Genomic DNA, 53615 nt, shown 5'->3' on the forward strand with positions numbered 1-53615 from the left:
TCGCGAGTTTCGTCCCTTTGTTCGGCTGGAAGCTCTCGATCGCTTTGATCAGGCCGATCGTTCCGATGGAGATCAAATCCTCCAAATCCTCTCCGGTATTGTCGAATTTCTTGACGATGTGCGCGACTAGCCGCAAGTTATGTTCGATTAGCAGATTGCGGGATACGGGATCCCCCTCGGCCAGCCGTTTCAGGTGCAAAGCCTCTTCGTCGTCGGTAAGCGGCTGAGGGAACGCATTGTTTTTCACGTAGGAGACAAGCAGGGAAAGCTGTTTTAGAAACAAAGCAATCGATGTAATAAAACCGGGCACGGGATGGCCACCTCCGTAAGTGGGATCGCTCGCGTAAAAAGAAGCATTATCATTGTATGTGGGTAGCCGCCCAACCGTGCCTGTTCCACCGGATTAAAGTCATTTTGTCGAATGACATTGCACCGCAGTGGGAAATAATGAACGCGACGAAACTAATCGTGATTTCCCGTGGAGGTGTTCACCAATGGCAGTCAAAAGCGCCGGACGCGGCTCGGGGGCATACAAGCCCGTGTCCATGTCGTCCAAGGAATACCAAGCCTTCGCCAAGGCGCGCGAGCCATCCCGGTCCGTATGGACCAATTGTCTGAAAGCTTTCCTGGTAGGAGGAATTATCTGCACGATCGGCCAAGGGGTGACTCAGTTTTTCATTACCGTATTCAAGATGTCGTCCAGGGAGGCCAGCAACCCGACTGTCGCGGTCATGATATTGCTTGCCGTTATTCTGACAAGCATGGGCGTGTACGATAAAATCGCGCAGTGGGCAGGCGCGGGCAGCGCCGTTCCCGTCACGGGCTTCGCCAACTCGATGTGCTCGGCCGCCATCGAACACCGGGCGGAAGGGCTCGTGCTCGGCGTAGGCGCCAACATGTTCAAGCTGGCCGGTTCGGTCATCGTATTCGGCGTCGTGGCCGCATTCGTCGTCGGCATCGTGTACTGGGTGTTCGGAATTGGGGCGTGGCATGATACTACAGGGTAAACGATCGTGGGTATTCGACCAGCCGCCCGTCATTATCGCCACAGGAACGGTCGTCGGACCGGATGAAGGCCAGGGACCGCTGGCCGCCGATTTCGACCTCGTTCATCCCGATCTGGAGATTGGCCAGCCGACATGGGAGAAGTCCGAGAAGGTGCTCATGGAGCAGGCGACGGAAATCGCCCTGCAGCATGCGAAGCTTTCCAAGGATAAGCTGAATTTCTTCGTCGGCGGAGACTTGATGAACCAGATTATCAGCACGACGTTCGCCGTCAGGCAGCTGGAAGCGCCGTACATCGGCGTATTCGGAGCCTGCTCCACTTCGATGGAATCCCTCGCCGTCGCTTCGCTGCTCGTCAGCACGGGCGCGGCGGAATACGTCATGGCGGGCACCTGCAGCCATAACTGCACCGTCGAGAAGCAGTTCCGCTATCCGACGGAATACGGCTCTCAGAAACCGCCGACCGCGCAGTATACGGTAACCGGTGCGGGAGCCTCGATCTTGGCTCGCAGCGGGGACGGCCCGGTCGTGACGGCCGCCACGATCGGCAAAATCATGGATTTGGGCATTAAAGATCCGTTTAACATGGGGGCGGCGATGGCTCCGGCGGCCGTCGATACGATCCAAGGCCATTTTCAGGAGACGGGCAGGGACCCCGGCTATTACGATCTGATCGTAACCGGCGATTTGGCCGGGGTCGGCCATCCGCTCGCCAGCGAAATGCTGCAGCGCAACGGAGTGCCGATGGACCGGACGACGTTCAACGATTGCGGGCTGATGATCTACGACGTGGAGAAGCAGAAGGTGCAGGCGGGCGGCAGCGGCTGCGCATGCTCGGCCGTCGTCGCTTACGGGCATCTGCTCAAGCGAATCCGCAGCGGGGACCTGAAGCGGATTCTGGTCGTCGCCACGGGCGCGCTGCTCAGTCCGCTGTCTTATCAGCAAGGGGAGAGCATCCCATGCGTGGCTCACGCCGTCGCGATCGAAGCGAGCAATCCGGGACAAGGAGGTGCTAACGGATGATTTACGTATGGGCGTTCGTGGTAGGAGGCGCCATCTGCGTCGTCGGCCAGCTGCTGTTCGACGTCGCCAAGCTAACCCCCGCGCACACAATGTCGCTTCTCGTCGTAGCCGGCGCGGTGATGGACGCCGTCGGCTGGTACGATCCGCTCGTCGAATTCGCTGGAGCGGGAGCAACCGTGCCGATCACGAGCTTCGGCAACGCTCTCGTCCACGGGGCGCTGACCGAGCTGCAGCAAGTCGGCGGGATCGGAGTAATCACCGGGATCTTCCATGTCACGAGCGCGGGCATATCCGCCGCCATCGTGTTTTCTTTTCTTGCCGCGCTGGTCGTCAAGCCGAAAGGCTGAAGCCAGGCAACACCGCCGCGGGCGTTCGAACAACAGCCAGACCCGATCCGGGTTTGGCTGTTTTTATATGGAATTTTGGAAGAAACTAAAATTTACGATGCCATCCAAATTCCGGTATAATGAAAAGTGACTCTAAAAATAAGGACATCTAAGTAGAATCCATAGGAGGAACGAGAAATGGATCAACATGCCGCGATGCAACTACTAGATAAAATCAGACATAATATGGAATCGTGTATTTACGGCAAGAAAGAGGAAATCGCTTCCATGCTGACTGCGATGCTCGCGGGAGGGCATGTACTGATCGAAGACGTTCCGGGAACCGGAAAAACGCAGATGGTCAAGGCGCTGGCCTTGTCGATCGGCGGCATTTTTCATCGTATTCAATGCAATCCGGACTTATTGCCTACCGATATTACCGGCGTATCTATCTATCATCCGAAGCTGGAGCAATTCGTGTTCAGGCCCGGCCCGGTCATGGCGAACCTGCTGCTCGCCGACGAGATCAACCGCGCTACGACGAAGACCCAATCCGCCCTTCTGGAGGCCATGGAAGAGAGAAGGGTGTCCGTAGACGGAGAGACCCATAACCTTCCTCACCCGTTCATGCTGTTCGCGACGCAAAATCCGATCGAGTTCGAAGGCACATACAGCTTGCCCGAAGCGCAATTGGACCGTTTTCTGATGAAAATCAAGCTGGGTTATCCGGACGAAGCCTCGGAGAAAAGGCTCGTGCTGGAGCCGGGGGCGAGCCGGGCGGCCGAATCGTTGCAAGCGGTGGCCACCGTCGAGGACGTCGCCCGCATGCAGAAGCTGGCGGAGGAGATCCACCTGGAGTCGACGGTCGCCGATTACTTGATCGCTCTGATCCGGGGCACTCGCCAGCATTCTTCCGTTCTGCTCGGCGCAAGTCCGCGCGCGGCCGTCGCGCTGACGAGCGCGGCCAAGGCATACGCCTTCCTCAACCACCGGTCCTTCGTCCTTCCGGACGACGTGAAGGCGATGGCGCCTCTTGTGCTCGGGCATCGGATTCACCTGCGCTCCGAGGCGCGCATGCAGGGCGTTACGAACGCCCAGGTGCTGCAGGACGTGCTTCGCCTGCTGCCCGTGCCTGTCGGGATGGAGCGCTGATCATGATCCGCCTGCATCTGCCTCGCGCTTGGTGGCTGAGCGCGGCCTTATACGTTACCGCCCTCTGTTACTTGTTGTTCCAAGGCGGCAAAACCTCGCTTATGCTGTTCACGATCTTGAACGCGCTCGGCGTGTACTTGATGCTCGGACGTTGGAGCGGCATAGGCGGAGTGCAGGGCGTTCGGCTGACGGAAGCCGGGGACGGGCAATCCGCCCTGCTGACCGCCGGCATGCGCCTGCAGGTCAAGCTGCGCCTGCAAATTCCGGGATTTTGGCCGCTTCCGTACGTCATCGTCCGGGAGAAGCTGGTTCGCACGACCGGCGGCGACGCGCAATTGTACGAGATGTCTTTCGTGCCGGACTACAAGCGGCGCGGCGAAGTGCAATTCGAGACCGCTCCGCTGCGCAGAGGCCGGTACCAATTTCAGCAGACCGACTGCTCGACGCGGGATATTTTCGGCTTGTTCGAGCATCGCGGCTCGTTTCATCAGCCGCTGTACGTGCAAGTGCTGCCCCGCACCGTTCCCCTGAAGGACTGGCGGCTGTTCCGCCGTTCGCAGCGGGGCGTGTTCCATCATACGTTCACTTCTTTGTGGGCGAGGGAAACGACTCAGATCGATGGGGTCCGGGAGTATATTCACGGAGACCGGCTGTCGCGCATTCATTGGAACGCGACGGCGAAGACGGGGCAGTGGAAATCGAAGGAGTTCGAGAGAGAGGCGCTGCCCCGGGTCGTCTTCGTGCTGGACCGGAACACCCAGTCCTATCCGTACGCGGACCAGTTCGAGCTGGCCGTGTCGGCTGCCGCTTCCCTGTTGGAGCTGACGATTTCCCGGGGCATGCCGATCGGCTTCGTGTCGGCCGGGCATACCGAACGCTGGTACGGGGAAGGGCGCACACCGGTGTCCAAGGACGAGGTGTTCCAGCATTTGGTGGACGTCGAGGCGGACGGCAGCCTGCCGATCGGCCAATTGCTGTGCCAGGTGGCGGAGCGTTACGAGTCGGGCGTTCATATCGTCGTCATCGGATCGGCGGCGGACGAACAGCTGTCGGCGGCGATGAACGCTCTGGAAAGCAAGAGAATGGTGCCGAGCATTATCCATATCGGCCATAAGCATTTGCCCGCGGAGGCTGCCGCCAAAGATCGCAACTTGCAGCTGCTGTGCCAGGCCAAGCAGTGGGAGTTTATCTCGGTGAACGAGTTGGACAGGCTGCCCCAGGCTCTAGGGGGTGCATCGGCTTGAAGAAGCTTCTGTTGTCCGGACGGTTCTGGAGACGGCTCGTGCTCGAGCGGTTTCATCGGCTCTTGGCGCTCGTCGTCGTTCTTCAGCTGATCCGATGCTTCTCCGATTATTGGTGGGAAGAAACGTACGCCGTCATCTACGGAGCGCTGGCCGTAACGGCGGTTACGGAATTGCTGTTTACCCGGCTGCTATGGCTCAGGCTGATTTTGCAGCTCGGATCGATTGCCGGAATGATTGTGTGGAAAATACCGATCGAATGGGGAGGTTGGCCGGAAAGCTGGAGGGCATGGGAGCAAATCGACGGATTTCTGTCGTTCCATCTCGCCCAGTTCCATCCGTTCTTCGGGTTGGCGGCGGGAGTTCTGCTCGCGGTTCACGTTCTGGGCTGGATCGGCTCCAGAAGAATCGGGGCGATCGCGATCATCGTGCTGTCCATTATGGTCATGGCCGTCGTCGACTCGTTCTTCCCGCTGGAGCTGTGGCGCAACATCGCCTGGATCGTGACCGCGGGCCTGGCCTGGCTCGTCGTTCTGCATCTCAGACAGCTTCAAATCCGTCATCCCGACAGCTGGGAGGCGATGGCGGAACGACCGCTGGATATCGCATTCCCGGCCGTTCTGATCATTACGATCGTCCTGGTAAGCGGAATCGTGATGCCGCGAGCTCCGATCATTCTGGAAGATCCCTACACGATCTGGACGGAAGCCCAGGGACGGGAGGTTCCGGTATTCTCCGGGGAAGGCGGCGTTCAGAGATCGAACGCGCCGGGAAGCAGCGGTTCCTCCTTGTCCGGCTATAGCCGGGACGACCGCAAGATCGGCGGAGGGTTCCAATTCGACTATTCACCCGTGATGACCGTTACGACTTCCCAGCGCAGCTACTGGCGCGGGGAGAGCAAATCGATCTATACGGGCAAAGGCTGGGAAGATCTCAAAAATCCCGCCCTCGTCCAGGCTCAGATCGGCAGCGAAGTTCCAAGCTATAGGCTGGATCCGCCGCGAGCCGAAGGCGTAGAGACGATCGAGGTCGTTCAGACCGTGAAAGTCGAGCGCAGAGACAAGCTGCCCGTCCTGTTCACGGCCGGACCCGCCGCGGCGGTGACCGATCTCAAGAGCGACAACAACGCCGGACTCAGGTGGGATCCTGCCGAATGGGAGCTGCGCTGGAGCAAGACGTCGCGCGTGCAGACGTATTCGGTCGTGTCCGAGGTGGCGTTGCTGGACGAGGAGGCGCTGCGCAATCTCGATCCTTCCGCTCCTAGCAGCGTCGACCTGACGCCGTATTTGCAGCTGCCGGACGATCTGCCGCGGAGAGTTCGCGACCTGGCCGCAGAGCAGACGAGCGGAGCCTCGAACGACTACGACCGCGCCAAGACGCTGGAGCAATATTTAAAGCAAACGTATCCGTACACGAACACGCCGGACCTGTCCCGCCAATCCGACCGGAACGGGGATATCGTCGACGCGTTCCTGTTCGAGATTCAGGAAGGCTATTGCGATTATTTCTCGACGTCGTTCGTCGTCATGGCCCGTTCGATCGGGCTGCCCGCACGATGGGTGAAAGGCTACGCGACCGGATACGATCAAGCCGCGATGGAGCGGACCCGCTTCGGAGGACCCGATATGGAGCCGGATCCGCTCGGCGCGGGAACGTACACGGTTCGGAACGCCGACGCCCACTCCTGGGCGGAAGTGTACTTCGAAGGCTACGGCTGGATTCCGTTCGAGCCGACTTCCGGCTTCTCGGTGCCGCAGCCTCGTCCGGCGAATGCGCCGGAACCGATCGAGTCGAGCGCGCCGGTTGACGCGTCTCCCGTCGAACCCGAAGTCGTCGTCGCGGAGAACAACTGGCTTCTGATTACCGGCGTCTCTGTCGGCGCCTTGCTGGTCGCCGCGGCGGCGACGCTGATCGCCGTCAAGAGCCGTCGCGCGAGGAACGTATGGAGCCGTCTTCGCCATCGCGGAACGACGCCGAATCAACGGGTCGTGCGCGAGATGGAACGGCTGCTCTCCTTCCTGCATCGCCAAGGACTGCGCAGGGAGTCGCACGAGACGATCCGCGAAACGTTCGGACGGTGGAGCCGCAAGTTCTCGTCCTTAAGCGCGGAATTCGAAGGCGCGGTGAGGCTGTTCGAACAGGCCAGATACGGAGACGGCCAGGGCGACGGCCAGCTTCTGACCTCATTTAACGAAGTATCGGAGAAAATTCGCAAAGCGTTGTAATCGGACTAACGACGGATGGAACGGCCTGCCTCGGTCATCTCGGTCATATCGGCCGCGACTCGCGAGGCAGGTTGTTTTTTTGCAAGGCCGCATGGGGTATGGTATATTTTGAGGAAGATTAGCCGCTTAGGCATGTATGCAAACCCGCTCAGGGGCATCTATCACCGCCTTTTCGCCCCCTGCTTCGACCCTTTTGCTTGACGTACCCCCGGTACGCCTTCACAAAAGTTCCTTGCATGGAACGAAAATTCGGCAACATCTGCTTTCCTCGGAGGTTGCATACACGCCCTAGCAGACAGGAGCCATTATTCAAGATGTTCAAGCGTTTGCTTCCCGATCGGATCGTGAACACCGTTTACGAGATCGATCTGAATGAACTGCACGCCCAAGGAATCCGCGGCATCATTACCGACCTTGACAATACGCTGGTCAGCGCCAAAACCCCGCTGGCGACTCCGCAGCTGATCGGCTGGCTGGATCTCGTCAAGGAGCGGGGATTTCGGGTTGTCATCCTTTCCAACAATAACGACGCGCGCGTCGGCAAGTTCGCTTCGCCGCTCGGCATCCCTTACATTCCCGCAGCCCGCAAGCCCGGAGGGGCGGCTTTCAGGCGCGCCCTGAAGTTGATGGAGCTTCCCGCGGAACAGGCGGTCGTCGTCGGCGATCAGATGCTGACGGACGTTCTCGGCGGAAGACGCGCAGGGCTGCACACGATATTAGTAACGCCGATCGCGCCGGCCGAAGAAGGCTGGGCGACGCAGATCAACCGCCGCATCGAGAAGATCGCGCTGGCTCGCCTTCGCAAGAAAGGGCTATGGCCGGACAAGGGAGGACCTCAGCATGGCAAGTGAACCGCATCGGCCTCCGCGCTGCGCGGGCTGCGGCATCGCGCTGCAAAGCGAAGACCAGAAGAAGCCGGGCTACGTCCCCGCCTCTTCGCTGAACAAGGAAGGCGCCGTATGCCAGCGCTGCTTCCGCATCAAAAATTATAATGAAGCTTCCTCGGTTACCGTCGATCAGGACGAGTTTCTGAAGCTGCTCGGCGGCATCGCCGGCACCGACAGTCTCGTCGTCCACATCGTCGACCTGTTCGATTTCCAGGGCAGCCTGATCTCCGGTCTGCAGCGTTTCGTCGGCAACAATCCGGTGCTGCTCGTCGTGAACAAGATCGACCTGCTGCCTCCGGTGACGAACTGGAACCGGCTGCGCAACTGGGTGCAGAAGCAGGCGCGGGAAGAGGGGCTGAAGGTGGCGGACGTCGTGCTGTGCAGCGCGCGCCGCAACATCGGGTTCGACCGGGTCGTCGACGCCGTGAATACTTATCGCCAAGGCCGCGACGTCTACGTCGTCGGCGCGACCAACGTCGGCAAGAGCACGCTGATCAACCGGCTCATCTCCGACTACAGCGATCTGAAGCGCGAGCTGACCGTATCCCGGTATCCCGGCACGACACTCGACGCGGTGCACATTCCGCTGGACGACGGCAAGAGCATCATCGACACGCCGGGCATCGTCTACGATTGGCGAATGTCGGAGATCGTGCCGCGCAAGGATTTGGCGGCGCTGCTTCCGGACAAACCGCTTAAGCCGATGACGTATCAGCTTAACCCCGGCCAGACGCTGTTCTTCGGCGCGTTGGCCCGATTCGACTTCATCGAGGGGGAGCGTCAATCGTTCACGGCGCAGGTGTCCGGGGGGCTCGCGATTCACCGGACGAAGCTGGAGCGCGCCGACGAGCTGTACGCCCAGCATCGGGGAGAGATGCTGAGCCCGCCCGGACGAGAGGATTTGGACTCGTTCCCGGCCTGGACCCGGCACCGCCTGCGCGTCCCGCGGAATGCGGAGCAGGACGTGTTTATTTCGGGGCTCGGATGGATTCAGGTGAACGGCACGTCCGGAGCCGTCATCGACGTGCATGCTCCCAAAGGGATTAAAGTCATGCTGCGCGACAGCATATTGTAGAGAGGTTCATTCCCGAGGACGGCCTAGGGTAGCCGCCGCACCGGGAGAGGGGGAATGATCGAGCGATGGACAGCCATACGCTAATGTTCGGAGTGATCGGGGATCCGATTCGCCATTCGAAGTCGCCGGTCATGCTGAACCGCGCGTTCCGGGAAACCGGCGTCAACGGCGCTTACGCCGCTTTTCACGTCGTGCCCGAACGTCTTGAGCAGGCGATCGCGGGCGTGCGGGGCCTCGGCTTCCGCGGCCTGAACGTGACGATTCCGCATAAAGTCGAAGTGATGAAGTATCTCGACGAGATCAGCGAAGGCGCCCGGGCCGCCGGCGCGGTCAATACGATCGTCAACGAGAACGGACGGCTGATCGGCTACAATACCGACGGTATCGGTTACGTTCGGTCTCTGAAGGAGGAGGCCGAACCCGATTTGTCCGGCAAGACGATCGTCGTGCTCGGAGCGGGGGGAGCGGCCAGGGGCATCCTATGGGCGCTCGCGCAGGAAGGACCGGCGGCCGTCTTCGTCGCGAACCGCACGGAAGCGAGAGCCGCCGAGCTGGCTGCCTCGTTCCCGGCCGAGCTGGGAATATCGGCCGTTCCGTGGAACGGTCTGCGGAGCGTCGCCGCGGAAGCGGACGTCGTCATTAACACGACCTCGGTGGGCATGTCGCCGAACGTCGACGCGCTGCCGATGGACCCGTACTGGATGAGGCCGGGCGCGGTTGCCAGCGACTTGATTTACAATCCTCTCAAGACTGCTTTTCTCAGCGGGGCCGAGGAGAGGGGCTGCCGCATCCATGGCGGTCTAGGCATGTTTATTTACCAAGGCGCTTACGCCTTCGAATACTGGACCGGCCAACCGGCGCCGGTTGCGCCCATGCGCGAAGTCGTGCTGGCTTCGTTCACAATTCGGCAAGCGGAGCAATCTTAACGAAAGCGGGAAATCCAATGCTAACAGGCAAACAAAAACGTTATCTCCGTTCGCTCGCCCATCACCTTACCCCGATCTTCCAGGTCGGCAAGGGCGGGACGAACGACCATCTCGTTCGGCACATTCAGGAAGCGATCGAAGTGCGCGAGCTGATCAAAGTATCCGTGCTTAACAACAACGACGAGGACCCGCGCGAGATCGGCGCAGAGCTCGCCGAGAAGTCGGGCTGCGAGCTGGTGCAGGTGATCGGCAAGACGATCGTCCTGTACAAGGAGTCCGTCGACCATAAGGAAATCGAGCTTCCCAGGTAACGATAAGGAAGGCGGCTGAGCGACATGCGTAAAGTCGGTTTGCTGGGAGGAACGTTCGATCCGGTTCACCACGGGCATCTGCTGGCCGCCGAGACCGCACGGGATGCGCTGGGCCTGGACGAGGTCTGGTTCGTTCCGACCTTGACTCCGCCGCACAAGCCTCAGCCGGGAACGGACGCGGCGAGCAGGCGGGAGATGCTGGAAGCGGCGATTGCCAATCACTCGGCGTTCCGAGTTGAGGATATCGAGCTGCGTAAGGAAGGAACGTCGTATACGATCGATACCGTTACCGAGCTGCGCGGGAGATATCCGGACGCGCGGTTTCACTGGATTGTCGGCTCGGACATGATCCGCGATCTGCCGAATTGGCGCAGAGCCGAGGAATTAGCCGAGGCGGTCGTCTTCGTCGGGCTGGAGAGGCCGGATCAGCCGAGCGATGACGCGCTGCTGCCGGATTACGTCCGGAGCAAGCTGACCCGCGCGGAGATGCCGCCGATGGGCATTTCCTCCTCCGATATCCGGCGCAGAATACGGGAAGGGCGTTCCGTTCGCTACATGCTGCCCGATGCAGTGATCGACTATATCCGAAGGAATGGATTATATGAATCTTGACAAGCTGAAGGAAGCGACCCGAGAGCAGATGCCTGACAAAAGGTGGAGGCATACGCTGGGCGTCGTGGATACGGCGATCGAGCTGGCGAAGCGCTACGGAGGAGATCCCGCGCAGGCCGAGCTGGCCGCCTTGCTGCACGACTACTCCAAGGCGTGGGCGATCGACCGGATGGAAGCCGTCATTCGGCTGCACGGATTGCCGGCCGAGTTGCTGGAGCACGACAAGGAGCTGTGGCATGCGCACGTCGGCGCCTGGGCGGTTCGCACCGAGCACGGCATCGACGATGAAGAAGTGCTGGACGCAATCCGGTACCATACGTCGGGACGCGAAGGCATGACGAAGCTGGACAAAATCGTCTGTTTGGCGGATTACATTGAGCCCGGAAGAAACTTTCCCGGAGTTGATATCATCCGCGAACAGGCTGAACATAGTATGGAGGAAGCCCTTGTCGCGGCTTTCGATTCCACCATCGGCGTGCTGATCGAACGGGGCAAGCGGATATTTCCGCTCACCGTTCTGGCGCGCAACGATCTGATTATGCAAATGAAAGAAAAAGATAACGGAGGCTGAGACATGGCAGGAAGTTCGGAACAATTGCTTAAGACGGTTATTCACGCCGCGGAAGAGAAGAAGGCGCACGACCTCGTTGCCCTGAATTTGCAAGGAATATCGCTGGTGGCGGACTATTTCGTCATTTGCCACGGCAACTCGGATACGCAGGTGCTGTCGATCGCGACGGAAATTCGCAAAAACGCCGAGCTGGCAGGATACCGCGTGCGCACCGAAGGCTTGGACACGGCGCGCTGGGTGCTCGTGGATATGGGAGACGTCGTCGCCCACATTTTCCATCGGGACGAGCGCGAGTATTATCATCTGGAGCGTCTGTGGTCCGACGCGAAGGCTGTGGAGATCGTATGAACCTGACCGCCGGAACGGTGCAAAGCCTGCGCGTTCGCAGAGAAGTGTCTCCCTACGGCTGGTTTCTCGGCTTCGGCCCCGAGGACGGGCCGGAAGTGCTGCTTCCGTACGGCGAGGCGGCAGTCGAGAATCGCCCGGAAGTCGGGACGGACATTGACGCCTTCCTTTTCCACGACGACAAAGAGCGGATTACCGCCACGCTGCGCCAGCCGCTCATCCGGCTTGGAGAGCTGGCCCGGCTGAAGGTGGCCGACTTTCATCCCAGCTTCGGCTTTTTCCTGGAGATGGGCATAGGCCGGCAGCTTCTGCTGCCCGTCAAGTCTTTCCCCGTGGAGCGCAAAAACGCATGGCCGCAGACGGGGGACGAGCTATTCGTCGTCATGAAGCACGATAAGGAAGGGCGTATGCTGGCGCGGCTCGCCAAAATCGACGATTTCGCGCCCCTCGTGTTCCGCGCGCCTTCTTCCTGGAAGAACGAGTGGCAGGAAGGCTGGGTCACGGACGTATTTCGCGACGGCGTATTCGCGCTCGTCGACGGTGGCGTGCTCGGCTTCGGCGCGCTCGGCTACATTAACGAGGGCGCAATGGTTCATCCGCTGCGCATCGGTCAGAAATTCCGCGCCCGCGTCACGCAAGTCCGCGAGGACGGACGGGTGTCGCTCAGCATCAAGGCGACGAAGGAGGTCGGCCGGCTGGAGGACGCGGACCGGATTTTGGCGTTTCTGAAAGAACGTCCGGGCGGGGCGATGCCTTACTCCGATCAGACGAGCGCGGAGGACATCCAGAGGCGGTTCCAGCTCAGCAAATCCGCGTTTAAGCGGGCGCTTGGCAAGCTGCTGAAGGATGGGCTGATCGAGCAGAGAGGCAACTGGACGCACCTGAAGTCCGCGGACGAGCTGGGCGACGCGGCCGAGAACGACGACAGCGTCTGATTGTTGCCCGCAGACTGCCCTAACGATTAACCTAACAGGCACAGAGATGTTAGGCCCAATGCGTTGGGCCGCTTCTATTTCAACCTACGGACTGGAGTTGCGGCAACCATGCGCACATATCGTCAATTCGCGGCGGTCTACGACCGTCTGATGGAGGACATGCCGTACTCCGAATGGCTGAGCTTCGCCCGACAATGCTGGGACCGTTACGGCATACCGCAGACGGTCGTCGACCTCGGCTGCGGCACGGGCAACCTGTCGATTCCGCTCGCCCGCTCCGGCTTTCGCGTGTTCGGCATCGATATCTCCTCGGAGATGCTCTCGGTTGCCCGCAGCAAGTGGGAGGAGCCGCCGGCGCGCAGCGGCTATCGCGACGAGCCGGGAACGGTCCGCTGGCTGCAGCAGGATATGCGGGATTGGGAGCTTCCCCATCCGGCGGACGCGGTCATCAGCTTCTGCGACTGCCTGAACTACTTGACGGAGCCGGAGGACGTCTCGGCGACGATCCGGCATACGTACCGGGGGCTCGCTCCCGGCGGGCTGTTCCTGTTCGACGTCCACGCCCCGCGGCAGCTTGAGCGGTACGCGGAGGAGCAGCCGTTCGTCTACGACGAGCCGGACGTGGCGTACTTGTGGACGAGCGATTACGACGAGGAGCGGATGGAGATCGAGCATTCGCTGACGTTCTTCATTCGGGAGGACGCGACGGCTCCCGGGGCTGGAGCGCTGTACAGCCGCTTCGAGGAATCTCACGTGCAGAGGGCGTACGATCCCGACTGGATCGCCGGGGAGCTGGAGCAAGCCGGCTTCGAGCTGCTGCATCGGGTCGCCGACTTCAAATGGGACAGGCCGAACGCGGAATCGGAAAGGCTGTTTTACGTCGCTCGAAAACCGGAATAAAGAGAAGGGCTGTTTCTAAGTCGAACGGACGGAATCTCGATTCCGTCGGACTTGGAAGCAGCCCTTTCGCATGAATATCTCTATCGGAATGCAACGGACTTTTTCGCTCGCAGGATCACTTCGTCCCGGCAGGCAGCAGCGCGATAAACCGCTTCGAGGCGGCTGACAGCGGGGTGCCCTTCAGCGTAACGATGCCGATCCGCCTGGGCGGCGGAGGCGGGAGAAGCGGGATTTCGGCGACAAGTCCCGACGCCAGCTCCTCCTCGACGAATTCCCGCGCCGCGAACGCGAGTCCGAACCCGCTGCTGACGAATTGGACGATCAGATCGATGCTGCCCAGCTCGAGTTCGGGCGTCAGCGCGACGCCGTGCGACGAAGCGTACCGCTCGAGGAATCGCCGGATGCTTCCCCCCGGCTCCAGCAGGATGAGCGGATAGTTGTGCAGCTCCGACAGAGAAAGGGAACTCCCGTTATTCGGGAAGCTGGAGGGGGCTCCGATTAAGCATTCGTGAAAGACCAAACTTTCCCGGATATCGACTTTGCCGTCGTCGACGGGAAGATTGACGATGCCGAAATCAATCTGGCCGATCCTGAGCAGGCCGAGAGTCTCGTCGGTCGTCCGGTTGGTGACGTGTATCCTCACTTTCGGATACGCTTCGCGGTACTTCCGCAAATAAGGCAGCAGATAGTGCTTGCACAGCGTGTCGCTCGCTCCGATATGGATTTCCCCGCTTTCGAGATCCCGCATTTCCGCCAGCTTCTTCTCTCCCGCTTCCATCATCTGAAACGCTTGCTCGACGTAGGCGAACAGTGCTTCCCCTTCATGGGTCAGCAAGACCCCCTTTGGCGTGCGGAAGAAGAGCGGCGTCCCGAGCTGGCGCTCCAACTGCTTGATCGTATGGCTGATCGCCGGCTGCGTAATGTGCAGCGCTTCGGCCGCCTTGGACAAGCTGCCGCAGACCGCCGTCCGGTAGAAGACGCGATACCACTCTGTATTCGTATCCATTGGCATAATCTCCATTTATATCGGGTATTAGAGATATCAATTTTATTTATAAAAACTCTGCCTCTATAATAAGCCTTGCACGGACAAAACGAAAGGGGAGGCCGGGGAAATATGACGGTTACGGCGATCGTAGGAGCGAATTGGGGAGACGAAGGCAAGGGGAAAATGACCGATCTGTACGCGGAGAAGGCTTCGTACGTAGTCAGGTATCAAGGAGGAAGCAACGCCGGGCATACGATCATTAACGATTACGGGAAGTTCGCCCTGCGCATGCTGCCTTCCGGCGTGTTTCATCCGCAGACTGTGAACATCATCGGGCCCGGAGTCGCGCTGGACGCGGAGCGGATGCTGGCCGAGCTTGAGCGGCTGGAGGAGCGCGGAGTTCCGAAACCGAATGTGAGGCTGTCCGAGCGAGCCCAAGTCGTGCTTCCCGTGCACCGGCTTCTGGATGAGCTGGAGGAGACAAGACTTGGCGCGCAAAGCTTCGGTTCCACGAAGAACGGCATCGCGCCGTTTTACGCGGACAAATACGCCAAGCTGGGCATCCAGGTTGCGGATCTGTTTCACGAGGATATTTTGCGAAGCAAGCTGGAGCGGACGTACGCGGCCAAAAACGTGCTGCTCAAGCACCTGTACGGAGGCAGCCCGGCTTTGGAGCCGGAAGGCTTGATCGGGCAGCTCGTCGAGCTCGGAAGGAAGCTCGTTCCCTTCGCATGCGACACGACCCAGCTTCTCCGACAGGCATGGGCAAGCGGGGAGCCGATCCTGCTCGAAGGCCAGCTTGGCGCGCTGCGGGATCCGGATCATGGCATCTATCCCTATTCGACGTCCTCGTCCACGCTGGCCGGTCACGGCGCGGTCGGGGCGGGTTTGCCGCCGTACGCCATCGCCCGCGTGCTGGCCGTCGTCAAAGCGTACTCCTCCTGCGTCGGAGCGGGGCCGTTCGTCTCCGAACTGGCCGCGGAAGAAGCCGTAGAGCTGCGGCGCAGGGGAGGGGATGCCGGAGAATACGGGGCCGTCACCGGCCGACCAAGGCGCGTAGGGTGGTTCGATACGGTCGCAACCCGGTACGGCTGCATGATTCAAGGAGCGACGGAGGTCGCGCTGACGAATCTCGACGTACTCGGTTATCTGGATGAAATTCCGTTGTGTGTCGGGTATGAGGCGGACGGAACGGTCATCGGCGATTTCCCGACCTTGCCGCTGCTGCGAAGAGCGAAGCCGGTGCTGTGGAAGCTTCCGGGGTGGAGGAGCGACATCTCAGGTTGCCGCACGTTCGCCGAGCTGCCCGAAGAAGCGAGAAACTACGTTGCCTATATCGAGTCGGCCATCGGCGTAAACGTAACCGCCGTATCAGTCGGTCCTCATCGGAATCAGACGATACGGCGGCTGTAGGTTAATCTTTGGACGCGTCCTTCTCTCCAACAGGCTCGAGCTTGCCCGGCCAGAACGCCCGGCGCCCGAGCAGCAGCGTAATCGCCGGCACGAGGAACGGCCGCACGACGAACGTGTCGAGCAGCACGCCGATCGCGGTAATCGTCCCGAATTGCACGAGCACTTGAATCGGCAGCGTCGCCAGCACGGCGAAGGTTCCGGCGAGAATGAGCCCCGCGGAAGTAATGACGGCACCCGTCTCGCCGACGCCTTCCTTGATCGCCTGCTTAAGCGGCATTCTCTTTCTCTTTTGCCAGATGCTCGAGATCATGAAGATGTTGTAGTCCTCTCCCAGGGCGACCAGGAACACGAACGAGTACAGCGGAATCGCGCCCTGGATCGCCTCCGCCCCCATCCCGTAATGAACGATCAGCCAGCCAAGCCCCAGCGCGGAGAAAAAGGATACGATGACGGTAAGCACGAGATAGACGGTCGCAACGACGGAACGCAGATACAGAAGCAGAAGCAGGGAGATGAGCCCGATGACGATCGGAATGACGAGCCTCGTGTCCCGCTCCCCGGTCGCCCTGTTGTCGTACTGCTCCGCCGTCTGGCCGCCGATCCATACGCGGGTCTCCGGGCTCATGATTCCGGCCTGCGAACTGAGAACCCCGGCCTCCGCCAGCGCCTGTTCCGCGACCGTCCTCAGCTCCGGAATATGGTTCATCGCTTCAATAGAATACGGATTCAGGTCGAATTGAACCTCGTACGCGACGATGTTCGGATTCGATTGGCCGACCTGCGGCTCGGACACGACGTCGACGTAAGGCAGGGCGGCCAGCTTAGCGGACAAATCGACGGACAGACCTTCCGTGTCGACGATGATCTTCGCCGGGGCCAGCTCTCCCGGAGAGAACTGCTCTCCGATGGTGGCGAACCCTTCTCTGGACTCCATGTCCTTCGGAAAAGACGACAGAAGATCGTACGTGAATTTAATTTGGGGCGTAACGGCCGCCAGTCCTCCGAGAAGCAGCACGCAGACGACAAGCACGGTCCATGGCTTGCCGGTCACGATCCTGCCGGCCCAGTTGCGCGGCTCCTTGGGAGCGGCGGGCGCCGGTTTCCCTTTGCGGGCGGCGCGTTCCCGCTGCATCTCCGGCGTTCTTGGCACGAACGGATAGAAGGAGGCCCGGCCGATGATAGCCAGCATCGCGGGGACCAGCGTCAAGCTCGCGATGCCCATGATTAGAATGGCCAAGCTGAACGGAACAGCGAAGCGCTGATACGCCCCGAATTCCGCCGCCAGCAGCGCTAGCAGCGCTATGACGACCGTCAAGCCGCTCATGGCGATCGCGCCCGAGGAACCGGTGATGGCGGCGAGCAGCGCTTTCGCTTTGCTTTGTTCGGTTTTCAGCAGCTGACGGAATCTGGAAATGAGGAACAGGCAGTAGTCCGTTCCCGCCCCGAACAGGAGAACGGTCATAATCGAGATCGCCTGGCCGTCCACGACGATCCATCCTTCGCTCGCCATCCAGCCGAGAAGCGGGCTGATGACTCCGTAAGCGAAGCCCACCGCAACGAGAGGCAGGAGCGCGAGAATCGGGGAACGATATATGAGCAGCAGCAGGACGAGCACGAGCAGAACGGTTCCGATGAGGAGGCTGACGTCGGCGTTCTGGAACAGGCCCGTCGCGTCGATCAGAATGCCGACGGGGCCGGTGACGCGCGCGCTCAGCTTGTCTTGGGAATCGCGGGACTCGGCGAAAGGATCGTACCCGACGATGTCGGTCAGCACCCGCTTCAGCTCGCCGGTTCCCTCCTTCAGCCGTTCCGCGTCCGCCTGCTTGTCAAACAGGACGGGCACGACCAGAGTGCTGCCGTCATCGGACAGCTGGCCCAGCAGCGCCTGGGGCGGCAGCGCGTGCAGAGGCGGGACGGACGTCTGGTACGGGACGGGGGAAGCGCTCAGCTTCTCCGTCAGCTTGCGGACGTCCTCCAGGTCGGATTCGGCGAGTCCCGCTCCCTTGCGCAGGACGACAAGCGCCGGAATGTCCGACCCGCCGGGGAATTCCCTGGCGGCGACGGCATCCGCCTGCACGGAAGGCTTGCCGGTATCCAGATTGGGAGCGTTGTTGATTTCCTGGCTGTTCACCGACGGGAGCAGCGCGCTCAGCAGGCCGGCCGCGGCAATCCAGACCAGGAGCGTAATCCACTTGCTTCGCTTGCCGGAAACCCAGTTTCCGAAGCGGTATCCTTTGTCGCTCATTGCGGGTAATCCTCCTTCGTTCGATACGAGATCCTCAGGAAAGCTGATCGAATTGCCATTTTCGGATATAATGGGTTTGGATCTCAAATTAATTATATATACCGGAAGGTTAATTATGCAACGACGAAATTTCGAACGAAGGAGGGGAAAGCGATGAACGCATCCCGTTCCAAGCGCGCCCCCGGAAGACCGAAGAGCGGACCGAACCGTCCGTCGATGAGGGACAAGGTGCTGCTGACCGCGTCGGTCCTCTTTATGGAGCTGGGCTACGAACCGGTCTCGATCAATATGATCGCGGAGCGCGCCGGGGTCACCAAGGCGTCCGTGTACTATTATTTCGCCAACAAGTCGATTCTGTTCACGGCTTCCGTAACGGAAATGATGCTGCGGATCAGCGCTGTCACCGAGCGGATCATCGGGGAGAACGGAAGCTTGCGCGAACGTCTTGCGCAGATCGCCCTGTCCAAAATGACGAAGTCGCAGGCCCACGTCGAGTTCGAGAGCTTGATGCGGGAGGCGCTGCCTTCGCTGAGCGAGGAGCAGCGCGCCGAAATCCGCCGGGCGGAGCATCGCATTCACGAGGTGCTGGCGGCCGAATTCGCCAGGGCGATGGAGAGCGGGGAGATTCCGCCGGGGCATCCGATGCTGTTGTCCCATGCCTTCTCCGCGCTCCTGATGATCGGCAGCCGGGAGCGGATCGGCGAAGAGGAGTTTGCTCCCGAGCGGCTGGCAGCGTCCGTCGTGGATTTGTTTTTGAACGGAGCGGGAGGCAAATGAATGGAGCTTTCTCCGTCTCCTGGCGGCGGCTTGACACGAATCGCGCGAATTGGCTATAATCATGGCATACTTTGGCTGTGATAAGGAACAGTACTCGCAAGACGTTATTTCAGAGAGCCGGCGGTTGGTGCGAGCCGGTTGACGAATGCGACGAACTCGCCTTGGAGCCTCCGAGCCGAACGTTTTCGATGCGCCGAGCGGACGAAGACGGGTAGGCAAGGCGTTACCTCTCGTTACGAGGCTGAGTGGGCGGACATCCAAGCAGGATGCCGTCAACTAGGGTGGTACCACGGGAGATGACGCTCTCGTCCCTAGCGACAACGCTGGGGGCGGGAGCTTTTTTATTTACTGACAAGGGAGTTAAACGACATGGCACAGGAACAGGGTCAAGGCTATCAGCCGCTGAAGATCGAACCGAAATGGCAGAAACATTGGGATGAGAACAAGACGTTCAAGACGACGGAGGACGCGGGCAAGCCGAAGTTCTACGCGCTCGACATGTTCCCGTATCCTTCGGGAGCGGGGCTTCACGTCGGCCATCCCGAAGGATATACGGCGACCGACATCGTCAGCCGCTACAAGAGAATGAAAGGCTTCAACGTGCTGCATCCGATGGGCTGGGACGCGTTCGGCCTGCCGGCTGAGCAGTACGCGCTGCAGACGGGACGCCATCCGCGCGAAATCACGTTCGAGAACATTGACAACTTCCGCCGCCAGATCAAGTCACTGGGCTTCTCGTACGACTGGGACCGGGAGTTCAGCACGACGGACCCGGACTACTACAAGTGGACGCAGTGGATTTTTATCCAGTTGTACAAAAAAGGGCTCGCCTACGTAGCGGAAGTTCCGGTGAACTGGTGTCCGGCGCTCGGCACGGTTCTGGCCAACGAAGAGGTTATCGACGGATTGAGCGAGCGCGGAGGACACCCGGTTATCCGCAAGCCGATGCGCCAATGGATGCTGAAGATTACCGAGTACGCGGAAAGATTGCTGGAGGACCTGGAGGAGCTCGACTGGTCGGAGAGCATCAAGGATATGCAGCGCAACTGGATCGGCAAGTCGACCGGCGCGGAAGTGACGTTCGCCATCGACGGCCGCGACGCTGCGTTGACCGTGTTCACGACGCGCCCGGACACGCTGTTCGGCGCGACGTACTGCGTGCTCGCTCCCGAGCATGAGCTGGTCGGCTCGATTACAACCGCCGGCCAGAAAGCTGCCGTCGAAGCTTACGTCGAGCAAGCGGCGCGCAAGAGCGATTTGGAGCGGACGGATCTGGCCAAAGACAAGAGCGGGGTATTCACGGGCGCTTACGCGATTAATCCGGTGAACGGCGCCAAGGTGCCGATCTGGATCGCCGACTACGTGCTCGGCGGCTACGGCACGGGCGCAATCATGGCCGTGCCGGGCCACGACGAGCGGGACTGGGAGTTCGCGAAGAAGTTCGGCCTGCCGATCGTGGAAGTCGTCGCCGGCGGCAACGTCGAGGAAGCGGCGTATTCCGGCGACGGCAAGCTGGTCCATTCGGAGTTCCTGAACGGATTGGGAACGGCCGACGCGATCCAGGCGATGATCGCGCATCTGGAGAAGGAAGGCAAGGGCAAAGGCAAGGTGACGTACCGCCTGCGCGACTGGCTGTTCAGCCGTCAGCGTTACTGGGGCGAGCCGATTCCGGTGCTGCACTACGAGGACGGCACGATGGACACGATTCCGGAAGAGGAGCTGCCTTTGCTGCTGCCGGACGTGGACGCGATCCAGCCTTCCGGAACGGGCGAGTCTCCGCTTGCCAACGTGACCGAATGGGTGAACGTCGTCGATCCGCGCAACGGACGCAAAGCCCGCCGCGAGACGAACACGATGCCGCAGTGGGCGGGAAGCTGCTGGTACTATCTGCGCTTCATCGATCCGAAGAACGACAAGGAAATCTGCTCGCCGGAGAAGCAGCGCGAATGGCTGCCGGTCGACCTGTACATCGGCGGCGCGGAGCATGCGGTTCTGCACTTGCTCTACGCGCGCTTCTGGCACAAGGTGCTGTACGATATCGGCGTCGTGAACACGAAGGAACCGTTCCACAAGCTCGTTAACCAAGGCATGATTCTCGGCACGAACAACGAGAAAATGTCCAAATCCCGCGGCAATGTCATTAACCCGGACGACATCGTCGGCGAATTCGGCGCGGATACGCTGCGGATGTACGAAATGTTCATGGGACCTCTGGAAGCGACGAAACCTTGGAACACGAACGGCGTGGAAGGCGTGTTCCGCTTCCTGGCCCGCGTATGGCGCTTGTTCGTCGACGACAACGGCAGCCTCAGCGGCAAAATCCAGGACGTTCCGGGAGACGACGCATTCCGCAGGGTATGGCACAAGAGCCTTAAGAAAGTCGGCGAGGACTACGAAGGCTTGCGCTTTAACACGGCGATCAGCCAGATGATGATTTTCGTCAACGAGGCTTACAAGACGGAAGCGCTGCCGAAAAAAGCGATGGAGGACTTCGTGCAGATGCTGTCCCCGATCGCCCCGCACATCTCGGAAGAGCTGTGGGAGAAGCTCGGCCATTCCGGGTCCGTCTCTTACGCGCCGTGGCCTGAGTACGACGTATCGCTTACGGTGGACGCCGAAGTCGAGATCGTCGTTCAGGTGAACGGCAAGATCGCCGAGCGTCTCAAAATCGCCGCCGATCTGGACGAAGCGGGCATGCAGGCCCAGGCGCTCGACTCGGCGAAGGTGCAGGAGCTGATCTCCGGCAAGACGATTCGCAAAGTGATCGCCGTCAAAGGCAAGCTCGTCAACATCGTCGCCAATTAATCCGAGCCTCGGGTTCGCTGCCTTGTGTAGGAGCGGCCGCCCGATGGCGAAGCTGCAAGGAACTCGGGAACGATACAATAATCGCAGCGCGAAGCACGCGCCGCTTGACTCCGTCTTCAGAGACGGGTCGGGCGGCGTTTTTGTTTCTCGTATATCGGACGAAAGGGGGAGAGCGGAGCGGGACCCGATCGGCTTGATCGGGCAGACGGGAGGCAGGCCCAAGGAGGCAAAAATGGAAAAACCGGCAAAACCGGCAAAACCGGCTCTACCCCGCGGCTAAGTGCGCTCGCGGGGGAAGAGGGAGGAGTCGACGCGGTCGAGGTCTTCGGCGAACTTCTCGTGCGTCGTGTACAGCACTTGCAGGAAAGCGCCGCGGGTCGACTTGCGCAGCGACTCCAGAGCAGCGGCCGTAATGCCGCCCGGTACCGACACCCGGGCTTGAAGCTCGGCGGGAGAACAGGGGAGTTCCAGCATCAGCCGCGCGGTGCCCAGCATCATCTCGCAGGCTAGGGCGGTTGCCGTCTCCCGTTCCATGCCGGCAGAGAGGACCGCGGCATCGATGAACTGCTCGAGCAGAAACGCCATGAAAGCCGGACCGCAGCTGGACAAGTCCGAGGCGACGCGGACTTCTTCCTCCGGGACGCAGATCGGACGGCTAATCGCGGCGAACAGCTCCCAGAGATCCCGCTTATCTTCTTCCGCAAGCCGGGTTCCCCACATGACGAGCGAGGCTCCGCTTCCGACGGCGTTCACGACGCTGGGGATGATTTTCGCGACTTTGCTGGGCACGAGCTCCTCCAGCGAGGAGATTTTGACGGGACTCGTAATCGAGACGACGATCTGCTCCGGGGTTAATACGGGCGCGATCTCGTCCAGCACCCTGCGGAAGTCCAGCGGTTTGACGCACAGAAACAAATAATCGGCCCCGATCGCGGCTTCCCTGTTCGAAGCGGCGATATGAAGGCCGGGATACTGCTCGGCCAGAGCGGACAGCCTGGTTTGCGTTCGGGAGCTGACGACGATGTCGTCCGGCTGCATCGCGCCGGCGCGTACGAAGGCCCCCACCAATAAGCTTCCCATACTACCCGCACCGATGAAGCCGATCTTCATCCTGGTCCCTCCTACAGATCACTCGTCTTTGACGTTCATTCATTCCAATATATGAATACGTGCTTGGACGTCATGAACGATTTTTCATATATTTATGCGAAAAAAGAAACGGAGGATACAGAAAAATGAATAAAAATAACACTTTCCGTATGCGTAAGCCGATTGCCGCGGCTTTGTTCGCCATCGGCGCGGCGGTGTTCTGCATCGCTTTATTCAGCGGGGCGCAGCAGCATCCGATCGCCGGTTGGACGCCCGTCAACGAATCGCTGAAGCAGGCGATCGACGCGTTAACTTCAGAAGACGAAGGAAACGCCTCATTCCTGTCGACGCCCCTGACGCCAAGCGCATTGCCGACCCAGCCGCCGACCCAATCGTCAAGGCCCGCATCTCCCGATTATGGCGCCGAGACTTCGGCGGCCGCAGCGGGTGTCGGCTCCTCGTCCGATGCGCCGGGCAGCCCTCCGGGCCTTTCGGCAGAGTCGCCAGACGCTTCTCCGGCTCCCCCGGCAGAGCCTGTCAAGGACGCCGAAGAGGATTCGCCCGCCGTCGCCGCCGGAACGCTGGACTTGAACAAGGCGACCGAAGCCGATCTGGACGCGCTGCCCGGCATCGGTCCCTCGAAGGCGAAAGCTATCGTGGCGCACCGGGACAAAATCGGAGGCTTTCGACGGGTGGATCAGCTGCTGGACGTCAAAGGAATCGGGCCGAAAGTGTTCGAACGGTTGTCCGGTCTCGTCCACGTCGCGGCCAGGAAATAAAAACCTGAGGATGGCTTTTACAATGGCCATATTTTATGAGAGAATGGGAGGGAAATCTATCTAACTATTAATTTTATTGGGAGGTTCAACCCGAATGAGCAACGAATCGTATTCTCTGGAAACGCTTGCGGTGCATGCAGGGCAACAGATCGATCCGTCCACGATGTCCCGCGCGGTTCCGATTTACCAGACGACATCCTACGGTTTTCGAGATACCGATCATGCCGCGAACTTGTTCGCGTTGAAAGAGTTCGGCAATATTTACACCCGGATCATGAACCCGACCTCGGACGTGTTCGAGCAGCGGGTCGCCGCCCTCGAAGGCGGCGCTGCCGCGCTGGCGGTCAGCTCCGGACAAGCGGCGATCACGTATTCCATCTTGAACATCGCGGGAGCGGGCGACGAGATCGTCTCGTCGGCCAGCCTCTACGGGGGTACATACAACCTGTTCGCGATCACGCTGCCGAAGCTGGGCATTAACGTCAAATTCGTCGATCCATCCAACCCGGAAAATTTCCGCGCGGCGATTACGCCGAAGACGAAAGCGGTATTCGCGGAGACGATCGGCAACCCTAGAGGAGACATACTTGATATTGCGGCGGTCTCTTCGATCGCGCACGATAACGGCATCCCGCTCATTATCGACAGCACGTTCACGACGCCGTTCCTGCTCCGTCCGCTGGATCACGGCGCGGATATCGTCATTCACTCCGCTACGAAGTTTATCGGCGGCCACGGAACTTCGATCGGCGGCATCGTCGTCGACGGAGGCAAGTTCGACTGGAAGGCCAGCGGCAAATTCCCCGGCCTGACCGAGCCGGACCCCAGCTATCATGGCGTCGTATATGCGGATGCGGTAGGTCCGATTGCGTACATTATTAAAATGCGCGTGCAATTGCTGCGCGACATGGGTGCCGCGCTGTCTCCGTTCAACTCCTTCATGTTCCTGCAAGGTTTGGAGACTTTGCATCTGCGCATGGAGCGCCACAGCAGCAACGCGCTTGCCGTCGCGAAGTTCCTCGAGGCGCATTCCGCGGTGGAATGGGTAAGCTATGCAGGTCTGGAAAGCCACCCGTCCCACGAACTGGCCAAGCGTTATCTGCCTAACGGCCAAGGCGCGATTCTGACGTTCGGAATCAAGGGCGGCGTAGAGGCCGGCAAAAAAGTGATCAACGCGGTAAAATTGTTCTCGCATTTGGCGAACGTCGGCGATTCCAAGTCGCTGATCATCCACCCGGCGAGCACGACCCACCAGCAGTTGAGCGAGGAAGAGCAGATCGCGGCCGGCGTGCAGCCGGGAATGATTCGCTTGTCGGTCGGCACGGAAGGAATCAAAGACATTATCAACGATTTGGAACAAGCGCTGGCGGCAAGTCAACAGTAATTCGGCAAGCCCCGGTGCGGAGGTAGGGAGATGGCAGCCTTGCGCAAAGACTGGGACACGTATTTCATGGATATCGCTTTTATGGTCTCTACCCGTTCGCGCTGCCCGCGGCGCCATGTCGGGACGGTGCTCGTCCAGGGGAAGAAGCTGCTCGGCACGGCCTACAACGGCGCTCCGATGGGCGTGCAGGATTGCTCCGAGGCAGGCTGCATGATCGTGGAAGAGTACGAGCCGGCTCCGGCCGGCTCCTCGGAGATGATCAAGAAGCAGCGCTGCATTCGGACGATCCACGCGGAGCAGAACCTGCTGCTGTTCACCGATCGGGTGGACCGCGAAGGCTCCGTCGTCTACGTGACGGACCAGCCCTGCTGGACGTGCGCGAACATGCTCGCCAACAGCGGCATCGCGGAGATCGTCTACTTCAGGCCGTACCCGAAGGATTACGCCAAAGTCGCCGCCCTGATGGAGCAGCGGGGACTCATTTTCCGCAAGCTGGACAACTACGTTCCTCCTGCGGACACTGAGGTTCAGGATGGTTCGTAGCATGGAATAGCGAAACAGCGGAAGAGGAAGCACCTCTTTTTTGAAAGCGGGGAAGCCTCTATTTATAGGGGTTTCAGTCATTCGATGACGTTTTTGCCCACGTTTTGCCCACATTAGATATTTTATAGGTTTTTCATTAAGGCGCTGAACTTCTGTACAGCGTCTTTCTTTTTGGACTTCGTGACGTGCAAATAAATCTCTGTTGTTACCCGATCGGACTTATGGCCAAGCCGCTGCATGATTAGATTTAACTCAGCTCCCGCTTCAGCGAGCAAGGAAGTATGGGTATGCCGTAATGAGTGCGGGGATAATTCTGTATTAAGTCCCGCTTCCTTCAAGAGAACCTTCATTCTTTTCTCGATCGTACTTACTGGAACTGGATGCCCCATTAAATGATCACGCCTTGTAAAGATAAAGCCGCTGTCCTTGTATTTATCTTTGTTCCCAAGGATGAAAGCATTTTGCCGCGCCTTTAGTCTTTTGAGCAGTTTGATGACCATCGAATCAACATCAAGTATTCGTTTCGATTCTTTCGTCTTGGGCGGATTCAGGCTCAGGTTGGCAACGCCTTTATTTTTGTACACGGTTTTAGTGATGCTGATCGTGTTGTTAGCGGAATCGATGTCCGTCCACATTAAAACAACAAGCTCCCCGATTCTTACTCCGGTATAGGCCAAAACGAAAAATATTTCGTATTCATCAGGCTCGCCTTTCTTGGCCTGATTTAGAAATTTAATCAGTTCTTCTTTCTCAAGGAACTTAGGTAACTCGTCTTCCTGTTCCAGTTCTTCAACTGTTTTCTGGAACAGGGGAACCTGAGCCTTAAGAGTGGGATCGAAAGAAATGATTTCAAGCTCAGCCGCTTTTGCAAACAGAAGCTTCTCAGTTTCATGAATGCTCTCAATCGTTTTCTTGGCATAGTCCTCCTTTTCAGATCGTTCAGCATATCCTGATACATTTTACGGGTGATCTGCTTCATTTTGATTTCCATTTATAATTTAAATCAAAATAGCCCGAGAGCATAAACCCTCGGGCTGATTGTTAATAGAATGGTTTGCCGCTAAGCCCCGCTTATGCGGTGGCATAAATGCCTTTCGTATTCACGAGAATGTAGTCTTCGACGACAGCACGATATTCCGGATTTGCGATGTTATCCAGAACGTAAACTTCGCCGGTCTTCGGATTGATCCCGCCGCTCAATATCCGCTCGGCGGCGATGCGTACAACAACAGGATTAACCATTATAGTATCCCCCCCATCGGCATGACTGGCCATAGGTAAGATTTGATCTTCAAGGCTTTTGATATAGAGCGCTTTAGCATTGTCACTGAATACGAGATAATTTCCGTCGATGTGGTTTTGCTCTTCGACGAGCCTTTTGTCGGCATTATCCGCGATCAATTGCGCTCTTTGCTCCTGTGTTTCGTACATCACGGTTATTGTTGTGTCCACGATCCAACCTCCTCTACATGTCCACAGACCCACCAACAGGAGACGTAAGCGCGTTTGTAACGAGCACATTGTAAATAAATACGCTATTACCGCTTGGGCTCGTACGCAGTCTGATGTCAAACACGTCTCCCGCAACGCAAGCATAATCCTCCGAGTACTTCATTTCATCGTTATAAAATACTCGCAGAGGTCCGACTGCCGCGCCGTTTTTATACACTTGGGCATTTGACAGCCCGAAGTTGAGCGCCCTAACGGTATACGTGATCCTAATAACAGCCTGTACGGATAGTGTAAACTTCTTGAGAATAACAAGATCCGTACTCCCTCCCGTAGAGCCCTGGTTAGGTGACGACAGATATACTAGCGAATTCGCCGTTCCCGCCCGCCCAAATATACTTTTACCAGCTAAGATGTTGTCCGCGATATAGTTCGGATCATCAGCATAAACATGAGCATTTCCGTCCCACCAGCCTTCAGGCACCCTCAGATATATACGCCCCGGGTCTAACGATCCGTTATACCCTAGTGACGGATAATGTTGACCGGAGTGTATGGGAATAGTCCCCGTCCGCTTAACTCCGTTTACATAAGCGGTCTTACCCGATAAAATATCCGCATTGGTTGCGTTGGCATCACTCGTATATGTGCCAACTAGAGGAGTACTGGCTGCATCCGAAATCCATCCAAGCGGATTTCCTGCGGCAACATAACGCGGATTAACCCCCCATAATCTCACTCTCGCTTTTGATGACACTCCGTCGTAATAGCCCTTATCTGGGATAAATGTCAACGCAACAGAATTGTCCGGGTGCTGATCTGTGAGGGATACTATCTTTGCATCTTTGCCTTGTGTACTGTCATTTAATGTAGTATAACCCGATGTAGCGCCCGTTTTATTCGGCATCGTCCCCACAAGCTTCGTTCCGGCAGCCCCATAAGCAGTCTTGGGTGCAAGGATGTCAGCAGCAGTCGCCGTCGCATCGCTCATATCGGTGCCCGTCTGGATCGCTTCGATATTGTCGGCCATCTCCGCAAAGCTATCGTTCGCGTCCGTCTGAACTCCCTTGTCAGTGATCGCGGACGCGATTAATGCTTTACCGTCACTGACATTTGTAAAAAGCTCCGTAATTGCTCCCGCAGCCGTCTTGGCCGCCGTGGGGACCGACGCTAGATCACCTAACGCGGAATCGATCACATCCATGTTGTCGTTAATAACTGATATGTCGGCTGTTTCTCTCACTAACGGTTTCTTCAGACCGATATGTGGCGTTATTTCAGGCATTCTCTTCAACTCCTTGTCTGCATTAATTGTCCTTTCATCTATTAGTGGCAATCGTACGACAAACCTGAATTATGAGGAAAAATCGAGTCATTTTTGAGCCCTTATTATGTGTTATTAGACCATACCCATGGTGTTTTTATATCATCAGGAAATTGTACAGAGGACACAGCGAGGCGTGAACGTTTCGTCGATCGAGTCGGCCAATAGGTCGGCTTTTTGCGTTGCGGTGAAAAGTTCTGACGGCGGTTTTCTGACAACTAAGACCAAGGTGGGATGAAGATTGAAGCCAGCTGGGAAAAAGTCGCGGAACTGATCAAGAAAGAATGGGAGATTCTCGGTGGTCGAACGATCTTCGTATAGGATGGCCAGCGCTAAAAATGTCGTTACTATGGATAGAGCGGGCCTCCTCGCCTGCTCGTAGATCGAAGCCTTCAACTGGGTTAACCGGGAGACAGTCGCGCAAAGGAAACATCCTGATAAGAGGTTCTGGCTATGTGCCGGTTGAAGGTTTCGATGTATCATTAATATGAATACAGAAAAGCCCTGGGCGTGCTTTGCCTCAGGGCCTTCTGACCGATGCATTCGGATTTGTTGCCATTCTATCATACGTTGGCGGATTATGGAAGGTAGTGTATGATGGAGAAAATTGGGGGTGAGCTGATTGACGGTATTGGAATGGTTGATCAATTTAGCTGGGCTTGTTTTCACATTAGTAGGTTCATTATATCTGTTCATCGGTTCAGCAAAGGAATCAACGAATTATTCCCAAATTCACTCGGGGTCGCTCGAAAGTCTTATACAGAAACAACATGGTCACATAAGAGCAGTAATAAAGAGAAAACTTCAAGGTAATTCCGGTTTCTTGCTGCTAGCTATAGGGATCGTACTACAAATTGTTTCGTTTATGATGCAGTATCCTACAACTGCCCCCTGAGGGGTGCTTTTTTTATTGGTAAGGAATGATCATGTTGATTCAGCCAATGCTCGAAATTCCACAATATGGTCCGTGGCTTCTAACGCATAAAGGAGACCGAGCCTTCCGGCAACACGCAGATCGTCAATTCTCTCGACGGGGGCATTGAAGACGGTCAATGAATATGGCGCTTCTCGAAACCCGCGAAGTGGTCAAGCCCCAGAGAAGGAAGCCGCCGAAATTCGTGTCAAGCAAGCCGAGTGGCCTATCACCCGTCCGTTCTTCCCGAACAGGCTGAAAGGCTAGAGTGTGTCCATTGAGATCAAAGCTGTAGGACGTGCTCGACAACAGCGTGTCGAGCACATGGAGATGTTAAGTCAGTGCCCCCTTGTTCTTCGAGATTGAAAACAGCGTTCCTGTAAATCCCTCAGGTAACTTTCACCATATATTTCCTTGAGTCTCATGATGCAATTGTAAGGGGACACTGGTACTGAAGCTGTCCTAAAAATATCCCATTTGCTTTTGGTAACCCTTTTGGTGAACGTGCCGTATGAGATAGCATTTTTTGCAGCTAGCTCTAAAACTTCAAGTGAGTATTTTCGATTACGTTTACCAACCAAACGGGCGTTCTCCCTCTTCCATTCGATATCACGAACAGGTTTTGTAGCTGCGATAATTTCATTCCATCCGAGATTAAGCCGGGCAAGTAATAAATCACACCTAATTCCATTTGCTTTTGCTAAGGTCCTTATTTCAGGGCTTGTTCTTGTTGTATTGCGGATTGGCGTTGTGATGGCTCTCTTTTTGTTCCATGCATGCTTTCGTATACGATCGTTTAGTTGACTACGACTAATTCTGTTCCGCTCTGCCATTTCGTATTCTTCAGGAGTTATGTAATAGTCATATGGATTAAACATTAGTAACACACCCTTTCGATAATGAGTTATCCGATACGCTTAAATTCAAGAATACAACGAAAATCGATTTTGAATCATACATATTTGCCAAATAATCTATCTTTCGGGTAATATAAAGAGACTTCGGGAACCGTCCCCGAAGTCTCAGAATTTGCCCACATTTTGCCCACGACAGGTCAAAATAGGACTGAATAATGAAGGCCAGTAAAGTCAGCAAACCCTTGCTACATCGACATTCTTGGTCTTCATCGAACAACTGAAAATACCTAATAATGAGGAAGCACCTCTTCGCCGAGCGTAACGCTCTGCGGGGAGGTGTTTTTTTGCGCTTGAAGGGGAGGGAAGGGAATGGATCGAAGGCCGTTGGTCGCCGTAAGCTGTTGTTGGATCGTGGGGACCTCGCTGCTGTCGTTGTGTTCGGGGGAAGGGGCCATATGGGCGATTGCGGCGCTGCTTGTGGTGTTGCTGGCGCTGGCGTTCGGGGGCGCGGCATCCCCGAAGCTGGCGCTTGCGTGCGCGGCCGCGCTGGTAATCGCGCATGGTGAGAGGGCGTGGGTCGACCAGCGCTTAACATCGGATATGGAGGCGGCCGAGGTGGAAGCGGGAGGCGGAATAGCCGAGCTTGACGGCCGACTCGACTCCGTAGCGGAAGTGGACGGAGATCTGGTGACGTTCAGGCTGAAGGCGGAGACGATTCGATTAGGCGAATCCGATGAGAGGCTTACGAAGGACGACATCGTCGTCCGCGTAAAGCTGGCCAAACCGTCCGAACAGATGACGGCCGGCGAGTGGAGGAGGGGAGACCGCGTGCGTCTCTCCGGCACGTTGGAGCTTCCCGGGGAAGCCGGCAATTTCGGAGCGTTCGATTATCGCCGTTATTTAATGAAGCAAGGCGTTTTCTGGCAGCTATCCGTCCAAGGTCTGGATACGATCGAGTACAAGAGGGAGCCGGCCCCAGCATGGATGAAGCCTCTGAGGCTGATAGACGACTTGAGAGGGCGGATCGGCGAGTTAGCAGATCGGTTGTACCCGAACGGAGACTCGGGATATATGAAGGGGCTGGTCGTCGGCATTCGCTCCGATCTCGATCCGGTGCAGTTCGATCGGTTCGCGAGTCTGGGACTGACGCACATTCTCGCGATTTCAGGACTGCACGTAGCCGTGATCGTCTATTTGCTGCTGCAGATCGGCGGATGGCTCAGGCTGACCCGCGAGCGAACGCTCGAAGTGACGATTGCGATGATGCCGGTCTACATGATGGTCACGGGAGCGTCGCCATCCGCTGTCCGCGCCTGCTTGATGGCGATGATCGCGCTGAGCCTGGCACGTCGCAACGCGTTGAAGGACGGGCTGCATCTGTTGTTCGCCGCGGCGATGGCCATGCTGATCTGGAATCCGCTGCTGATCGAAGACGTCAGCTTTCAGCTTTCCTTTATCGTTACCGCCGGACTGATTCTGTTCGTGCCGGCGTTGTCGGAGCTGATTCCGATCCGATGGAACTGGCTGAAGGGGACGATAGCGGTTACCGTGACCGCCCAGGTCGTATCTTTTCCGATATCGGTCTACTATTTTCACTCTATGCATTTGTTGTCCCTCCCGGCCAACTTTGCGCTTGTTCCTTTCATAAGCGTCATCGTGATGCCTCTGGGTTTGGCTTCCATCGTTCTCGGAGGGATATGGTTCCCCCTCGGAGTTCTTCCGGCGAAGCTGGCGTCGATGGGCAACGAGCTGGTCTTCCTGACCGTCGACTGGCTAAGCGGTTTCTTGGACTGGAGGACGATATGGCCGCAGTCGTCTTTGGCATGGGTAGTCTGCGCGTACGGACTGATGGGAATCGGTCTTGCGGGACTGAGGCGCCGCTCGATCCGGCTTCGGGAGCGGGAATGGTGGAGCGGACAAGCGGCGTTGCTGCCGGATGCCGAAGTTACGGCGCCGCTCGATTTGGCCATGCCCGGACCGACTCGCGCCGAGAATCTTCGATCGCTCTCCAGGCGCGCGGCGTTCGGAGCGGCGCTCGGCGGATGGCTCTTATGGGGAGCTCAGCCGGCTTGGCTGGACCGCGAAGCCGAGGTTTCTTTTCTGAACGTGGGGCAGGGAGATAGCATCCTCATTCGAACCGGCTACGGGAAACATATTCTGATCGACGCCGGAGGGACGGTCAGCTTCCGCAAGCCGGGAGACGAATGGAGGGAGAGAAGCGATCCGTACGAGGTCGGACGCAAGCTGCTCGTTCCTCTGCTGCTGAGCCGGGGAGTCGGGAAGCTTGACGCCCTCGTGCTCACCCACATGGACGCGGACCATATCGGAGGCGCACGGGCCGTGCTCGACAATATTCCGGTGCGGGCTCTGCTGTTTAACGGCGCGTTAAAGGATTCTCCCAGCGCGCTGTCTCTCATGCAAGCGGTGGCGGACAAAGGCATTCCCGTCTATGCTGCGCATGCCCCGCTGGAATGGCAAGCCGATGCGTCCGCCGTCTTGCGGGTGCTCTACCCGTTGTCGTCCGGCAACGAGTCCGACGAATCGGTGATAGCGAGCGAGGAGCAGAACGACCGAAGCGTCGTTTTGCTGGCGACGTTGTACGGACGTCGGTTTCTTCTGCCCGGGGATTTGGAGACTCGGGGAGAACATGCGGTCGTGGAAGCGGAATACGCCGCCAAGGGAAACGCCGGGGGTAAAGACGATAACAACAATGGCCTCAACATCGACGTGCTCAAAGCTGGTCACCACGGGAGCAAGACATCGACGACCGGCTTGTGGGTCGATTTCTGGAGGCCGACGGAAACGGTCATTTCCGTCGGACGCAACAATTTCTACGGTCATCCGAATCCGGGCGTACTCCAGCGTCTCGAAAGTGCGGGCAGTCTGATTTGGAGGACGGACGTCGACGGAGAAATCCAGTATCGGATTGCGCCGGACGGCGCGATGAAGCGCAGGACGATGATCTCGGCCGGCCCAGACCGGTATTAAGCTTCCGGGACGTAGCGAATATTCGCCGCGATGGCCAGCAGCAGCGGCCGAACGCCGCTGGCGTTGTCGTCGGCATATCGCAACACGACGTAGATCGGACGTTTCGCATCCCGATCGTAAACGAAATAATCGCGGCGGTTGTAAGGCTCATCGTCCTTGAACTCCGTTCCCATGTAGTCTCCGTACATGGCCAAATCTGCTTCCTTGCTCAGTTCCGGAAGATCGCCTTCGTCCGCAGCCCTGAACGTCAGAAATGCCGAACCGCTGCCCGTCGTGTAATATAACCCGTCCGTGAGTAAAATCTTGCGCAATACTTTATCGCCGTCATTTGGCAAATAGGCCCCGACAGGGAATGTTTCATTGGCAAACCAAGTGGATTCGTACGTTTCCCCGTCGACTTCGAGCTGCAGGCTTTCGCTTCCGTCATAGGCTTTGTCAGCAATTAACCGATCCAAATCGGTCTCCACCGTGTGCTCGTCCGTAAGCTTCATTACGTCATCGCGTATTCCGTATTCGTACGTTAAGGTGCGATCCGGCAGAAGCGCAAGAAAAATTCGCCGCGAACCTTCATAGACGACCGAGCCCGGATGTTCGGCCTGCAAAGCCTCGTTGACGTCCACGAACATGATCCGGTCCGCGATCCTTTTGTAAATTTGGACTTTGCCGACGGTCGACGTTTCCGTCGCGACGACTTCGAGAATTCCGTCCTCGTCGAGATCGACTTCCTGGGCATGCGTATAAAGGCGGAAGTCGCTGAAGGGAACGTCCGGCGCGGACTCTTCGAAACGGATCCACGTATTCGCAACGCAGTTGGCGCCGCACGCGCCGAAGATTCGAAGACCCGACTGCCCGAAGGCGCTGCTTGGCGTGACGGAGACATCGTCTGCGTAAACGAGTTCGCCGATCGGCCCGATTTCGTACAGCTCATCGGTCTCTTTGTGTCCGGTGGTCCCTTTGGCGCGCACCTCCATGCCGGCATAGAGCTGGGAATCGCCTTCCTCTCGTACGTAGATCGCGAAGCTGCCCGCTCCCTCGACCTCGATGGTTCGTTGGATGCGGACGGACGCCTTGTCGATTCGTTTCGCTTCAACGCGGTCTGTCTCCACGGGATAATCCCCCGAATGGTTCTCCGGGCTCTCGTACGCGAGCCGGACTTCCGAATCGGCGATGGGAGGCGGCGGGGTTTCCGAAGGTTCGGGCTCGGGGCTCTCGGGCGTCGGGAGCGGCTGATCCGGAGATGGAACCGGGGAAGGTTCGTCCGTCACTGCCGGAGAAGGAGCAGGAGAGTCGGGCCGGGCGAGCGGAAGAATCAACAGAACGGCCGCGACGCACAGGGCGACAAGCGCGGTGCCGGCGATCCAACGTCCGCTTCGCCTTCGAGCGCGGGGCTGCTCGACGATTCGCCCGACTTCCCGTTTCATCTCTTCGGTGAATAAGGAGTCGCCGAGTCCTCCTTTGGCGATCGAGTACCAATCCGGTCTGGTTTCCTTCATTGTTTCCACCCCTTCAGCCGCTTTTCGACTTCTTTGCGGGCGCGATGAAGCCTCGACTTCACCGTACCTGCCGGCAGGTTCAGCACTTGTGCGATTTCCTGCACCGTTAATTCGTGCTCCAGGTCCAGCACGAGCACCTCCCGGAGCTTTTTCGATAATCCGAAGATCGCGTCCCAGATTTCCGCGGCCGATTGCTGCCCCAAGTACGCCGATTCGGCGGACGGAGCCGATTGCCTGGGGCGCACCGTCTCCCGCAGCCCGATTTTCCGAAAATAACTCGAAGACAAGTAGTTCAGACTCTGGTTCCTGGCGATCGCGAGAAGCCAGGTTTTCAGGGAGGACTGCCCCCTAAAGGAGCGGATATTGTAATGCGCTCTAATAAATACTTCCTGGGAGATATCCTTGGCCTGCTCCCTGTCTTTCGTGAGAACGTAAGCGTATTTCCACACATCGTCGCCGTATCGGTCCATGAGCTGCCTCAGCTCGGCGCCGTCAACCGATTCGACGTGCTTTAGATAATCGGGCTCCACGAGATCACCTCCACCCTATTAGACCGGTCAATCCACGCTCAGGTTCCGTTTATCCAACATAAAACATTGTGACTTTCCGCGCATTTTTGCTAGACTTAGAGAGTATGGATTACTAGTTACCGAAAATTCCCGCGAGGGAATTGCAACCTTTGTTCGGACGCATGCGTCTGTGAAGGTGCAGGGGAGGAGGATCTTCTGTGGTGGAGCCGGCTCTGATCAAAGCCGCACAAGCGGGCGACCGGGAAGCTCTCGTTACGCTACTCCGCGAAATCGAGAATCAAGTGTACCGCACCGCGTACTATTTGCTGAACAACGAGCAGGATGCGCTCGACGCGTCGCAGGATGCGCTCATTCGGATATATACGAAAATCGGATCCTACGAGGAAAAAGCGCAGTTCCGCACCTGGGTGCAGCGAATCGTCACGAACATCTGCATCGACAAGTTTCGGCGCAAAAAGCCGTCCGTCTCCATCGATGAGCACGAGATGGTTTTCCAGGCGGGGGATAATGTGGAGACCGAAGTATTGTCCGCGTACGCCGCGGAAGAAATACGAGAAGCCATCGGTAAGCTTCCCGAGCATCATCGTACCGTTGTCGTTCTCCGGTATCTCCAGGATTTCTCTTATAACGAAATTGCCGATTCTTTGAATTTACCGCTTAACACCGTCAAATCCTACTTATTTAGAGCCCGGCAACAATTGCAAACTTTACTTCACGATTATCAGAAAGGTGGTGTCCGGGGATGAAGTGCCAAGAGGTGATGGAACTCATGCAGCGTTACATTGACGGTGACTTGGATCAACAAGAAACATCGCTCATGATGGAACATGCCGATCGATGCTCGGATTGCGCCGCCATGTTGGCCAGACTTCGGAAGCTGTCGAGCGAGCTCGAGCAGTTGCCGCGCGTCGTGCCGAAGTTCAGCATCGTGGATTCGATTCTTCCGGAGCTTGAACGTCTGCATGCGGCCGGCACGGTCGTCGGGGCGGGCGAAGCTGCAGGCGATTCCGCCGTCGCGTCGCCATCGCCGTCTCAGGTTCGCTCTAACCGGCCCGCCCGGCAGCTCTTCCGCAAAATTTCCGGCGTCGTCGCCGCAGGGGTCGTCGTCGGCCTGCTTCTGTTTACGAATCCGGGAGAATGGCTGCAGCGCGGGGGAAGCAGCAACGACGCGGCGATGCCGAGTCCGGCGTCGGCTCCGATGGCGAAGCAGGAAGCCAGCCTGTTCTCCGCCTCGGGCGCAGAGGAAGGCTTGCAGCTTCAGGATCAGCGCGGAGACGTGCTGAGGAACAAATCGGATACCGCCGATTCGGGCGAGGCCGATATTCCGGAAGGTTCCGCCGGCGCGAAAAGCATTTTGCCCGATGAAGGCGAAGCCACGCTGCACCCGACGCTTACGGGTGGTGGCGAGGATCCGGCGGTTTCGGGACTGTCCATTCCGGCCGAGACGGCGGATTCTCCGAATGACAAGTGGAGAGCCGTCGCGGTGGAAGGCAACGGAACGCTCCAGATTTACGGGATCGAGAACAACGAATTGGTGTACGGCACGGAGCCGAAGGATGGCCGCATCGGCCTGCTGGTTTGGAGCGCCGACAGCGCCGTGTTGAACTTTACGGTTACCGATGCCGGCGGCAACGCGACGGAATGGCAGCTTGACATGACGACGTTCGCAGAAACGAAGAGATGAAGTCGGCTTCGCGGCTGTCACCCTTTCGGGTGCGGCCGCGTATAGTATACGGTAGAAGCCGACGATCGTCTCCGGACTATCGTCACGCTCGTTCGCGCCGGTACCATGGGCCGGCCGGCGAACGTTGATATAGATGTCCGAGAACGAAGGGATCGCGCCACGCAAGAGGCGCGATCCCTTCGTCTTTTTCGGGTGCGATTCCCCTGGTCTTTGTAGTACAATGAGAGGTAACTTCTCGGTGCTGAAAACCGAACTACATAAGAGCAAGGAGCGGCATCATGGACGCCAAGCAAGCTTTCCGATCGATTAATCAAGGTCAAATCTCGCCTGTGTACGTTATCTACGGGACCGAGTCCTATATGATGAACGAGTTCATCGAACGGCTGCAGGAGAAGCTGGTGCAGCCCGAGCACAGGGAGATGGCGATCGTCCGCTTCGATACCGGGGAGACGCCGATCGATACGGTCGTCGACGAGGCGGAGACGCTGCCGTTTCTCGTCCCGAGCAAAATCGTGCTCGTCCGGGATCAAGTGCTGTTCGCTTCGGGCAAGGAGTCGGCCAAGACCGAGCACCGTCCCGAACGGCTTCTCGCCTATATGGAACAGCCGCTCGAATCGACGGTGCTCGTCTTTAGCGTGCCCCAGGAGAAGCTGGACGAACGCAAGAAAACGGTGAAAGCGGCCAAAGCCAAAGATTGGGTCGTCTCTTTCGCTTCTCTGCAGCCGGAGGAGCTGCTGCGCTGGCTCGTCAAGCGCGCCGGCAGCCAGGGCCGCACGCTGGGCGCCGACGCCGCGGATGAGCTGCTGCGGCGCGTAGGCACGGATATGCACGCGCTGGCCGCGGAGACGGACAAGCTGTGCCTGCACGCGGGGTTGGGAGGCGCGGTCACGCTCGAATCGGTGCGGACGCTCGTGCCGATGGCGACGGAGCAGAACGTATTTAAGCTCACGGAGGAGCTGGCCGCGCTGCGCACGGCGGAAGCGATCTCGCTGTACCACGATCTGCTGAAGCAGCGGGAAGAGCCGATCAAGCTGATGGCGCTGCTCGTCCGCCAATTCCGCAACATGCTCTACGTCAAGGAGTTGGGAGGACAGGGGTATTCTCCCCAGCAGATGGCTTCGCAGATCGGGCTGCACCCGTACGCGGTGAAAATTACGGCCGAGCAGGCGCGCAAGTTCAGTCTGGAACGGCTGGCCTCGCTGCTCGGCGAGCTTGCGGAGCTGGATTACGCGATGAAGTCGGGAAGAGTGGACAAGGCGCTCGGCCTCGAGCTGTTCCTGCTCCGAACCGGTTCCCGGGGGGCGAGCTGAGAGAAGCCTCGCTCGTTCCGCCGCTCGGCAACATGAAAAACAACCAAAAGAGCCATCCTACAAGCAGGACGATCCTGCCGGGGATGGCTCTTCTATGGCTGCCGCCGCAAAGCGGCGGGCCGCATATTCGTCAAGCGAAGCCTTAAGCTTGCGCGGACAATGCGTTGAGTTTCTTGGCCAGACGGGACTTTTTGCGAGCGGCTGCATTTTTGTGAATGAGGCCTTTGGTTGCCGCTTTGTCCAGCTTCTTCTGGGCCGCGCCGTATGCTGCTTGAGCAGCGTTCACGTCCGTTCCGATTACCGCTGCGTCGGCTTGTTTAACAACCGTACGAAGAGCGGATTTAGCCGAAGCGTTGCGCAGGCGGCGAGCTTCGTTCGTTTTGGTACGTTTAATGGCGGATTTGATGTTTGGCATTCTTTTCACCTCCAGATCAAACAGAAGTATTTCTCCACACAACTTGTAACATTCTATCATGCAAGGGGGTAAAAAGCAAGGCTGATTTCCCACCTCAATCCGCAAGCGAAAGGGGTTCAATTCACCCGATGGACAAAGATTTATCAATGTACGATATACGCACGGATCTGGCGCTGGAAGCGAAGGAGATCGCCTCACAAGGGCACGAGACGCCGGATATTCCGGGGCTCTGGTCGGAGACGGAGAGCGAGGACGGCATCACCGTCACCCGCATGGAAATCCAGAACGATCAAGCCGCGCAGCGGATCGGCAAAATGGTCGGGCACTACGTCACGCTGGAAGTGCCCGACATGAGGCAGGGAGATACGGAGCTTCAGGACAAAGTGGCGACTGCGATGGCTAAAGAGTTCGAAGCGTTCCTGCAGCGGATCGGAGTGACTCCCAAGCACAGCGTGCTCGTCGTCGGATTGGGCAACTGGAACGTAACGCCGGACGCGCTCGGGCCGATCGTCGTGGAGAACATTATGGTGACGCGGCACTTCTTCGAGCTGATGCCCGACCAGGTAAGTCCGGGCTATCGGGCGGTCAGCGCGGTTGCGCCGGGGGTGCTGGGCACGACGGGCATCGAGTCGAGCGACATCGTGCAGGGCATCGTGGAGAAGGCGAAGCCGGATTTGATCATCGCCATCGACGCTCTCGCCGCCAAGTCCCTCGAACGGGTCAATACGACGATCCAGATCGCCGATACGGGCATACACCCCGGATCGGGCATCGGCAACAAGCGCAAAGGGCTGACCAAGGAAATTCTCGGCGTCCCCTGCATCGGTATCGGCGTCCCGACCGTCGTGTACGCGTCCACGATCGTGAACAACACGATGGACATGATGTTCGAGCATATGAAGCAGCATACGGACAACACCGATCCGATGTTCGGCATTTTCGGCAAAATGGCCGACAACGAACGGCTGCAGCTCGTGCGGGAGGTGCTTCATCCGCTCGGACACGATTTGCTCGTCACGCCGAAGGAGATCGACAAGTTCATCGAGGATATCGCCAACGTGATCGCCAGCGGCTTAAACGCCGCTCTCCACGAAGCGGTCGACACGGACAACGTGGCCGCCTATACGCATTAGCGCAGCCTCAAGTGGCGGGGGTGTCCCGTAAGCAGGGACGTACAAGATTATCGATGAGAAAAAGTGAGCATGCATCCATCGATAATCGATCTGTACGTCTCTCTTTACTTGTGGGACAGCTCCGTCTCTCATTCTAGCAACCACCCGGTTCTATCATTCCCGCTCGTCTCATAGGATGAGATACCTGGGAAAAAAAGAGAGGGCGTCTTCGCAGGACGAAGACACCGGGAGGTAGAACAACATGAAACGGATGAACGCATCGACGGATTGGCCGCTGCTGCGCGCGAAATTTCGCAAGATTCTGATCACCGGACGAGCCTTTTTCCTGCTCAGCGCAAGCTCAATGGCGCTGTTCGTCTTGCTGGGACTCGGAGGCCTGCTGCAGAACAAGCTCGCCGTATCGCCCGTTCAATCGATGAAAGGGATGGCCGCTTCGCTGTCGGGTCAATTTTTTCAATCGCTGCTGGCGATGGAGATGCCGCATATGGAAGCTTCGACCGACTCGCCTTTCGAGACGGGCCGGATGGCGTCGTTCCTGCTTCGGTTTATGACCGACGTGAACCCCGACAATCCGAAGAGCCTGCTTTCGCTGGAGCTTCCGGGAATGGACCGCGACCGCTCCGTGCTCCTTCGGCCGGGGACGGGGGCGCCCGAAGCGCCCGAAGATCACGGCCCGCTTACCGAAGAGGGGCTGACCGCGGATCATGGGGACCCGGCCGAATCGCAGGATCCCGACCGTTTTCCGGAGACGGAGCCCGGGAAAGAGCCTTCGGCTTCTCCCGAACCTTCGGGCGGAGAGGATAAGCCTTCTCCAGACGAAGAGCCGTCGACGGAAGGGCGCAAAATCGCGTTTATCTACCACTCTCACAACCGGGAGTCCTATTATCCGGAGCTTAAAGAAGGAACGAAGGACCCGAATTCGAGCAAAATCAACGTCACCCTGGTCGGAAAGCGGCTTGCCGGACAGCTTGAAAAAAGGGGAATCGGAGCCGTGCACTCGCCGAAGGATTATCCGACGTCGGTTCAGGGCTATAATTGGAATTATTCGTATAAATATTCTTTGCAGACCGTGCGCCAGGCGATGGCGGACAACGAGGACTTGAAATTGTTCTTCGACATTCACAGGGACTCGCAGAGGCGCGCGAAGACGACGGCGACGATCAAAGACAAGGACTACGCGCAGGTGTACTTTATTATCGGGCATCGCAATCCGAACTGGCGCGAGAACGAGGACTTCGCCAATCGCATTCACGAGCGGCTGGAGAAGCAGTATCCCGGCTTGTCCAGAGGGGTGTGGGGCAAGACGGCGGCCAACGGCAACGGGGAGTACAACCAGTCCGTCGCCCCCGGCAGCGTGCTGATCGAGATCGGCGGCGTCGACAATACGCTTGAGGAATGCTATCGGACGGCGGACGCGCTTGCGAAAGTCATCTCGGAAATTTATTGGAACGACGAGAAGGCGATCGAGGCGGCTGCGCCGCAAAAATAGAAAGGAGGTGCGCGAATGCGCAGAGATTCTTTCAAATTGCTTATTTTTGCCGGACTGCTCGGATTTGCCGTTCTATACGGGATGGAGCTGTCCTCCAAAGGGATCGAGAACGTCAAAGGCCCGTGGGAAACGGAAGGCGCGACGGTCGAGCAGCCGGCGTCGGACGATGATTGGACGCTGCCTGCGAAGGACCCGCGGCAAGGCGCGAAGTCCCGGGAGGAGACGCGATCTCAGGCGCAGGAGCAGGAGCTTAACGCCGGAGGGGAAGACGAAGAGTTCGGCATTCCGAGGGCGGACCGCGAGCCGATCGTCGACCGGATGTCCGGCAAGACGGCCGAAGTGCTGCACGATCTGTCCCGCAACGGCATTCGCATGGTCGTCTCCCTGTTCGACAAAGTGCTCGGATAGCGAACGACGCTCATGGTCGATCCGAATCGGGGCGGCGAGAGGGAAAAGACAGCGCCCGATCGGCTTGACGCGGGTCCGGCCGTAGACTATGATGGGAGTAATTCCGTTTCAAAGGGGAAATTTTAATGTTGGTCATGGTTCTGAACTGAATTATTCAATAAGTCGCTAACGATCCATGCAAGGAGCAAAGAACCTCGAAGTACGCAGGTTTTTTTGCCGATGGGCTCGTCGCGGCTGGAATAACCAGTGAGGAACCGGACAAGACCGCCCCTACCGAAGCGAAGCTATCGGGGAGATCTGCCGTGCTCGTCAGGGTACGGTTTTTTTGCGCGATTTTTCGGGTTTGCGCCCGAGCGGCCGCGCGTCTCTTCGAGGCTGATTTCAGGCAGGCTGCGAGCTTGCGCCGATGGCGCACGTCCTCGCGGCCTGCTTTTTTAATTTCTATTTTAGGAGGCATGAACGAACGATGAGACAGCATTCCCTCGACAAACTGGAATATCCTCGCGCGATATCCGCGCTCCTGAATTACACGGTCACTTATTTGGGGAAAAAGAGAATCGAGCAGCTGCAGCCGATCGCGGATATCGCGATCATTCGGCGCAAGCTGGCGGAGACGGAGGAGGCTTCCCGGCTGCTGGCCCGAGGCGCGCATCCGCCCCTTCCTTCGCTGGAGGGCATGGAGGCGCTGATGGCGCTGCTCGGAACGGGATACGTTCTGACCGAACAGGATTTCGGTCATCTCGCCCAGTTCGCGCGAAGCTGCGAGCAGCTGCGGCAGTACATGGCCGCGAAGCAAACCGAGTTCCCGTCGGTGGCCGGCTACGGCATGTCCATGTACGATCTGAAGCCGCTGCGAGAAGCGATCGAAGCCTGCGTCGACCGGGGACGCGTCGTGGATACGGCGAGCCCGGACCTGCACAAGGTGAGGAAGAAAATCCGCGCGACGGAGGAGAAGCTGCAGAAGAGGCTGGAGAGCCTCATGTCCAAGCTGTCGGATTGCCTGCAGGAGAGAATCGTCAGCCGCAGAGACGGCAGATTCGTGCTGCCCGTGAAACGGGAATACCGCAAGCGCGTGCCCGGTGCGGTGCTGGACGAATCGTCGAGCGGCCAGACCGTGTTCGTCGAGCCGTCGGAGCTGGCCGGTCCGCAGATGGAACTGAGCGAGCTGCGGTTTCAGGAAAGCCGCGAGGAGACGCTTATTCTCGCCCGTCTGACCGGCGAGGCGGAGTCGTATGCGCAGGAGCTGTCCGTTAACCTGGACGCGGTCGGATACTGCGACTTTCTGTTCGCGAAGGCGAAGTGGGGGCTGGCGATCGGGGGCATCGCTCCGGAGCTGAACGGCGATCGCGTGCTGGATCTTAAGGAGGCGCGGCATCCGTTTCTGGCCGCGAAGCCGGCGCCGCTCGACATTCGCGCCGGCGAGGGCTATCGGGCGCTGCTGATCACGGGACCGAATACGGGCGGCAAGACCGTCGCGCTCAAGACGGCCGGCCTGCTCACGCTGCTGGCCCAGTCGGGACTGCTTATTCCCGCTGCCGAAGGAAGCCGCGTCGCCGTATTTCAATCGGTCGAAGTCGATATCGGGGACGGCCAGAGCCTCGAATCGTCGCTGAGCACGTTTTCCTCTCATCTGCGCAACGTCATCGACATTCTCGCTCATGCCGGCCCTTCCACGCTGGTGCTGCTGGACGAACTCGCGACCGGCACCGATCCGGGAGAAGGTGTCGGTCTGTCGATCGCGGTTCTGGAGGAGCTGTACCGGCGGGGCTGCGTGATCATGGCGACGACGCATTTTAACGAGATCAAGGAATACGCCCGGGTGACCGAAGGCTTCCGGAACGCCCGCATGGCGTTCGACGAAGAGACGCTCAGCCCGCTGTACCGCCTGGACATGGGGGAGGCCGGCAATAGCTATGCCTTCGTTATCGCCTCCAAGCTGGGCATTGCGCCGCGCATTATCGAGAGGGCGCGTACGATTGCAGACCGGTTGAAGGAAGGGCGGGGCGACGCAGCTGTTCCACCGGCGAAGGAAGAGACGAAGCATTCCGGTTCCCGGGCGGACAATCGCAAATCTGAGCGGCATTCGCAAGGGCGGGCTAAGTCGGAGGAGACGAAGCGGGAGCTCGCCGGCCGATGGTCCGTCGGAGACCTCGTATTCATCCCGCATCTGCGCAAGCCGGGCGTCGTTTATCGGCTGCCGGACGAGAAGGGCAACCTGATCGTGCAGGTGCAGAAGGAGAAGATCAAGCTCAACCATAAGCGGATACGCAAATATATCGACAAGAAACATCTGTATCCGGGAGAAGATTACGACTTGGACATCGTGTTCGATTCGGTGGAAAACCGCAAGAAGCGCCATTTGATGGGCAAGCGGCACGTGGACGGCCTGACGATCGAGCGTTCCTCGGAGGAGTAGCCGCGCGAGGAGCTCTGGGCCCGGGCATTGGCCTCCATTGATGAGAGCGGCGGACGCTGTTATAATGAAGTGATCGTCATTCGACGTTATGGAACCGGCTGGAGGTACTCATTGGAATGGCAGAACTGTCTATCAAGCAAAGTCACATTCGCAATTTTTGCATTATCGCGCATATCGACCACGGCAAATCGACGCTGGCCGACCGCATTTTGGAATATACGGGCGCACTGACTTCCCGGGAAATGCAGGAGCAGGTGCTGGACTCGATGGATCTGGAGCGCGAGCGCGGCATTACGATCAAGATGACGGCTGTTCGTCTGTTGTATAAGGCCGACGACGGCGAAACCTATTTGCTCCACCTGATCGACACGCCGGGACACGTCGATTTTACGTACGAAGTATCTCGCAGCCTGGCAGCGTGCGAAGGCGCAATTCTTGTCGTCGACGCGGCGCAGGGCATCGAAGCCCAGACGCTGGCTAACGTCTACTTGGCGCTGGATAACAATCTGGAGATCGTTCCGGTTATCAACAAGATTGACTTGCCGAGCGCCGAACCCGATCGCGTTAAACAGGAGATCGAGGATGTCATCGGACTCGACGCCAGCGATGCGGTGCTCGCCTCCGCGAAGAACGGGATCGGCATCAGGGAAATTTTGGAGCAGGTCGTCAAGCAGATTCCGCCTCCGCAAGGAGATCGCGACAAGCCGCTGAAGGCGCTTATTTTCGATTCCCACTATGATGCATATAAAGGCGTCGTCTGCTCCATTCGCGTGATCGACGGCTCGATCAAGGCCGGCACGAAAATGAAGTTTATGGCCACCGGAGCGCAGTTCGAGGTTGTCGAGGTAGGCACATTCATGCCGCGCCCGACGGCTGTAACCGAGCTTGGACCTGGAGATGTGGGCTTTGTCAGCGCTTCGATCAAGAACGTGAAGGATACGCGAGTCGGCGATACGATCACTGACGCGAAAAATCCGACCTCCGAGCCGCTTGAGGGCTACCGAAGCATTAACCCAATGGTGTTCTGCGGAATGTATCCGATCGATTCGACGGACTACAACGACCTGCGGGACGCGCTGGAAAAGCTGGAACTGAACGACGCTTCGCTGCGTTACGAGCCGGAGTCCTCTCAGGCGCTCGGCTTCGGTTTCCGCTGCGGCTTCCTGGGGATGCTGCATATGGAGATCATTCAGGAGAGGATCGAGCGCGAGTTCAACATTCCGCTTATTACGACCGCTCCGAGCGTTATTTACCGGGTAACATTGACGAGCGGGGAAGTGCAGGAAATTTCCAACCCGGCCGATTACCCGGATTCCGCCAAAATCGATTTCGTCGAGGAGCCTTTCGTCAAGGCTTCGATTATCGTTCCGAACGACTATGTAGGCGCGATTATGGAGCTGTGTCAGGGCAAACGCGGCGAGTTTATCGACATGCAGTATCTGGACACGAATCGCGTTACGATCCAATACAATGTGCCGCTGGCGGAGATCGTCTACGATTTCTTCGACCAACTGAAGTCGAGCACGAAGGGCTACGCTTCGTTCGACTACGAACTGATCGGCTACCGGCAATCTTCCCTCGTCAAGATGGACATTTTGCTGAACTCCGAGAAGGTTGACGCGCTTTCGTTTATCGTGCACAGAGACCGCGCTTACAACCGCGGGAGGGTTATTTGCGAGAAACTGAAGGATCTTATTCCGCGCCAAATGTTCGAGGTGCCGATCCAGGCGGCGGTCGGGCAGAAGATCGTCTCCCGCGAGACGATCAAGGCCATGCGCAAAAACGTGCTGGCCAAATGCTACGGCGGCGACATCTCGCGTAAGCGGAAGCTGCTCGACAAGCAGAAGGAAGGCAAGAAGCGGATGAAGCAGGTCGGCAACGTCGAAGTGCCGCAGGAAGCGTTCATGGCCGTATTGAAGCTGGATGAGGATTAAGATGAGGGAAGCGGGCTGCCGGCCCGCTTTTCTCTATTCGAGGTGAAAGACTAATGATGACCGATTCCGAAAGGGCGGCGACGCTTGTGCCGCCGCTGCACCGATGGACGCCGAGAGCGCTGTACATTCATATTCCTTTTTGCACGAACAAGTGCTTTTACTGCGATTTTAACTCCTATGTGGCCGCAGGACAGCCGATCGACGCCTATCTGGACGCGCTGGAGAACGAGATGAAGCTGACCGTTGCCGAGCTTCCGCCGGCCTCGATCGATACCGTTTTCGTGGGCGGGGGAACTCCGACCGTGCTGACTCCGCCGCAGATGAGCCGTTTTCTGGATTCGGTGAGACGGCATTTTCCGCTGGCGGCAGACGCTGAGTTTACGATGGAAGCCAACCCGGGTACGACAGACATGGAGAAGCTTGCCGCGATGCGCGAAGGGGGCGTGAACCGGATCAGCTTCGGCGCGCAGACGTTCGATAACGGCCTGCTGGAGAGAATCGGGAGAATCCATGCCGCGCAGGACATCGTGCAGAGCATCGCCAACGCCAAGGCGGCCGGATTTACGAATTTGTCGATCGACCTGATGTTCGGCTTGCCGAACCAGACGCTCGAGCAGCTTCAGATCAGCGTGAACAAGGCGCTGGAGCTCGACTTGCCGCATTATTCCTTGTACGGTCTGAAGGTGGAGGAAAATACGCTGTTCTACCGTCTGTACCAACGGGACGAACTGCCTTTGCCGGAAGAAGAGGAAGAGGTCGCGATGTACGAGTATTTAATGGAAAGATTGAGCGGAGCGGGCTATCGCCATTACGAGATCAGCAACTTCGCCAAGCCGGGCTTCGAGAGCCGGCACAATACGGTGTATTGGCACAACCAGCCTTATTACGGGCTGGGCGCCGGCGCCCACGGCTACGCTCTCGGACAGCGCCATATCAACATTAAAGGCGTGCAGCCGTATATCGACGCAGCCTGGCGCGGCCTGCCGCGGCTTGAGCGCAGTAACGTCAGCGCGGAGGAGGCGATGGGCGACTTCATGATGGTCGGCCTGCGGCTGAGGGAAGGCGTGACTCAGGCCGGCTTCGCCAAGCAGTTCGGCGGGGCCAGCATGGAAGAGGTATATGGCAAGGAGCTGGCCCGTCTCGTGGAACAAGGCTTGCTCGAGCGGACGGCGGGACGGGAGCCGGGCTACCGGCTAACCTCGCGCGGCGTGCTGCTCGGCAACGAGGTGTTCGGAGCGTTCGTCTGACGTCTTGAAGGGCGGTGTGGGGTCGGGACCCGGATAAGCGATAAGGAGCCGTCGGCATTCGGGTTTTCGATCGGGACGATAAACGGTTTTTTCGTTTCGTTCGAAAAGTCTCTTGAGGGATCCGTTGAGATGTTGTATATTTATTCATACATATTCATTGGATGAGAGAAGGAATGGTCATGTCGGTCCTCTGCCGCCCAGCGATCCCGGAAGACGTAGAGGGGCTTTACGAACTTATACAAGGCTATGCCGCCAAAGGCATCATGCTGCCAAGATCCAGGGAGGCGCTTTCCCGCAATATCGACACGTTTATCGTGGCGCAGGACGGGGAACAGCTGATCGGATGCGGTTCGCTGTGTAGGCTCGGCAGCGATCTCGTCGAGATTCGCTCGCTTGGCATCGCGGACGGCTTCAAAGGCCAGGGCATCGGGAGCAAGCTCGTGGACGCGCTGATCGAGGAAGCCAAGCTGCAGGGAATCCCGAAGGTTATGGCGCTCACGTACGAAGCGGCGTTTTTCCAGAAGAACGGGTTCCGGATCGTAGACAAGGAGATTTTTCCCGAGAAAGTATGGACGGATTGCGTCAATTGTCCGAAGCAGCAATGCTGCGACGAAATCGCCGTCGTTCGGATCATCGAACCGGCGCAGGAGAACGAGCGCTTAAGTTTTGCCCAAATGTAAGCGAACATGCCAAATCGAGCGGGAACGTTCTTGACACGACCGCCTTCGGTTTGGTATTTTTGTAGTAGTCTTTAGCACTCGTCGTAATTGAGTGCTAACGATAACGGGAAACCTATTCAAGGAGGAGATTCGGATGCTGAGCGAACGCCAACGCATGATCCTAAACGCGATTATCGACGATTATATCCGTTCTGCGGAGCCGGTCGGTTCCCGCAGCATCTCCAAGCGCGGAGACGTGTCTTTCAGTCCGGCGACCATCCGCAACGAGATGGCGGATCTGGAGGAGATGGGGCTGCTCGAGCAGCCGCACACTTCGGCGGGCCGAATCCCTTCTATTAAAGGCTACCGTTATTACGTGGATCATCTCGTTACCTTGGGCGAGATCGGGGACCGGGAAGCGCGCATGATTCGTTCTTTTTTCGCTGAGAAAATGACGCATTGGGAAGGCATTATCGAGCATGCGGCGACCGTTTTGTCCCAGATGACGAATTACACCTCGATCGTGCTCGGTCCGGAGATGTTCAATACGGCATTGAAGCATTTTCAGGTTATTCCGTTGACGGACAATTCCGCAGTCGCGATTATCGTAACGAACACGGGACACGTCGAGCATCGGACGATTTCCATTCCGGAAGGCATCACGATGGACGATATGACGAAAATCGTGAACCTGCTTAACGACAAGCTGGCCGGGGTGCCGTTCTACAAGGTCAAGTCGGTTCTGCACAGCGAGATCGCCAAGGAGCTCAGCCGTTATGTGGAGAGATTCGAGGAAATTCTGGCGCTGCTTGAACAGACGATCGACGAGAAGCAGGACCCGAAAGTATTTTTGAGCGGCGCGTCCAACATGCTGACCCAGCCGGAGTTCAAGGACGTTGATAAGGCCAAGTCGATTCTCGGCATGCTGGAGGCAACTCCGCTCGTCGTGCAGCTGTTCCAGTCCAATCCGGGAGGCATCCAGGTGAAGATCGGAACGGAGAACGCGCACGAGGCCATCAATCATTGCAGTTTGATTACCGCGACGTATTCCTTCGACGGACAGTCGCTCGGCACGATCGGCATTCTGGGTCCGACTCGCATGGAGTACGCGAAGGTCATCGGCTTGCTTGATTATTTATCCAAGGATATCGTCCAGTTGATGTCCCGCTGGCATAAATAAAGGTTGCATAGCCCCCGAAACCGGGAGGCACGGTAAGGAGGTGAATCGTACATGAGTACGAACGAGACGAAGGAGTCTGCGAACATGGATGAGGTAACCGAAACGAACGATTCGGCCGTTTCCGGCGACGAGCCGCAAGCCGAGGAACAGACAACCGGAGAAAGCGAACGCATCGCCGAGCTGGAGCGTTTGGCGGATGATCATCATAGTCGTTATTTGCGCGCGCAGGCCGATTTCGATAACTTCCGCAGACGCACGCAGAAGGAAAAAGAGGAGCTCGCGCAATACGCTTCTATGAAGCTGATTACGCAGCTGCTGCCCGTTCTCGATAACTTCGGCCGCGCGCTTCAGGCGGGCGAAGGGGCGGGCGGAACCGACTCCTTTGCCAAAGGCGTGGATATGATTTTCCGTCAATTGTCCCAGGTGTTGGAGGCGGAAGGCCTTAAGCCGATGGATGCCGTTGGACAGCAGTTCGACCCGGAATTGCATCAGGCGATCATGCGGGTGGAGAGCGACGAGCACGAAGAAGGAATCGTCGTCGAGGTCGTCCAGACCGGCTATATGCTTAAAGATAGAGTCATACGCCCAGCTATGGTGAAAGTCAGCGGCTAGCGCGACTTCCTTCGGAGCAGAAGGAAGCGGATCGTGCACTTATATCAAAGGAGGAACACCCAGCTATGAGCAAAGTAATCGGAATCGACCTCGGTACGACGAACTCGTGCGTCGCGGTCATGGAAGGCGGCGAAGCCGTCGTTATCCCTAACGCGGAAGGCAACCGCACCACTCCTTCCGTCGTCGGCTTCAAGAAAGACGGAGAGCGCGTCGTAGGCGAGACTGCGAAGCGTCAAGCGATCACGAATCCGGATCGCACGGTTAGTTCCATTAAGCGTCATATGGGAACGACCCACAAGGAAACGATCGAAGGAAAAGCGTATTCCGCTCCGGAGATTTCGGCGATTATCCTGCAGAAGCTCAAAGCCGACGCAGAAGCATACTTAGGACAACCGGTCACGCAAGCGGTTATTACCGTTCCTGCATATTTTAACGATAGCCAGCGCCAAGCGACGAAGGACGCGGGCAACATCGCGGGCCTTGAAGTGCTGCGGATCGTCAACGAGCCTACGGCTGCCGCGCTCGCTTATGGCTTCGAGAAGCAAGAGGATCAAACGATTCTCGTATTCGACCTCGGCGGAGGCACGTTCGACGTCAGCATTCTGGAACTCGGCGACGGCTTCTTCGAAGTTAAAGCAACGAGCGGCGACAACCACCTCGGCGGCGACGATTTCGACCAAGCGATCATGGAATGGCTGTCCGGCGAATTCAAAAAAGAGCACGGCATCGACCTGCTGAAGGACAAAGCGGCGGTGCAACGCCTGAAGGACGCGGCGGAGAAAGCGAAGAAGGAGCTGTCCGGCGTCGTCTCCACGACGATCTCCTTGCCGTTCATCACGGTTGTAGACGGAGTGCCGCAGCATTTGGAGCTTAACCTGAGCCGTTCGAAGTTCGATGAGCTTACGGCTAGTCTGGTAGAACGCACGATGTCGCCTACCCGCCAAGCGCTGTCGGATGCCGGCATGTCTCCTGCGGACATCGACAAAGTCGTTCTGGTCGGCGGTTCCACGCGTATTCCTGCCGTCCAGGACGCGATCAAAAAGCTGACGGGCAAAGAGTCGCACAAGGGCGTTAACCCGGACGAAGTGGTCGCTCTCGGCGCTGCCGTTCAAGCGGGCGTACTGACGGGCGAAGTCAAAGACGTCGTGCTGCTCGACGTCACTCCGCTGTCCCTCGGCATCGAAACGGCCGGCGGCGTCTTGACGAAAATGATCGATCGCAATACGACGATCCCGACGAGCAAATCGCAGGTGTTCTCGACTTACGCCGACATGCAGACGCAAGTCGAAATTCACGTCCTGCAAGGCGAACGCGCGATGGCTAAGGACAATAAGACGCTCGGCCGCTTCGTTCTGAGCGAAATTCCACCGGCGCCTCGCGGCGTGCCGCAAATCGAAGTCACGTTCGATATCGACGCGAACGGTATCGTTAACGTATCGGCTCTCGACAAGGGCACCGGCAAAACGCAGAAAATCACGATCACCTCTTCCGGCGGCTTGAGCAAGGAAGATATCGAGCGCATGCAGAAGGAAGCGGAACTGCACGCGGAAGAGGACAAAGCTCGCCGCGAGCTGGTCGAAGCGAAGAACAGCGCGGATCAACTGATCTACAGCGTCGACAAGACGATCAAGGACCTCGGCGACAAAGTCGACGCGAGCGAAGTCGAGAAGGCGAACGCGGCGAAAGAGAAGTTGACAAGCGCGGTTGCATCCGATAACCTTGAACAGATCAATCAAGCGACCGAAGAGCTGACCGAAATCGTGCAGCAGCTGTCCGTGAAGCTTTACGAGCAGGCCGCGCAGCAAGCGCAGCCGGGTCAAGAAGCAGGGGACGCAGGCTCCGCAGGTTCCGGTCCCGCGAAAGACAACGTCGTCGACGCGGACTATGAAGTCGTAGACGAAGACAAGAAATAATTCGGATGCCGCATACACGGAAAGTCAAAGCCGATTCCCCAGCCATGCGGGATCGCTTTGACTTTCCTTCATGAGGAGGTGGAGAGAAGTGGCGGACAAAAGAGACTATTACGAAGTTCTGGAGCTTCCCAAGAACGCCTCCGCGGACGACGTGAAGAAAGCTTATCGCAAGCTGGCTCGGCAGTATCACCCTGACGTCAATAAGGCGCCCGACGCCGAAACGAAATTCAAAGAAGTGAAAGAAGCGTATGACGTGCTGAGCGACGATCAGGCGCGCGCGCGTTACGACCAGTTCGGCCACCAGGACCCGAACGCCGGTTTCGGAGGAGCGGGAGGAGCCGGGGCTGATTTCGGCGGGGGTTTCGGAGATATATTCGATATGTTTTTCGGAGGCGGCGGAGGCCGGAGGGATCCGAACGCGCCTCAGCGGGGCAACGACCTGCAATACACGATGACGATCGAATTCAAGGAAGCGGTGTTCGGCAAAGAGATGGACATTACGATTCCGCGGACCGAATCGTGCGACACGTGCCACGGAAATGGCGCCAAGCCCGGCACGAAGCCGGAAACGTGTTCCGTCTGCCGCGGCTCCGGTCAGCAGGAAGTGGCGCAGAATACGCCGTTCGGACGCATCGTGAATCGACGGGCATGTACCGCATGTTCCGGACGAGGCAAAATCATTAAAGATCGCTGCGGCACTTGCGGCGGCAGCGGCCAAGTCAAAAAACAACGCAAAATCCACGTCAAAATTCCCGCGGGCGTCGACGACGGAGCCCAGCTTCGCGTCAGCGGCGAAGGGGAAGGCGGAATGCGCGGAGGTCCTTCGGGGGATCTCTACATCGTTCTTCGCGTGAAATCCCACGACTTCTTCGAACGGGAAGGCGACGACATTTACTGCGAAATTCCATTGACCTTTACGCAGGCGGCGCTCGGGGACGAGATCGAAATTCCGACCTTGTCCGAGAAGGTCAAGTTGAAGATTCCTCCCGGAACCCAGACGGGCACGTATTTCCGGCTTAAGGGCAAGGGCGTTCCGAAGCTTCGCGGTTACGGGCAAGGGGATCAACAGGTGAAGGTGACGATCGTCACCCCGACCAACCTGAGCGAAGACCAGCGGGAGCTGCTGCGGGAGTTCGCGTCTAAGAGCGGCGAGGCAACGCACGAGCAGAGCAAAAACATTTTCGAGCGGATGAAGCGCGCGATTCTTGGAGAATAAAAAGCAACGACGGCCATCCAGCCTGACGCTGGCGGCCGTTTTTTTATAGTATAAGTGCGAAGGCCAGGGAAAACCTATTGGAGTAATTGCGATGCGCATTGCTGCCGCGGAGCAACCCATAAGGAGGATGTTGATCTATGGCCAAAAAACGCGAACGTTTGCCGGTTGCTAAGGCGGAAGATGTCGAGTATTCGGAAGAGCTAGCTGACGGAGACGACAAAAAAGCGCAGGAGCGCGCTGAGGCGGCTGATCGGCGAGCTGCCGGAGAGCATGGAGAGTGAGTCGCATGGATATGGAACCGTTACAAGCCAGATTCGAGACTCAAGACCAAGCGGAATCGGTCATCCGCAAGCTGTCCGCTCTTCGCAGCGACCGCTTCCGGCTGGAGAGGACGAGCGCCGGAGCCGCCGCTTCTTCCGGCGGACAATCGTGGAACGCCGAAATCGGTTCTGACCTCGGCGCCATCGCCACACCGTCTAACGCCTACGCTACCTCGGCTGCGGCTGAATTCACGCTGTCCGCCATCGTCCCTGCAGCTGCAGCGGACCAAGCGCGCACCGTCATCCGCCAAGCCGGCGGCGTAATCTACTGATCGATCCCCGGGCGTATACCGCTGAGCAGTGTGCGCCCTTCTCCTCTCCCCCTTTTGCCGCTACCCTCTCGCTCAGAATGCAAAACGTTAGTAGGTCTACCTCTTCCTCCACCACTATGGCCACTATCCCCTCGACTCAGAACGCCAGTGCGACAATACGTAGGTCTGCCCAGCTATGGCCACTATCCCCTCGACTCAGAACGCCAGTGCGACAATACGTAGGTCTGCCCAGCTATGGCCATTATCCCCTCGACTCAGAACGCCAGTGCGACAATACGTAGGTCTGCCCAGCTATG

49 protein-coding genes and 1 other annotated feature are annotated in these 53615 nt (G+C 58.1%); of the genes, 38 read left to right on the forward strand and 11 right to left on the reverse strand.

Features of this window, described 5'->3' with window-relative positions:
• The coding region (locus tag ACESLM_RS14925) for a sigma factor (RefSeq protein WP_372632372.1) at positions 1 to 310 on the reverse strand (310 nt) is incomplete at its 3' end.
• Positions 311 to 494: 184 nt separating this feature from the next.
• Here ACESLM_RS14925 and spoVAC point away from each other — a divergent pair.
• The 15 genes from spoVAC (at position 495) to ACESLM_RS15000 (ending at position 13534) form a co-directional block, all read left to right on the forward strand.
• Entirely contained in the window at positions 495 to 1007 is a 513-nt protein-coding gene (gene spoVAC, locus ACESLM_RS14930) for a stage V sporulation protein AC (RefSeq protein WP_372632373.1), read from the forward strand.
• A complete protein-coding gene (gene spoVAD, locus ACESLM_RS14935; protein WP_372632417.1) occupies positions 994 to 2028 on the forward strand; it encodes a stage V sporulation protein AD in 1035 nt (344 codons plus the stop codon). The genes spoVAC and spoVAD overlap by 14 nt, the downstream gene beginning before the upstream one ends.
• The gene (gene spoVAE / locus ACESLM_RS14940) at positions 2025 to 2375 is read left to right on the forward strand and encodes a stage V sporulation protein AE (RefSeq protein ID WP_372632374.1); all 351 of its coding nucleotides are present in this window, start codon (positions 2025 to 2027) and stop codon (positions 2373 to 2375) included. Before spoVAD ends, spoVAE begins: the two co-directional genes overlap by 4 nt.
• A gap of 177 nt (positions 2376 to 2552) precedes the next feature.
• Complete coding sequence (locus ACESLM_RS14945) at positions 2553 to 3506, forward strand: AAA family ATPase (RefSeq protein WP_372632375.1); 954 nt, start codon at positions 2553 to 2555, stop codon at positions 3504 to 3506.
• Between the two features lie 2 nt (positions 3507 to 3508).
• Entirely contained in the window at positions 3509 to 4750 is a 1242-nt protein-coding gene (locus tag ACESLM_RS14950; protein ID WP_372632376.1) for a DUF58 domain-containing protein, read from the forward strand.
• Entirely contained in the window at positions 4747 to 6972 is a 2226-nt protein-coding gene (locus tag ACESLM_RS14955) for a transglutaminase TgpA family protein (protein ID WP_372632377.1), read from the forward strand. Before ACESLM_RS14950 ends, ACESLM_RS14955 begins: the two co-directional genes overlap by 4 nt.
• A gap of 314 nt (positions 6973 to 7286) precedes the next feature.
• Positions 7287 to 7823 (forward strand): YqeG family HAD IIIA-type phosphatase, encoded by a 537-nt coding sequence (locus ACESLM_RS14960; protein ID WP_372632378.1) that lies wholly within the window; start codon positions 7287 to 7289, stop codon positions 7821 to 7823.
• Positions 7813 to 8934: a ribosome biogenesis GTPase YqeH gene (gene yqeH, locus ACESLM_RS14965; protein WP_372632379.1), complete on the forward strand. Its 1122-nt coding sequence runs from the start codon at positions 7813 to 7815 to the stop codon at positions 8932 to 8934. Before ACESLM_RS14960 ends, yqeH begins: the two co-directional genes overlap by 11 nt.
• Positions 8935 to 8999: 65 nt before the next feature.
• Positions 9000 to 9860 carry a shikimate dehydrogenase gene (aroE, locus tag ACESLM_RS14970; RefSeq protein ID WP_372632380.1) on the forward strand — a complete coding sequence of 287 codons (861 nt, stop codon included), beginning with the start codon at positions 9000 to 9002 and terminating at the stop codon, positions 9858 to 9860.
• A 17-nt stretch (positions 9861 to 9877) separates the two neighbouring features.
• Positions 9878 to 10171 (forward strand): ribosome assembly RNA-binding protein YhbY, encoded by a 294-nt coding sequence (gene yhbY, locus ACESLM_RS14975; RefSeq protein ID WP_372632381.1) that lies wholly within the window; start codon positions 9878 to 9880, stop codon positions 10169 to 10171.
• Positions 10172 to 10195: 24 nt separating this feature from the next.
• A complete protein-coding gene (locus tag ACESLM_RS14980; RefSeq protein ID WP_372632382.1) occupies positions 10196 to 10783 on the forward strand; it encodes a nicotinate-nucleotide adenylyltransferase in 588 nt (195 codons plus the stop codon).
• Positions 10773 to 11354 (forward strand): bis(5'-nucleosyl)-tetraphosphatase (symmetrical) YqeK, encoded by a 582-nt coding sequence (gene yqeK, locus ACESLM_RS14985; protein ID WP_372632383.1) that lies wholly within the window; start codon positions 10773 to 10775, stop codon positions 11352 to 11354. The genes ACESLM_RS14980 and yqeK overlap by 11 nt, the downstream gene beginning before the upstream one ends.
• Positions 11355 to 11357: 3 nt before the next feature.
• A complete protein-coding gene (rsfS, locus tag ACESLM_RS14990; protein ID WP_094041723.1) occupies positions 11358 to 11702 on the forward strand; it encodes a ribosome silencing factor in 345 nt (114 codons plus the stop codon).
• Positions 11699 to 12634, forward strand: coding sequence for a CvfB family protein (locus tag ACESLM_RS14995; protein ID WP_372632384.1), 936 nt, complete (start codon positions 11699 to 11701; stop codon positions 12632 to 12634). Before rsfS ends, ACESLM_RS14995 begins: the two co-directional genes overlap by 4 nt.
• A 108-nt stretch (positions 12635 to 12742) precedes the next feature.
• On the forward strand, positions 12743 to 13534 hold the full coding sequence (locus ACESLM_RS15000) for a class I SAM-dependent DNA methyltransferase (protein ID WP_372632385.1): 792 nt from the start codon (positions 12743 to 12745) through the stop codon (positions 13532 to 13534).
• 115 nt (positions 13535 to 13649) lie between these two features.
• Here ACESLM_RS15000 and ACESLM_RS15005 read toward each other — a convergent pair whose 3' ends face one another.
• The gene (locus tag ACESLM_RS15005) at positions 13650 to 14540 is read right to left on the reverse strand and encodes a LysR family transcriptional regulator (RefSeq protein WP_372632386.1); all 891 of its coding nucleotides are present in this window, start codon (positions 14538 to 14540) and stop codon (positions 13650 to 13652) included.
• 111 nt (positions 14541 to 14651) lie between these two features.
• On the opposite strand from ACESLM_RS15005, the gene ACESLM_RS15010 reads away from it, so the two are divergent.
• A complete protein-coding gene (locus tag ACESLM_RS15010; protein WP_372632387.1) occupies positions 14652 to 15935 on the forward strand; it encodes an adenylosuccinate synthase in 1284 nt (427 codons plus the stop codon).
• A 1-nt stretch (position 15936) separates the two neighbouring features.
• Here the strand turns inward: ACESLM_RS15010 and ACESLM_RS15015 are convergent, their stop codons facing one another.
• On the reverse strand, positions 15937 to 18180 hold the full coding sequence (locus ACESLM_RS15015; RefSeq protein ID WP_372632388.1) for an MMPL family transporter: 2244 nt from the start codon (positions 18178 to 18180) through the stop codon (positions 15937 to 15939).
• Between the two features lie 153 nt (positions 18181 to 18333).
• Here ACESLM_RS15015 and ACESLM_RS15020 point away from each other — a divergent pair, with 153 nt between their 5' ends.
• Complete coding sequence (locus ACESLM_RS15020) at positions 18334 to 18957, forward strand: TetR/AcrR family transcriptional regulator (protein WP_372632389.1); 624 nt, start codon at positions 18334 to 18336, stop codon at positions 18955 to 18957.
• A 68-nt stretch (positions 18958 to 19025) separates the two neighbouring features.
• Positions 19026 to 19273 (forward strand) — a binding site (T-box leader).
• A 53-nt stretch (positions 19274 to 19326) separates the two neighbouring features.
• A complete protein-coding gene (gene leuS / locus ACESLM_RS15025) occupies positions 19327 to 21762 on the forward strand; it encodes a leucine--tRNA ligase (RefSeq protein WP_372632390.1) in 2436 nt (811 codons plus the stop codon).
• Between the two features lie 276 nt (positions 21763 to 22038).
• Here leuS and comER read toward each other — a convergent pair whose 3' ends face one another.
• The gene (comER, locus tag ACESLM_RS15030; RefSeq protein ID WP_372632391.1) at positions 22039 to 22872 is read right to left on the reverse strand and encodes a late competence protein ComER; all 834 of its coding nucleotides are present in this window, start codon (positions 22870 to 22872) and stop codon (positions 22039 to 22041) included.
• 125 nt (positions 22873 to 22997) lie between these two features.
• On the opposite strand from comER, the gene ACESLM_RS15035 reads away from it, so the two are divergent.
• The 3 genes from ACESLM_RS15035 to ACESLM_RS15045 all read left to right on the forward strand — a co-directional run bounded on the left by ACESLM_RS15035 (position 22998) and on the right by ACESLM_RS15045 (position 25557).
• Positions 22998 to 23630 carry a ComEA family DNA-binding protein gene (locus tag ACESLM_RS15035; RefSeq protein ID WP_372632392.1) on the forward strand — a complete coding sequence of 211 codons (633 nt, stop codon included), beginning with the start codon at positions 22998 to 23000 and terminating at the stop codon, positions 23628 to 23630.
• Positions 23631 to 23724: 94 nt separating this feature from the next.
• Positions 23725 to 25014: a homocysteine synthase gene (locus ACESLM_RS15040; protein ID WP_372632393.1), complete on the forward strand. Its 1290-nt coding sequence runs from the start codon at positions 23725 to 23727 to the stop codon at positions 25012 to 25014.
• Between the two features lie 30 nt (positions 25015 to 25044).
• Complete coding sequence (locus ACESLM_RS15045; protein WP_372632394.1) at positions 25045 to 25557, forward strand: deoxycytidylate deaminase; 513 nt, start codon at positions 25045 to 25047, stop codon at positions 25555 to 25557.
• A gap of 122 nt (positions 25558 to 25679) precedes the next feature.
• Here the strand turns inward: ACESLM_RS15045 and ACESLM_RS15050 are convergent, their stop codons facing one another.
• The 4 genes from ACESLM_RS15050 to ACESLM_RS15065 all read right to left on the reverse strand — a co-directional run bounded on the left by ACESLM_RS15050 (position 25680) and on the right by ACESLM_RS15065 (position 30121).
• Positions 25680 to 26462: a tyrosine-type recombinase/integrase gene (locus ACESLM_RS15050; protein ID WP_372632419.1), complete on the reverse strand. Its 783-nt coding sequence runs from the start codon at positions 26460 to 26462 to the stop codon at positions 25680 to 25682.
• A gap of 166 nt (positions 26463 to 26628) precedes the next feature.
• A complete protein-coding gene (locus ACESLM_RS15055) occupies positions 26629 to 27009 on the reverse strand; it encodes a hypothetical protein (protein WP_372632395.1) in 381 nt (126 codons plus the stop codon).
• Positions 27010 to 27022: 13 nt separating this feature from the next.
• A complete protein-coding gene (locus ACESLM_RS15060) occupies positions 27023 to 28291 on the reverse strand; it encodes a hypothetical protein (protein WP_372632396.1) in 1269 nt (422 codons plus the stop codon).
• Positions 28292 to 29581: 1290 nt separating this feature from the next.
• On the reverse strand, positions 29582 to 30121 hold the full coding sequence (locus tag ACESLM_RS15065) for a hypothetical protein (protein WP_372632397.1): 540 nt from the start codon (positions 30119 to 30121) through the stop codon (positions 29582 to 29584).
• 348 nt (positions 30122 to 30469) lie between these two features.
• Here ACESLM_RS15065 and ACESLM_RS15070 point away from each other — a divergent pair, with 348 nt between their 5' ends.
• A complete protein-coding gene (locus tag ACESLM_RS15070) occupies positions 30470 to 33088 on the forward strand; it encodes a DNA internalization-related competence protein ComEC/Rec2 (RefSeq protein WP_372632398.1) in 2619 nt (872 codons plus the stop codon).
• On the opposite strand, the gene ACESLM_RS15075 is transcribed toward ACESLM_RS15070, so the two are convergent.
• Together ACESLM_RS15075 and ACESLM_RS15080 are read right to left on the reverse strand one after the other, a co-directional pair.
• Positions 33085 to 34581 carry a hypothetical protein gene (locus ACESLM_RS15075; protein ID WP_372632399.1) on the reverse strand — a complete coding sequence of 499 codons (1497 nt, stop codon included), beginning with the start codon at positions 34579 to 34581 and terminating at the stop codon, positions 33085 to 33087. The genes ACESLM_RS15070 and ACESLM_RS15075 overlap by 4 nt on opposite strands.
• Entirely contained in the window at positions 34578 to 35111 is a 534-nt protein-coding gene (locus ACESLM_RS15080; RefSeq protein WP_372632400.1) for an RNA polymerase sigma factor, read from the reverse strand. The genes ACESLM_RS15075 and ACESLM_RS15080 overlap by 4 nt, the downstream gene beginning before the upstream one ends.
• A gap of 197 nt (positions 35112 to 35308) precedes the next feature.
• Here ACESLM_RS15080 and ACESLM_RS15085 point away from each other — a divergent pair, with 197 nt between their 5' ends.
• The 3 genes from ACESLM_RS15085 (at position 35309) to holA (ending at position 38105) form a co-directional block, all read left to right on the forward strand.
• A complete protein-coding gene (locus tag ACESLM_RS15085) occupies positions 35309 to 35857 on the forward strand; it encodes an RNA polymerase sigma factor (RefSeq protein ID WP_094041708.1) in 549 nt (182 codons plus the stop codon).
• On the forward strand, positions 35854 to 36795 hold the full coding sequence (locus ACESLM_RS15090) for an anti-sigma factor family protein (RefSeq protein WP_372632401.1): 942 nt from the start codon (positions 35854 to 35856) through the stop codon (positions 36793 to 36795). The genes ACESLM_RS15085 and ACESLM_RS15090 overlap by 4 nt, the downstream gene beginning before the upstream one ends.
• A 278-nt stretch (positions 36796 to 37073) precedes the next feature.
• Complete coding sequence (gene holA, locus ACESLM_RS15095) at positions 37074 to 38105, forward strand: DNA polymerase III subunit delta (protein WP_372632402.1); 1032 nt, start codon at positions 37074 to 37076, stop codon at positions 38103 to 38105.
• Between the two features lie 142 nt (positions 38106 to 38247).
• Here holA and rpsT read toward each other — a convergent pair whose 3' ends face one another.
• Complete coding sequence (gene rpsT / locus ACESLM_RS15100) at positions 38248 to 38520, reverse strand: 30S ribosomal protein S20 (RefSeq protein ID WP_372632403.1); 273 nt, start codon at positions 38518 to 38520, stop codon at positions 38248 to 38250.
• A 128-nt stretch (positions 38521 to 38648) separates the two neighbouring features.
• Here rpsT and gpr point away from each other — a divergent pair, with 128 nt between their 5' ends.
• The 13 genes from gpr (at position 38649) to ACESLM_RS15165 (ending at position 53319) form a co-directional block, all read left to right on the forward strand.
• On the forward strand, positions 38649 to 39653 hold the full coding sequence (gpr, locus tag ACESLM_RS15105) for a GPR endopeptidase (RefSeq protein ID WP_372632404.1): 1005 nt from the start codon (positions 38649 to 38651) through the stop codon (positions 39651 to 39653).
• Positions 39654 to 39894: 241 nt separating this feature from the next.
• Positions 39895 to 41142, forward strand: a complete 1248-nt coding sequence (gene spoIIP, locus ACESLM_RS15110; RefSeq protein WP_372632405.1) for a stage II sporulation protein P — start codon at positions 39895 to 39897, stop codon at positions 41140 to 41142.
• A 15-nt stretch (positions 41143 to 41157) separates the two neighbouring features.
• The gene (locus ACESLM_RS15115) at positions 41158 to 41550 is read left to right on the forward strand and encodes a hypothetical protein (RefSeq protein ID WP_372632406.1); all 393 of its coding nucleotides are present in this window, start codon (positions 41158 to 41160) and stop codon (positions 41548 to 41550) included.
• Between the two features lie 466 nt (positions 41551 to 42016).
• Positions 42017 to 43966, forward strand: coding sequence for an endonuclease MutS2 (locus ACESLM_RS15120; RefSeq protein WP_372632407.1), 1950 nt, complete (start codon positions 42017 to 42019; stop codon positions 43964 to 43966).
• A 116-nt stretch (positions 43967 to 44082) separates the two neighbouring features.
• Complete coding sequence (gene lepA, locus ACESLM_RS15125; RefSeq protein WP_372632408.1) at positions 44083 to 45900, forward strand: translation elongation factor 4; 1818 nt, start codon at positions 44083 to 44085, stop codon at positions 45898 to 45900.
• 56 nt (positions 45901 to 45956) lie between these two features.
• Entirely contained in the window at positions 45957 to 47147 is a 1191-nt protein-coding gene (hemW, locus tag ACESLM_RS15130; protein ID WP_483862601.1) for a radical SAM family heme chaperone HemW, read from the forward strand.
• Between the two features lie 173 nt (positions 47148 to 47320).
• A complete protein-coding gene (locus ACESLM_RS15135; protein WP_372632410.1) occupies positions 47321 to 47827 on the forward strand; it encodes an N-acetyltransferase in 507 nt (168 codons plus the stop codon).
• A 133-nt stretch (positions 47828 to 47960) separates the two neighbouring features.
• Positions 47961 to 48986: a heat-inducible transcriptional repressor HrcA gene (gene hrcA, locus ACESLM_RS15140; protein WP_372632411.1), complete on the forward strand. Its 1026-nt coding sequence runs from the start codon at positions 47961 to 47963 to the stop codon at positions 48984 to 48986.
• 51 nt (positions 48987 to 49037) lie between these two features.
• Positions 49038 to 49598 (forward strand): nucleotide exchange factor GrpE, encoded by a 561-nt coding sequence (gene grpE, locus ACESLM_RS15145; RefSeq protein WP_372632412.1) that lies wholly within the window; start codon positions 49038 to 49040, stop codon positions 49596 to 49598.
• Between the two features lie 65 nt (positions 49599 to 49663).
• Entirely contained in the window at positions 49664 to 51511 is a 1848-nt protein-coding gene (dnaK, locus tag ACESLM_RS15150) for a molecular chaperone DnaK (protein WP_372632413.1), read from the forward strand.
• Positions 51512 to 51599: 88 nt separating this feature from the next.
• Positions 51600 to 52727: a molecular chaperone DnaJ gene (gene dnaJ / locus ACESLM_RS15155; protein ID WP_372632414.1), complete on the forward strand. Its 1128-nt coding sequence runs from the start codon at positions 51600 to 51602 to the stop codon at positions 52725 to 52727.
• A gap of 137 nt (positions 52728 to 52864) precedes the next feature.
• Positions 52865 to 53008 (forward strand): YfhD family protein, encoded by a 144-nt coding sequence (locus tag ACESLM_RS15160; RefSeq protein WP_372632415.1) that lies wholly within the window; start codon positions 52865 to 52867, stop codon positions 53006 to 53008.
• A gap of 5 nt (positions 53009 to 53013) precedes the next feature.
• Complete coding sequence (locus ACESLM_RS15165) at positions 53014 to 53319, forward strand: hypothetical protein (RefSeq protein ID WP_372632416.1); 306 nt, start codon at positions 53014 to 53016, stop codon at positions 53317 to 53319.
• The last annotated feature ends 296 nt before the right edge of the window (positions 53320 to 53615 follow it).

It is taken from the genome of Cohnella sp., assembly GCF_041641335.1.
Taxonomy (GTDB): domain Bacteria; phylum Bacillota; class Bacilli; order Paenibacillales; family Paenibacillaceae; genus Cohnella.

What these genes read in the sequence shown, in the direction of transcription:
- rpsT (WP_372632403.1), bottom strand. Translation starts at nt 38,520, where the DNA reads ATGCCAAACATCAAATCCGCCATTAAACGTACCAAAACGAACGAAGCT.
- ACESLM_RS15020 (WP_372632389.1), top strand. Translation starts at nt 18,334, where the DNA reads ATGAACGCATCCCGTTCCAAGCGCGCCCCCGGAAGACCGAAGAGCGGA.
- rsfS (WP_094041723.1), top strand. Translation starts at nt 11,358, where the DNA reads ATGGCAGGAAGTTCGGAACAATTGCTTAAGACGGTTATTCACGCCGCG.
- ACESLM_RS15090 (WP_372632401.1), top strand. Translation starts at nt 35,854, where the DNA reads ATGAAGTGCCAAGAGGTGATGGAACTCATGCAGCGTTACATTGACGGT.
- ACESLM_RS15035 (WP_372632392.1), top strand. Translation starts at nt 22,998, where the DNA reads ATGAATAAAAATAACACTTTCCGTATGCGTAAGCCGATTGCCGCGGCT.
- spoVAC (WP_372632373.1), top strand. Translation starts at nt 495, where the DNA reads ATGGCAGTCAAAAGCGCCGGACGCGGCTCGGGGGCATACAAGCCCGTG.
- ACESLM_RS15065 (WP_372632397.1), bottom strand. Translation starts at nt 30,121, where the DNA reads ATGTTTAATCCATATGACTATTACATAACTCCTGAAGAATACGAAATG.
- ACESLM_RS14995 (WP_372632384.1), top strand. Translation starts at nt 11,699, where the DNA reads ATGAACCTGACCGCCGGAACGGTGCAAAGCCTGCGCGTTCGCAGAGAA.
- spoVAE (WP_372632374.1), top strand. Translation starts at nt 2,025, where the DNA reads ATGATTTACGTATGGGCGTTCGTGGTAGGAGGCGCCATCTGCGTCGTC.
- gpr (WP_372632404.1), top strand. Translation starts at nt 38,649, where the DNA reads ATGGACAAAGATTTATCAATGTACGATATACGCACGGATCTGGCGCTG.
- ACESLM_RS15075 (WP_372632399.1), bottom strand. Translation starts at nt 34,581, where the DNA reads ATGAAGGAAACCAGACCGGATTGGTACTCGATCGCCAAAGGAGGACTC.
- ACESLM_RS14945 (WP_372632375.1), top strand. Translation starts at nt 2,553, where the DNA reads ATGGATCAACATGCCGCGATGCAACTACTAGATAAAATCAGACATAAT.
- ACESLM_RS15115 (WP_372632406.1), top strand. Translation starts at nt 41,158, where the DNA reads ATGCGCAGAGATTCTTTCAAATTGCTTATTTTTGCCGGACTGCTCGGA.
- dnaK (WP_372632413.1), top strand. Translation starts at nt 49,664, where the DNA reads ATGAGCAAAGTAATCGGAATCGACCTCGGTACGACGAACTCGTGCGTC.
- leuS (WP_372632390.1), top strand. Translation starts at nt 19,327, where the DNA reads ATGGCACAGGAACAGGGTCAAGGCTATCAGCCGCTGAAGATCGAACCG.
- ACESLM_RS15120 (WP_372632407.1), top strand. Translation starts at nt 42,017, where the DNA reads ATGAGACAGCATTCCCTCGACAAACTGGAATATCCTCGCGCGATATCC.
- ACESLM_RS14980 (WP_372632382.1), top strand. Translation starts at nt 10,196, where the DNA reads ATGCGTAAAGTCGGTTTGCTGGGAGGAACGTTCGATCCGGTTCACCAC.
- holA (WP_372632402.1), top strand. Translation starts at nt 37,074, where the DNA reads ATGGACGCCAAGCAAGCTTTCCGATCGATTAATCAAGGTCAAATCTCG.
- ACESLM_RS15010 (WP_372632387.1), top strand. Translation starts at nt 14,652, where the DNA reads ATGACGGTTACGGCGATCGTAGGAGCGAATTGGGGAGACGAAGGCAAG.
- hrcA (WP_372632411.1), top strand. Translation starts at nt 47,961, where the DNA reads ATGCTGAGCGAACGCCAACGCATGATCCTAAACGCGATTATCGACGAT.
- ACESLM_RS14960 (WP_372632378.1), top strand. Translation starts at nt 7,287, where the DNA reads ATGTTCAAGCGTTTGCTTCCCGATCGGATCGTGAACACCGTTTACGAG.
- comER (WP_372632391.1), bottom strand. Translation starts at nt 22,872, where the DNA reads ATGAAGATCGGCTTCATCGGTGCGGGTAGTATGGGAAGCTTATTGGTG.
- ACESLM_RS15045 (WP_372632394.1), top strand. Translation starts at nt 25,045, where the DNA reads ATGGCAGCCTTGCGCAAAGACTGGGACACGTATTTCATGGATATCGCT.
- ACESLM_RS15040 (WP_372632393.1), top strand. Translation starts at nt 23,725, where the DNA reads ATGAGCAACGAATCGTATTCTCTGGAAACGCTTGCGGTGCATGCAGGG.
- ACESLM_RS15135 (WP_372632410.1), top strand. Translation starts at nt 47,321, where the DNA reads ATGGTCATGTCGGTCCTCTGCCGCCCAGCGATCCCGGAAGACGTAGAG.
- yqeK (WP_372632383.1), top strand. Translation starts at nt 10,773, where the DNA reads ATGAATCTTGACAAGCTGAAGGAAGCGACCCGAGAGCAGATGCCTGAC.
- ACESLM_RS15165 (WP_372632416.1), top strand. Translation starts at nt 53,014, where the DNA reads ATGGATATGGAACCGTTACAAGCCAGATTCGAGACTCAAGACCAAGCG.
- hemW (WP_483862601.1), top strand. Translation starts at nt 45,957, where the DNA reads ATGACCGATTCCGAAAGGGCGGCGACGCTTGTGCCGCCGCTGCACCGA.
- yhbY (WP_372632381.1), top strand. Translation starts at nt 9,878, where the DNA reads ATGCTAACAGGCAAACAAAAACGTTATCTCCGTTCGCTCGCCCATCAC.
- ACESLM_RS15160 (WP_372632415.1), top strand. Translation starts at nt 52,865, where the DNA reads ATGGCCAAAAAACGCGAACGTTTGCCGGTTGCTAAGGCGGAAGATGTC.
- yqeH (WP_372632379.1), top strand. Translation starts at nt 7,813, where the DNA reads ATGGCAAGTGAACCGCATCGGCCTCCGCGCTGCGCGGGCTGCGGCATC.
- ACESLM_RS15070 (WP_372632398.1), top strand. Translation starts at nt 30,470, where the DNA reads ATGGATCGAAGGCCGTTGGTCGCCGTAAGCTGTTGTTGGATCGTGGGG.
- spoIIP (WP_372632405.1), top strand. Translation starts at nt 39,895, where the DNA reads ATGAAACGGATGAACGCATCGACGGATTGGCCGCTGCTGCGCGCGAAA.
- ACESLM_RS15005 (WP_372632386.1), bottom strand. Translation starts at nt 14,540, where the DNA reads ATGGATACGAATACAGAGTGGTATCGCGTCTTCTACCGGACGGCGGTC.
- ACESLM_RS15060 (WP_372632396.1), bottom strand. Translation starts at nt 28,291, where the DNA reads ATGCCTGAAATAACGCCACATATCGGTCTGAAGAAACCGTTAGTGAGA.
- ACESLM_RS15000 (WP_372632385.1), top strand. Translation starts at nt 12,743, where the DNA reads ATGCGCACATATCGTCAATTCGCGGCGGTCTACGACCGTCTGATGGAG.
- lepA (WP_372632408.1), top strand. Translation starts at nt 44,083, where the DNA reads ATGGCAGAACTGTCTATCAAGCAAAGTCACATTCGCAATTTTTGCATT.
- ACESLM_RS15015 (WP_372632388.1), bottom strand. Translation starts at nt 18,180, where the DNA reads ATGAGCGACAAAGGATACCGCTTCGGAAACTGGGTTTCCGGCAAGCGA.
- grpE (WP_372632412.1), top strand. Translation starts at nt 49,038, where the DNA reads ATGAGTACGAACGAGACGAAGGAGTCTGCGAACATGGATGAGGTAACC.
- ACESLM_RS14950 (WP_372632376.1), top strand. Translation starts at nt 3,509, where the DNA reads ATGATCCGCCTGCATCTGCCTCGCGCTTGGTGGCTGAGCGCGGCCTTA.
- aroE (WP_372632380.1), top strand. Translation starts at nt 9,000, where the DNA reads ATGGACAGCCATACGCTAATGTTCGGAGTGATCGGGGATCCGATTCGC.